This window comes from Leptospira chreensis (assembly GCF_016919165.1).
GTDB lineage: Bacteria > Spirochaetota > Leptospiria > Leptospirales > Leptospiraceae > Leptospira_A > Leptospira_A chreensis.
In genome coordinates this window covers 57,672-113,422 of the sequence record NZ_JAFFPS010000033.1, presented here as the reverse complement: position 1 = coordinate 113,422, position 55,751 = coordinate 57,672, and the positions used below count along the sequence as shown (strand labels likewise).

The 55,751-nt window shown below is 39.9% G+C and carries 43 protein-coding genes (1 of these 43 only partly in view); 22 read left to right on the top strand and 21 right to left on the bottom strand.

Annotation, left to right across the window (positions count from 1 at the left end; genetic code table 11):
- Positions 1-1,683 (top strand): alginate export family protein (locus JWG41_RS11235; protein ID WP_205270019.1); only part of this gene is annotated, 1,683 nt, incomplete at its 5' end.
- An 80-nt stretch (positions 1,684-1,763) separates the two neighbouring features.
- On the opposite strand, the gene JWG41_RS11230 is transcribed toward JWG41_RS11235, so the two are convergent.
- Entirely contained in the window at positions 1,764-2,447 is a 684-nt protein-coding gene (locus tag JWG41_RS11230; RefSeq protein ID WP_205270018.1) for a TetR/AcrR family transcriptional regulator, read from the bottom strand.
- A 132-nt stretch (positions 2,448-2,579) separates the two neighbouring features.
- On the opposite strand from JWG41_RS11230, the gene JWG41_RS11225 reads away from it, so the two are divergent.
- Positions 2,580-3,539 (top strand): NAD(P)-dependent alcohol dehydrogenase, encoded by a 960-nt coding sequence (locus JWG41_RS11225; protein ID WP_205270017.1) that lies wholly within the window; start codon positions 2,580-2,582, stop codon positions 3,537-3,539.
- 66 nt (positions 3,540-3,605) lie between these two features.
- Here JWG41_RS11225 and JWG41_RS11220 read toward each other — a convergent pair whose 3' ends face one another.
- Together JWG41_RS11220 and trhA are read right to left on the bottom strand one after the other, a co-directional pair.
- A complete protein-coding gene (locus tag JWG41_RS11220) occupies positions 3,606-3,893 on the bottom strand; it encodes a hypothetical protein (protein WP_205270016.1) in 288 nt (95 codons plus the stop codon).
- Positions 3,894-3,964: 71 nt separating this feature from the next.
- Complete coding sequence (gene trhA / locus JWG41_RS11215) at positions 3,965-4,801, bottom strand: PAQR family membrane homeostasis protein TrhA (RefSeq protein WP_205270015.1); 837 nt, start codon at positions 4,799-4,801, stop codon at positions 3,965-3,967.
- A 138-nt stretch (positions 4,802-4,939) separates the two neighbouring features.
- Here trhA and mgtA point away from each other — a divergent pair, with 138 nt between their 5' ends.
- On the top strand, positions 4,940-7,486 hold the full coding sequence (gene mgtA / locus JWG41_RS11210) for a magnesium-translocating P-type ATPase (protein ID WP_205270014.1): 2,547 nt from the start codon (positions 4,940-4,942) through the stop codon (positions 7,484-7,486).
- A 131-nt stretch (positions 7,487-7,617) separates the two neighbouring features.
- Here mgtA and JWG41_RS11205 read toward each other — a convergent pair whose 3' ends face one another.
- A complete protein-coding gene (locus tag JWG41_RS11205; protein ID WP_205270013.1) occupies positions 7,618-7,956 on the bottom strand; it encodes an EF-hand domain-containing protein in 339 nt (112 codons plus the stop codon).
- 289 nt (positions 7,957-8,245) lie between these two features.
- Here JWG41_RS11205 and JWG41_RS11200 point away from each other — a divergent pair, with 289 nt between their 5' ends.
- Positions 8,246-9,301: a serine hydrolase domain-containing protein gene (locus JWG41_RS11200; RefSeq protein WP_332461293.1), complete on the top strand. Its 1,056-nt coding sequence runs from the start codon at positions 8,246-8,248 to the stop codon at positions 9,299-9,301.
- 127 nt (positions 9,302-9,428) lie between these two features.
- On the opposite strand, the gene JWG41_RS11195 is transcribed toward JWG41_RS11200, so the two are convergent.
- Both JWG41_RS11195 and JWG41_RS11190 read right to left on the bottom strand, forming a co-directional pair.
- Entirely contained in the window at positions 9,429-11,177 is a 1,749-nt protein-coding gene (locus JWG41_RS11195; protein ID WP_205270012.1) for an acyl-CoA dehydrogenase family protein, read from the bottom strand.
- Between the two features lie 12 nt (positions 11,178-11,189).
- A complete protein-coding gene (locus tag JWG41_RS11190) occupies positions 11,190-13,184 on the bottom strand; it encodes an oxidoreductase (protein WP_205270011.1) in 1,995 nt (664 codons plus the stop codon).
- Between the two features lie 126 nt (positions 13,185-13,310).
- On the opposite strand from JWG41_RS11190, the gene JWG41_RS11185 reads away from it, so the two are divergent.
- Both JWG41_RS11185 and JWG41_RS11180 read left to right on the top strand, forming a co-directional pair.
- Positions 13,311-13,961 (top strand): TetR/AcrR family transcriptional regulator, encoded by a 651-nt coding sequence (locus JWG41_RS11185; protein WP_205270010.1) that lies wholly within the window; start codon positions 13,311-13,313, stop codon positions 13,959-13,961.
- Positions 13,962-14,234: 273 nt separating this feature from the next.
- Positions 14,235-15,719, top strand: coding sequence for a right-handed parallel beta-helix repeat-containing protein (locus JWG41_RS11180; RefSeq protein ID WP_205270009.1), 1,485 nt, complete (start codon positions 14,235-14,237; stop codon positions 15,717-15,719).
- 4 nt (positions 15,720-15,723) lie between these two features.
- Here the strand turns inward: JWG41_RS11180 and JWG41_RS11175 are convergent, their stop codons facing one another.
- Entirely contained in the window at positions 15,724-16,383 is a 660-nt protein-coding gene (locus JWG41_RS11175; RefSeq protein ID WP_205270008.1) for a TetR/AcrR family transcriptional regulator, read from the bottom strand.
- A gap of 95 nt (positions 16,384-16,478) precedes the next feature.
- Complete coding sequence (locus JWG41_RS11170; protein ID WP_205270007.1) at positions 16,479-18,632, bottom strand: neutral/alkaline ceramidase; 2,154 nt, start codon at positions 18,630-18,632, stop codon at positions 16,479-16,481.
- 422 nt (positions 18,633-19,054) lie between these two features.
- On the opposite strand from JWG41_RS11170, the gene JWG41_RS11165 reads away from it, so the two are divergent.
- On the top strand, positions 19,055-21,154 hold the full coding sequence (locus tag JWG41_RS11165; RefSeq protein ID WP_205270006.1) for a cellulase family glycosylhydrolase: 2,100 nt from the start codon (positions 19,055-19,057) through the stop codon (positions 21,152-21,154).
- A 129-nt stretch (positions 21,155-21,283) separates the two neighbouring features.
- Here the strand turns inward: JWG41_RS11165 and JWG41_RS11160 are convergent, their stop codons facing one another.
- Positions 21,284-22,123 carry an NAD(P)H-binding protein gene (locus JWG41_RS11160; RefSeq protein ID WP_205270005.1) on the bottom strand — a complete coding sequence of 280 codons (840 nt, stop codon included), beginning with the start codon at positions 22,121-22,123 and terminating at the stop codon, positions 21,284-21,286.
- 54 nt (positions 22,124-22,177) lie between these two features.
- Positions 22,178-22,951, bottom strand: coding sequence for a helix-turn-helix domain-containing protein (locus JWG41_RS11155; RefSeq protein WP_205270004.1), 774 nt, complete (start codon positions 22,949-22,951; stop codon positions 22,178-22,180).
- Positions 22,952-23,203: 252 nt separating this feature from the next.
- Here JWG41_RS11155 and JWG41_RS11150 point away from each other — a divergent pair, with 252 nt between their 5' ends.
- From JWG41_RS11150 to JWG41_RS11120, 7 genes are all read left to right on the top strand, one after another.
- Positions 23,204-24,184: an LLM class flavin-dependent oxidoreductase gene (locus JWG41_RS11150; protein WP_205270003.1), complete on the top strand. Its 981-nt coding sequence runs from the start codon at positions 23,204-23,206 to the stop codon at positions 24,182-24,184.
- A 128-nt stretch (positions 24,185-24,312) separates the two neighbouring features.
- Positions 24,313-25,341, top strand: coding sequence for an extracellular catalytic domain type 1 short-chain-length polyhydroxyalkanoate depolymerase (locus JWG41_RS11145; RefSeq protein ID WP_205270002.1), 1,029 nt, complete (start codon positions 24,313-24,315; stop codon positions 25,339-25,341).
- Between the two features lie 122 nt (positions 25,342-25,463).
- Complete coding sequence (locus tag JWG41_RS11140) at positions 25,464-28,691, top strand: SpoIIE family protein phosphatase (RefSeq protein WP_205270001.1); 3,228 nt, start codon at positions 25,464-25,466, stop codon at positions 28,689-28,691.
- Between the two features lie 503 nt (positions 28,692-29,194).
- Positions 29,195-31,450: a glycosyltransferase family 4 protein gene (locus JWG41_RS11135; protein ID WP_205270000.1), complete on the top strand. Its 2,256-nt coding sequence runs from the start codon at positions 29,195-29,197 to the stop codon at positions 31,448-31,450.
- Between the two features lie 38 nt (positions 31,451-31,488).
- The gene (locus tag JWG41_RS11130) at positions 31,489-32,961 is read left to right on the top strand and encodes a glycoside hydrolase family 130 protein (protein WP_205269999.1); all 1,473 of its coding nucleotides are present in this window, start codon (positions 31,489-31,491) and stop codon (positions 32,959-32,961) included.
- A 5-nt stretch (positions 32,962-32,966) separates the two neighbouring features.
- Positions 32,967-36,152, top strand: a complete 3,186-nt coding sequence (locus tag JWG41_RS11125; protein WP_232373941.1) for a chemotaxis protein CheB — start codon at positions 32,967-32,969, stop codon at positions 36,150-36,152.
- Between the two features lie 167 nt (positions 36,153-36,319).
- A complete protein-coding gene (locus JWG41_RS11120) occupies positions 36,320-37,000 on the top strand; it encodes a nucleoside 2-deoxyribosyltransferase (protein ID WP_205269998.1) in 681 nt (226 codons plus the stop codon).
- Positions 37,001-37,135: 135 nt separating this feature from the next.
- On the opposite strand, the gene JWG41_RS11115 is transcribed toward JWG41_RS11120, so the two are convergent.
- Positions 37,136-37,552, bottom strand: a complete 417-nt coding sequence (locus tag JWG41_RS11115; protein ID WP_205270028.1) for a winged helix-turn-helix transcriptional regulator — start codon at positions 37,550-37,552, stop codon at positions 37,136-37,138.
- Between the two features lie 171 nt (positions 37,553-37,723).
- On the opposite strand from JWG41_RS11115, the gene JWG41_RS11110 reads away from it, so the two are divergent.
- From JWG41_RS11110 to JWG41_RS11100, 3 genes are all read left to right on the top strand, one after another.
- The gene (locus tag JWG41_RS11110) at positions 37,724-38,524 is read left to right on the top strand and encodes an SDR family oxidoreductase (RefSeq protein WP_205269997.1); all 801 of its coding nucleotides are present in this window, start codon (positions 37,724-37,726) and stop codon (positions 38,522-38,524) included.
- Positions 38,525-38,548: 24 nt separating this feature from the next.
- On the top strand, positions 38,549-39,550 hold the full coding sequence (locus tag JWG41_RS11105) for an NADP-dependent oxidoreductase (RefSeq protein ID WP_205269996.1): 1,002 nt from the start codon (positions 38,549-38,551) through the stop codon (positions 39,548-39,550).
- A 120-nt stretch (positions 39,551-39,670) separates the two neighbouring features.
- Positions 39,671-40,045: a hypothetical protein gene (locus JWG41_RS11100; RefSeq protein ID WP_205269995.1), complete on the top strand. Its 375-nt coding sequence runs from the start codon at positions 39,671-39,673 to the stop codon at positions 40,043-40,045.
- 55 nt (positions 40,046-40,100) lie between these two features.
- On the opposite strand, the gene JWG41_RS11095 is transcribed toward JWG41_RS11100, so the two are convergent.
- The 3 genes from JWG41_RS11095 to JWG41_RS11085 are packed head-to-tail and all read right to left on the bottom strand — an operon-like array spanning position 40,101 to position 41,704.
- Positions 40,101-40,583 carry an SRPBCC family protein gene (locus tag JWG41_RS11095; protein WP_205269994.1) on the bottom strand — a complete coding sequence of 161 codons (483 nt, stop codon included), beginning with the start codon at positions 40,581-40,583 and terminating at the stop codon, positions 40,101-40,103.
- Between the two features lies 1 nt (position 40,584).
- A complete protein-coding gene (locus JWG41_RS11090) occupies positions 40,585-40,932 on the bottom strand; it encodes an ArsR/SmtB family transcription factor (protein WP_205269993.1) in 348 nt (115 codons plus the stop codon).
- A gap of 40 nt (positions 40,933-40,972) precedes the next feature.
- Complete coding sequence (locus tag JWG41_RS11085) at positions 40,973-41,704, bottom strand: glutathione S-transferase family protein (protein WP_232373940.1); 732 nt, start codon at positions 41,702-41,704, stop codon at positions 40,973-40,975.
- 355 nt (positions 41,705-42,059) lie between these two features.
- Here JWG41_RS11085 and JWG41_RS11080 point away from each other — a divergent pair, with 355 nt between their 5' ends.
- A complete protein-coding gene (locus JWG41_RS11080) occupies positions 42,060-43,022 on the top strand; it encodes a hypothetical protein (RefSeq protein ID WP_205269992.1) in 963 nt (320 codons plus the stop codon).
- 184 nt (positions 43,023-43,206) lie between these two features.
- Entirely contained in the window at positions 43,207-44,070 is an 864-nt protein-coding gene (locus JWG41_RS11075) for a DUF1554 domain-containing protein (RefSeq protein ID WP_232373939.1), read from the top strand.
- Between the two features lie 32 nt (positions 44,071-44,102).
- Here the strand turns inward: JWG41_RS11075 and JWG41_RS11070 are convergent, their stop codons facing one another.
- The 5 genes from JWG41_RS11070 to JWG41_RS11050 all read right to left on the bottom strand — a co-directional run bounded on the left by JWG41_RS11070 (position 44,103) and on the right by JWG41_RS11050 (position 49,002).
- Complete coding sequence (locus JWG41_RS11070) at positions 44,103-45,212, bottom strand: helix-turn-helix transcriptional regulator (RefSeq protein WP_205269990.1); 1,110 nt, start codon at positions 45,210-45,212, stop codon at positions 44,103-44,105.
- A 112-nt stretch (positions 45,213-45,324) separates the two neighbouring features.
- Positions 45,325-46,293: a proline dehydrogenase family protein gene (locus tag JWG41_RS11065; RefSeq protein WP_232373938.1), complete on the bottom strand. Its 969-nt coding sequence runs from the start codon at positions 46,291-46,293 to the stop codon at positions 45,325-45,327.
- A gap of 9 nt (positions 46,294-46,302) precedes the next feature.
- Positions 46,303-46,563 (bottom strand): cysteine-rich CWC family protein, encoded by a 261-nt coding sequence (locus JWG41_RS11060; RefSeq protein ID WP_205269989.1) that lies wholly within the window; start codon positions 46,561-46,563, stop codon positions 46,303-46,305.
- Between the two features lie 268 nt (positions 46,564-46,831).
- Positions 46,832-47,608, bottom strand: a complete 777-nt coding sequence (gene eutC, locus JWG41_RS11055; RefSeq protein ID WP_205269988.1) for an ethanolamine ammonia-lyase subunit EutC — start codon at positions 47,606-47,608, stop codon at positions 46,832-46,834.
- 8 nt (positions 47,609-47,616) lie between these two features.
- Positions 47,617-49,002 (bottom strand): ethanolamine ammonia-lyase subunit EutB, encoded by a 1,386-nt coding sequence (locus JWG41_RS11050; RefSeq protein WP_205269987.1) that lies wholly within the window; start codon positions 49,000-49,002, stop codon positions 47,617-47,619.
- A gap of 455 nt (positions 49,003-49,457) precedes the next feature.
- On the opposite strand from JWG41_RS11050, the gene katG reads away from it, so the two are divergent.
- Positions 49,458-51,689 (top strand): catalase/peroxidase HPI, encoded by a 2,232-nt coding sequence (gene katG, locus JWG41_RS11045; protein ID WP_205269986.1) that lies wholly within the window; start codon positions 49,458-49,460, stop codon positions 51,687-51,689.
- A gap of 2 nt (positions 51,690-51,691) precedes the next feature.
- Positions 51,692-52,066: a high-potential iron-sulfur protein gene (locus JWG41_RS11040; protein WP_205269985.1), complete on the top strand. Its 375-nt coding sequence runs from the start codon at positions 51,692-51,694 to the stop codon at positions 52,064-52,066.
- Positions 52,067-52,134: 68 nt separating this feature from the next.
- Here JWG41_RS11040 and JWG41_RS20960 read toward each other — a convergent pair whose 3' ends face one another.
- Both JWG41_RS20960 and JWG41_RS11030 read right to left on the bottom strand, forming a co-directional pair.
- The gene (locus tag JWG41_RS20960; protein ID WP_232373937.1) at positions 52,135-52,641 is read right to left on the bottom strand and encodes a hypothetical protein; all 507 of its coding nucleotides are present in this window, start codon (positions 52,639-52,641) and stop codon (positions 52,135-52,137) included.
- Positions 52,642-52,823: 182 nt separating this feature from the next.
- Entirely contained in the window at positions 52,824-54,305 is a 1,482-nt protein-coding gene (locus tag JWG41_RS11030) for a lactonase family protein (protein WP_205269984.1), read from the bottom strand.
- Between the two features lie 99 nt (positions 54,306-54,404).
- On the opposite strand from JWG41_RS11030, the gene JWG41_RS11025 reads away from it, so the two are divergent.
- Positions 54,405-55,751, top strand: partial view of a sensor histidine kinase gene (locus JWG41_RS11025; RefSeq protein WP_232373936.1) — the 5' portion only. Its footprint extends 549 nt past the window's final position; the window shows 1,347 of its 1,896 coding nt (coding positions 1-1,347); it begins with the start codon at positions 54,405-54,407; its stop codon lies off the right edge, out of view.

Genomic DNA, 55,751 nt, shown 5'->3' with positions numbered 1-55,751 from the left:
CCTCCGCCCCCACCTCCTGCTCCCCCAGAAGAACCAGCGGAATATGTAAGTCCGATGAAGGGAAATTTAACGGGAGAGTATTTAAAGAGCATTCAAGTTACCGCCAAACAAAGAAAGGCGATCCAAGAAAATACAAACCTTTGGTTTGCCGACAGGTTTCGTGTTGGTTTTGGAATTCGACCCAAGGCCGATTCCCTTTACAACACGGACTTCGATCGTTCAACTCCTGATAACAGAAATACAGTCAGTAACCAAACTCAATTTTATTTGATTGGAGATTTATCTCCGAACATTGCTTTCAAACTTTCTTTTCAAGATGTAAGGCTTTGGGGAGGAGAGATCGTCAATGGATCTTCTGACCAAAAATTGGCAGTCATTCCCAACTCAGGCATTCTTGTGGATACGTCCAAACAAAGAGAAGTCGCGCTGAATAATTACACAGGATTTCGAGAAGCATTTTTGGATTTAAAAACAACCAACCAAATGTTTCGAGTCAGAACAGGACGTCAAATTTTAGATTTTGGAGATGGAAGGATCGTTGGTTCCAGAAATGATAGTTTGAATGGAAACTCCTTTGATGCCATCCGAACCACCATTACCATACAAAAACAAAGTTTAGATTTTTTTGGTGCTGTCATTGGTTCTGAAAACAATGCCAATAGTATGATTTCCAACAATTCCACGCGCCTTGGTGGAACAGGGAATGCTTCTTATTACGGTGCACACTACGGAATCAAACCTTGGGAATGGTTAGGGATCGAAGTGTATAACTTCACTCTATACAAACAAAAACAAAAAGCTACCAATACAACGGCTAATTATGGATCTGATATTTACTATAGAGGACCAGACCAACTCAATACTTCTGGATTTCGCCTAACAAACCGTACGAAGGGCAATATGATCGCTAGTGAAACAGGAATCGACTGGATGGTCGAAGCTGCTTGGCAAACGGGATTTACCGGAGAACGAGTCTCCCCGGATTGGTTGAATAAAACAGGAACCTACACTACTGACAAAAAAACGGGAGAAGCACCTCCTTTATCGGATGTTGTGCGATACAAGGCGAACATTGTAACAGTTCAGTTGGGATACACTCCCGTCAAAGAATTTCGCATTGGCGTACAGTATGTCCAAGCATCGGGAGATCCCAATCGAAATGACGGGAGTGTGGCGACATATAACCCACTCTTTGCTACAAGACGGATGGCGGGAGGAGGACTTCCTTTTGCCGGAAACGGAAACTCCGGAATGGTTTTTTGGCAAAACATCAAAGATTATTCGGTTCATATCAAATACGAATCGGCAAAATGGGGAACTTTTATCTTAAATCCGCACTGGTATTACAAGGTAAAACTCCAAGATGGATATTATGATAACAACAGCTATGTGGCAGGAAGTAAGGCAACTGGAGAAACAGCTTCTACAGAAGACTATTATAATACAGAAGCATATAATCCGAACCGTCCGAAACTAGGAAAACATGTGGCAACAGAAATCAATTTTATCTACATTGTCACTCCATTTGAAAATGTTTCGTTCTGGTTTGGCGCCAGTTCCCTTTATGCAGGAGATGCCATTCGGAACCAAAAAAACAATCCTTATGAAACAGACCCATATCATAGATACGATCTAAAGCCAAACTCGAGTTATTTTACCATCCAGAGTGTGTTCGCAATCTAAAAACGAAGAATTTCGTTAGTAAATCAGCCTATATACTGTTAGTTTATAGTAACTTACAGTATATAGGAATGAAATCAGTTTTATTTTTGATCCAATCCATTCAAAATCAAATTCAAACCAAATTCAAAGTCATGAAGCCCATTGTATTTTCCAGAGATGACTTCTTTGGTTAGATTGGTTAAATGCGGATAGGGACTCGATTTTAAAAAGGGCAAAAACCCTTCGGCTTTTTTTGCATATTCCTTTGGATCGATAGGAAAATTCAACTCTTGTAATATAAAACCGTAAATATGACTATCGATTGTATTGATGATATGGTCGGCAGCTTGTAAAGAAAATCCAGCGGAATGAAGACACCCAAGCGTTGCATCAAAGTAGGTTAACATGGATTCTCCAACATTCATTCGCGATACAACAAGAAGAGTGACCCAAGGATGTAGAATCAAAATTTCCCGAGCCGACTTAGCCCTTTTTTTCATTTCTTTTTTCCAATCACCACCTATCTTCGGTAAGCTGATTTTGGAAATTACCAAATCAACGATTCCATCCAAGACTTCATCTTTATTTTTCACATGATTGTATAAAGACATAGCCTCAACACCCAGTCGAGATGCCAAATTTCGCATAGACAATTCTTCCAACCCAAACTCATCGGCAAGTTGAATGGCAGATTCTAAAACCAATCCCCTGGATAGGACCTGACGTTTTTTAACTTTTTTCGGATGTTTAGCAGAACTTGACTTAGGTTTCTTTTTTTGATTCACCGCCTCTCCTTCCCTATTTTTATCACAAATTCGAATCTATTTCCATTATTTTATCTCCAATTTATTAAGAAATAAATTTCCTTGACAGACTTACACCGTAAGCCTGAATGAGTGAATTAGGAGACCCGTCCATTGAAAGTCATTACCGCAAGAAAGTATGGAACCCCTGAAGTCCTTCAAATGGAAGAGTGGGAAACCCCTTCCCCCAAAAAAAATGAAATCCGCATTCGAAATCATAAATCCGCTGTTAATTCCGCAGACTGGCGCCTTCGTAAACCGGATCCGAAATTAATTCGTTTGTTTTTTGGAATCATTAAACCCAGACAACCCATCCTTGGGACATCAGTATCTGGCGTCGTAGATGCTGTGGGAGAAAACGTTACGAAGTTTAAAGTAGGAGACAAAGTGTTTGGTTCCGCAGGTATGCGAATGGGAGCTTATGGAGAATTTGTTTGTATGAAAGAATCCTCTGTGATCACAATCCTTCCTAAAGAGATTTCCTTTTCCGAAGGAGCTGGTTTACCCTTTGGAAGTTTGACGGCTCTTGACTTCCTTCAAAAATCTAAGATCCAAAAAGACCAAACTATAATTATTTATGGGGCTTCGAGTTCTGTGGGAACTTCCGCCATCCAGTTGGCGAAACATTTTGGAGCCATAGTCACAGCTGTTTGTAGCAAAGGAAATTTTGATTTAGTCAAATCCATCGGTGCCGACTCTGTTATGGATTATGAAGAATTTCATTCAGAGAATCATAAAAAAACCTATGATATTGTTTTTGAATGTGTGGGTAAATCTTCCATCCCCTCGAATTTACTTCACCTAACAAAAGGCGGAGTTTTGGTTTTAGTCGGTGCCTCCTTCAAAGATATGTTCCAAGCCGCTTGGATTTCCTTAACCAAAGGGATCCATGTTCAGTTTGGACCGATTGCCGAGACAATCGATCACTTAAATTATTTAACGGAGCTGGCGCAGAAGGGAAAATTGAAAGTGGTGATCGACAAGTCCTATCCACTGGAAGCCATGGCCGAGGCACACAGGTATGTGGAAGCGGGTCATAAAAAAGGAAACGTTGTGATCGATATTTCAAACTAATGTTAGTTTGGTGTAGTTCTGACTTAAAAACTACCACAAGATTTTGCGGTAGTTTTCCCAGTTGGTTTAGTTGATTTTTATTTGAGTTTTTTGGTTTTGTTTTAGAGTTTCTGCAAAAGTCAGATCCTGATAAGGACGATCAACTTTACAAACCTTTACATTGGCAGCCGTGGAACAAGAGGCAGTTCCCGAGATCTTACAACCTTTGGCTTCGCAAGCCTTTCGGTCTTTTCCTCGGCACTGCTCACAACCATTGGAGCTACCACTCCCACATAGAAAACAATCTTCTGCCATCAGGGCAGTGGATCCCAGAACCGTCATCAGTAGAAAACTAATCGTGACCAATGTTCTCATATTTTCTCCTTACTTTCTGTTTAGAAACAGAAAGAGGAGTGAAATTTAACTGCCTGCAATTAATTGACAAATCAATTTTTCAAATTCGGAATGGGAGGGATCACATAAAACAAAATAGCAAAAAAATGACAAATACTTCCCGAAAGAACAAATAGATGCCAAATGGCATGGTTGAAGGGCAGACGATCCCAAAGATAAAAAATAACCCCTACCGTATAACTAAGACCTCCCGCCACAAGCCATGAGATCCCACCGATACCGATAGCGGTTCGGATATCTTTCATCACAAAAATCGCAAGCCAACCCATAAGGATATAAACCACAACACGGGCACCACTATACTTTCCAGGAAAAAGTAACAATAATAAAACTCCAATAAAAGCTAAGACCCAAATCACAAGGAATAAGGTCCAACCCCACTCCGAATGTTCACGCAAACTAACAAGCGTAAATGGAGTGTACGTCCCAGCAATCAAGAGATAAATCGAAGCATGATCAATCACCTTAAAGATACGTTTTGTCGCCGTATGGTAAATTCCATGGTATAAAGTAGAAGCAAGATATAAAATGATGAGAGTGGCGCCATAGACAGCAGAACTCACTACATGCCAGATATTTCCATACAAAACAGCCATAGTGAGCAAAAGAGAAAGTCCAGCAATGCTTAGGCCCCCACCAATTCCATGTGTGACTGCATTGGCAATTTCATGACCAATAGAATACTCATGTATGGAATCAATCAGTTCAGCAACTGTATGTTTTGATTCCATCTGCAAACTTAGATGGGAATTAGATCTCTGGTCTTTGGTTACCGTTTTTGGTTTGGATTGAGACAGTGATTTAGTTGTTTGTTTTTTTGATTGAATAGTTTTTTTTGCGGGTTTTGATTTTGACTTTTTCGCTTTCATAGATGGATTTCCATAATCAAGATTCCATCCATTTCTTTAGTCAATCGAAAGAAATAATAAGACTTGAAGTTGGATAACAAGAGAGGAGAGTTCTTTAGAATCTATTTAACTGTCTCTGTTCTTATTTGAGGTCTACGTATGCAATCCATTCCCAATATATCCGCTTGGTGGCAAAAATCATTGATTGATACATTCGAATCCTTAAAGACCGGATCTACAGGACTCAAATCAGAAGAGGTGATCCGCAGACTCCAACAATTCGGTGCCAATCGTTTTATCGACCACAAAACGAAAGCCATATGGCGCCAACTATTGGGTCGATTTAGAAACCCTCTAATTCTCCTTTTACTCTTTGCCAGCGGTATCTCCGCTTTCTTGGGCGAAATATCAAATTTCATCATCATTTCAGTTTTAGTTTTGTTTAGTGTTCTTTTAGATTTTATACAAGAACACAAAGCAGGAAAAGCAGTCGATAGTTTGCGCCAATCTGTGTCTGTCCAGACCAGAGCCGTTCGAGATAGCATAACCATGAATGTCCCAGTCTCAGAAATAGTTCCTGGTGATTTAGTTCTATTGTCCGCAGGTGATATGATACCTGCCGATGCTAGGGTAATCGATGCAAAGGATTTTTTTGTCAAACAAGCACTCCTCACGGGAGAAACATACCCAGTGGAAAAACATCCAGGAGAACTGGCTATTATTTCTAACGACATAACAGATGCATCCAATTCTGTTTTTATGGGAACAACAGTGATTAGCGGCAGTGCCAAGGTCGTAGTTGTGCACACTGGTGTGAATACCGCAATGGGCGCTATTGCCGATAGCCTAACCATAACACCACCCGCGAGTTCTTTCGAATTGGGAACCCAAAAGTTTGGCATTCTCATTATGCGTATGACCTTTCTACTTGTATTATTTGTCCTCTTGGTGAATGCGATTTTACACAAACCATGGCTTGATTCATTTTTATTTGCAGTTGCTTTGGCTGTTGGATTAACACCAGAACTATTACCGATGGTAATTTCCGTAACACTCTCTCGCGGTGCGCTACTGATGGCAAAAAAAAGAGTGATCGTAAAACAACTTTCTTCGATTCAAAACCTAGGCTCTATGGATACACTTTGCACGGATAAAACAGGAACTCTTACCGAAGCAAAAATTAAATTAGAAAAACATGTCAATCTTTCAGGAGAAGTCAGCGAACGTGTATTAGAATTGGCATATCTAAACAGTTTCTTTGAAACTGGATTAAAAAGTCCTTTAGATGAAGCCATTCTGGATCATGAAGAGATTGATGTTAGCCTTTGGAATAAAGTAGATGAAGTCCCATTCGACTTTGAACGAAGGAGAGTTTCTGTTTTATTAGACCATTCAAAAAGTAAAAACCGTATCCTTGTTGTAAAGGGAGCACCAGAGGAAATCATTCGACTTTGTAAAAATTATGAAATAGATAAAGGAAACTTTCGCCCCATAGATTTAGAAGCAAAGGAAAAAATCCAATCCCTTTATTCTTCTTTAGAAAAGGAAGGTTACCGTGTACTCGGCATTGCATGGCGAGAAGAACCAATTGATCATACACATGCTGTAGTCAGTGATGAATCGGAATTAATCCTATCTGGATTTGCCGCATTTTTAGATCCACCTAAAGAAAGTGCCAAGACCGCCTTATCTTCGCTAAACGAAATTGGAATTACTGTTAAAATTATTACTGGAGATAGCGAATTAGTTACCCAACATGTCTGTTCAGAATTAGGGTTGCCCATCCAAGGAGTTCTTACAGGTAAAGAACTCGATACGATCGATGACTCTGCGCTTAAGATTAAAGTGGAATCTACGAATCTATTCTGCAGAATGAATCCTACTCAAAAAAACAGAATTATTTTAGCACTTAAACAAAGAGGCCATGTAGTTGGATACCTAGGTGATGGAGTCAATGATGCTCCTTCTTTGCACTCTGCCGATGTAGGATTGTCAGTAGATTCAGCAGTGGACGTAGCCAAAGAAGCAGCAGATATGATATTATTAGATCATGATTTACACGTATTATATGAAGGTGTAATGGAAGGGAGACGAACTTTTGGCAATATAATGAAATATATAATGATGGGGACCAGTTCTAATTTTGGGAACATGTTTAGTATGGCGGGAGCCGCTATGTTTTTACCATTCCTCCCAATGTTACCCACTCAAATTCTCCTCAATAACTTTTTATATGACCTCTCTGAAATACCAATACCTTTAGATGAAGTAGATAAGGAAGAATTACGATTACCTCGAGTCATGGACATTAGTTTTATACGCAATTTTATGCTAACGATTGGACCCATAAGTTCTCTATTCGATTTTCTGACTTTTTATGTAATGCTCATTGTGTTAAAGGCGAATGAAGCCTTATTTCAAACAGGTTGGTTTGTAGAATCACTTTGTACACAAGTCCTTGTTATCTTTATCATCCGAACCCGTGGCAACCCGATCAAAAGCAGGCCTCACCGATTGCTTGCGCTTGTGTCTTTAAGTATCGCAGCCATTGGTGCAATCTTACCTTTCACAGAGGTTGGAAGTTACTTCGGACTTGTGCCACCCCCGATGGAATTTTATGCCATCTTAGCATCAATGGTTGTCATCTATTTACTAGTGGTGGAGACTGCGAAAAGGGTTTTTTATCACTTTCATCATATAAGGTAACAATACTGCGCCAGGAATCGAAGCGGAAATCCTTTGCACGAACGTGCAAAGATTGGAGCGAAGAGTCCGGTCGGAACAACATTCTATAATTGTTCAGAAATTCTTTCGAGGCGCCCCAATCTTAATGAATGTTATTCGGATGTTTTTTTCTTTTTTTCGTCTTTTTTCTGTTTGGATTCTTTGATCTTTTCTTTCATTGCTTCTTTTTTCTCTTCACGTTTTTCCACGTGAGCAGCTTTTATTTCTTCCAAAGTCACAGATCCATCAGCGTCTTTATCCAGTTCGGTAAAAAATCCATCATGGAATTTTTGCCATTCTTCTTTGGATACCTTATTATCGTTGTTAGTGTCCATTTTTTTGAAATGACCACCTGCCATCCCATTTTTTCCATGACCTTCGCGGTCATGAGCAAAAACAGAAACCGCAGATAGGAAACCAACGCTTACCAAAATTGTTAGAATTTTTTTCATAAAAACCTCAGGCAAAATTTGAATCAAAAATGGCCAAGAGTCAAGACCTAAGTCAGAAATTTTTTGAATTCAGAAAGCATTTTTTCTTAGAATGTTTTGGTTTTTTGTATCCCACCCGTCCTTGTTTTATAAAATTTCGAAACAGGACTCGGGGATGATGGCATTGAAACAAAAAAAGAATTTGATCCAGGAATTGGTTCTCTTTTGCTTATGGTTTAGTATTTCGTTAGAAGCAAATCCCTTAAATCAAGGAAACTGTCCCCCGCCTATTCAGGATAACCATTGGCAGGTGAGCACAACGCTTGATTCTGAATTTGATTCTAAGAGACTTTGTGATCTGATAGAACAAGTAAAATCAGATTCCAGTGAATACCATTCCTTCCTTATTGAACGTCACGGCAAATTAATCGCCGAAGTTTATAATACAAGAAAAGACAAACCATTTAACAAACGCTATGGATTAAGACTCCCCTTCGATGGGGAAACTGCCTTTGATGTTAATACATTACATGATGTTCGTTCTGTGAGTAAATCGGTGACTTCTTTACTTTTTGGAATGGCCGTTGATAAAAAAATCATAGAGGGAGTGAACTTTCCCGTTCTTTCTTCCTATCCAGAACTTTCCATTCCCAAAGAAGACCCAAGGTATGAAATTACATGGAAACACCTTCTAACTATGAGTAGTGGGCTCGATTGGGAAGAATGGAGGTACGGATTTTTATTCAGTGATGAAACAAGGCTTCTTTGGAAAAAAGATATCGCGGATTTTGTTTTCGATAGAGATGTGATTCACAAACCGGGAACTCAATTTAAATACAATGGAGGTGGCACCTCTTTACTTTCTGATCTCCTCATCAAAAAAACAGGAAAATCTTTAATGGAAATAGCAAAAAATTGGTTATTTGAACCCTTAGAGATTCAAAACTTTGAATGGGTAGAAGACAGAAATGGCAGAGCTCTGGCACACGCCGGCCTTCGACTGAAACCAAGAGATATGTTGAAACTAGGGAGATTGGTTTTAAACGGAGGGGTTTGGAAGGGAAAACAAATCATCTCCAAACATTGGTTAAATGAATCCTTCTCCCGCCACATAGATTCTGGGATCACCATTTTTCGATTCGATGGAATTTCTTTAGGTTATGGATACCAGTGGTGGCTTGGGGAAAGTATTCTTGGTGAAAAAAAAATTCCTTGGTCTTTAGCCCTTGGGAATGGAGGCCAACTCATCTTTATCATCCCTTCATTGGATATGGTCATCGTCACAACCGCAGGTGGTTATGGTGATCCGACATCCATCCAAAAAATTGTTGGATTGGTGGATCAAATCTTATTCACCGTTAAATGAAGAAAAGTAAATCCTATCTTTTACAAAGTGATTTTGCAAAAAGATAGGATCACAGAAAGAATGTGGGTTAAGATCTGAGGTTGGATATTTAAAATATCCCAACCCAAAACTAACCTTATCCAATTCTTTATCCGAAATTTTGGATGCGATACAAAGAGGACTGAGCCACAGCCGCACTGTCGATCACATAAGCACGACAATCCTTTTGCCACTCATCTTTTGTACTTGCGTCAGTGATTTTTGGAATCGCCTTTTCGTATAACAAACTGCCAATGTACCGGCACATTTGGATCATTAAGTTTTCAGCGACCGTTTCTTTTCGCGATTCTTCTGTGATCCCACGCATCTCGCGAATGGATTCTTCTAAAACACGTTCCTGCTCTAACAAAAAGGATGATGGTGTTGGGATCTCTGCTTTGAGTGAATTTAAATACTTACGGAAGTTTCCATCTCCTGCCATACCCGCAAGGATAGCACCTGTTGCAATTCGCACATGGATTTGGCTTGTTCCTTCGTAAATGGTATTGATCCTTGAATCGCGGAACATACGAGAGATATCATAATCTTCCGTGTAACCTGCGCCACCAAACACTTGCACAGCGAGATTCGTACATTTATGTCCTTCTTCGGAACTATAGTATTTTGCCATCGGAGTGAGTGTGGATGCAAGTGTAGACCAATACTTTACCTTTTCATCTTTTCTGATTTCCCGGTCATCCTTTCCCGCTTTTTCCATTCGAATTTGATGGTGTTGGTACATATCAATGACACGAGCTGTTTCCAAAGTCAAAAGTCGCATTGCATTGGTTTCTCTTTTGATTTTGTGAACCATTTCTGCGACAGCAGGAATTTCACCAATGGGTTTTCCAAATTGTTTTCTTTCGTTTGCATATTTTACACATTCATAATATGCCGCAGCGCCGCCACCGCAACCACCAGAAGCACTCACAAGACGCATAAAATTTGTCATCCCTGCTGTATAACGAGTGAGTCCAAGTCCTTCCTCACCGAGAATTTCTCCGTAAGTATTTTCATAGACAATCTCACAAGTAGGAGAGGCATGAATCCCCATCTTCTTTTCGATCCCTGCTACAAATACATCTTGGCTTTTTACAATGAATACAGACAAACCCCTTGCCCCACCCTCGGATTTTCCTGTGCGTGCTAAGGTAAGAAGAAGAGCCGGGTTTTCTCCCAACCCACAACCTTGGGAAATGAATCGTTTGGTTCCTGTTAAACGGTAACTACCATCTTCTTGTTTTACGGCAACGGTTCTTACATTATTCAGATCGGATCCGTAATCAGGTTCGGTGAGTGACATAGCAAACAAACACTCTCCTGTGGCAGCTTTTGTCGCATAGGTTTCAATTTGTTCGGGTGTTCCAAACCTTGCTACAATTTGCGCTAAGTTGAGTAAGGTAGTCGTCATACAAAAAGCAACATCTGCTCTTGCCATAAGCATGGCATACAATGCACCGACGGTTGCAGGAAAAGCAAGGCCCCCTGCTTCTCTAGAAATCGAATAAGGCATAAGACCGGTGTTTCTAAATTTTTCGTAGATCTCGACTGTTTCTTTAGGAAAAGTCACCTTCCCATTGGAATACTTGAGTTCATTCCGATCCATGGTTTGGGATTTTTGCGATACATCCTTTCCAAAAAAATCTCCCATTGCATCCAAACTCGAAGTGTATAATTCCAAAGCTTCTTCTTTTGTGGAAGGAGCCATTTCAAACCTTGGGTTTTTTGTTTTAATGAATGTTTGGTGGTCAAAAAATTCCGCCCCTTCTGTTTCCAAAATGATGGAATTCCAATCTAGGATTTGGTTAAAAATTACCTGTAAGTCTTTGTCTTCTGAAAAATAATTATTTGCGATCATGTTTGTTCTCCTTTAAATACTATGAGCAGCTTCCAAACCTTCAAAGAAGGCTCGTTTGGCATCGATGTTTCTTGGATCTTTTGCACCACCAATGACGATGACTTGTTTGTTTGGATACTTGGTTTGGAATTCTTCCAAAAAGGAAGTTTCTTTTTCCTGTCCCACACACAATACAAGGGAATCACAAGGATACAAAAATTCCTCTCCGTTTTTTAATTCTACTTTCAGTCCCTCTGGTGTCACTTCTTTGTAAGTAAGTCCATGATAGAACTCCACTCCTACTGATTCCAATTCTTGTTTGAGTGCCCAAAATGTAGTTGGCCCAAGTCCTGCTCCATGTTTTCCATTCCGACGAAACACGGCAACATCCCTATGAGCTTTCTCTTTTTGTACACTGGCATCCGTATAGGAACTGATATTGTATTTCTTATCATAGGAACTAAGAGTGGGATCCGCATCTTCTGTCAATCGATGGGCAACATCCACACCAATCCCTCCTCCTCCAATCACTGCCACTCGTTTTCCAGGTTGGAATTTACCCGTAAGATATTCAGTATAATTTCCAGAAGGAAGATTTTCCATTCCTTTTAATGTGAACTCCCGTGGTTTGACACCGCTTGCAAAGATAGTCACATCAGGATTTTCTTTTTCTAACAGTGTTAAAGTAGCTGTGGTGTTCAAGCGGATATCAACACCTAAAGCAGGAAGTTCATTGGCAAAATAACGAATGGTTTCTTTAAACTCCGACTTACCAGGGATATGCGATGCCAATTGAAATTGTCCCCCAAGAACATCGGCTCTTTCGATGAGTGTGACTTTGTGACCAAGACTCGCACTGGCACGAGCGGCTTCGAGTCCCGCAGGTCCTGTTCCAATCACCAAAACTTTTTTTGGATCTTTTGTTTTTGGTTTTTCGTAATCTAATTCATTGACAGCTTCTGGATTCACGATACAAGAGACTGATTTTTCTTGGAAGGCATGATCCAGACAAGCCTGGTTACAAGCCACACAAGTATTGATTCGATTCGACATACCCAATTGGAATTTTTTGACAATGGAGGCATCGGCAAGAAAGGGCCTTGCCATGGAAATGATATCGGCTCTGTTTTCATCAAAGACTTGTTGCATGGTGATGGGATCATTCACTCGGTTGGAGGCAATGATAGGAACGCCCGGAGTATTTTCTTTGATCCGACTGGCAATCGATACCCAAGCGCCTCGGGGAACCAATTGGCTTATGGTAGGAACTCGTGATTCATGCCAACCAATCCCAATGTTTAATGCAGAAACTTTTTCATCACGTAAAGTTTGGGCAAGTTCCACGACTTCTTCAAAACTTGGATTTCCGGGAATAAGATCGATCCCAGACATTCGAAAGATTACAGGAAATCCTTCGGGTAATTGTTTTTTCACAGCACGTAAAACTTCTATAGAAAGATTCCTTCTTCTCTTAGAATCTCCTCCAAAATAATCATCTCGTTTGTTTGTGACTTGCGAAAAGAACTGATTTAAAAGATAACCTTCGCTGCCCATAATTTCCACAGCCCCAAATCCAATCTCGCGAGCAAGGCGCGCAGCATTACCAAAATCTTCGACTGTTTTCCAACACTCTTCTTCAGTAAGTGCCTTCGGTACATAACGATTGATTGGTGCTCGAATGGCCGAAGGAGCCACACATCCGCGATCCGCCGCATACCGTCCCGCATGAAATAACTGGGCACACATAGTCCCTTTTCCCAAAAGGAGATGGTTCATCTTTTCTAACTCACGAGCATGTTCGGTGTTTTGGATGTTAAAAAATGTTCGGGAACCTTTTCCTTCTTCATTCACGCTAATCCCACCGGTGACGATAAGTCCGACTCCTCCCTCGAAGCGTTTCCCATAAAAAGCAGCCATTCTTTCGGCTGTTCCAGTCTCTCCTTCCACACCAAGATGCATGGATCCCATAATGAACCGGTTGGGAAGTGTAAAACTGCCAAGAGAGATGGGGGAAAAGGCTGTATTCATACTGACTGAATCCTCATTTGAATTAATTTACCATTGGTAATATTTCAAGAAATCGGGGCAAGCCTTAAAATTACCACCGGTAAATAACTACTGGCAATCCAAAACCTAAAAAACAAAAATGGGGAAATGGCAGTGGCGAAAAAAAAATCCTCACAAAAGAAACCTATGGGGGTCGGCCGTCCCACCAAGGAAAATGGAGTCAATGTTAGGGAGGCTCTCATCCAAGCCGGGGTAGAACTTCTCGAGAACACTTCTTTGGAAGATATTTCTCTTCGCAAAGTGGCAGCAAAGGCCGGAGTGAGCCATGTTGCTAGTTACCATCACTTTGAAAATAAACATGCTCTCTTTTCTGCGATTGCGGAAATCGGATTTCAAAAGTATTTTGAAACCTACCAAAACGAATTACAAAAAACAGACCAAGATTTCAAAGGAAGATATAGAGCTTTGGGTTGGACCTACTTCCAATTCATTATGACCAATAGACAGTTCGCAAGGATTATGTTTGGTGGTACGGGAGTAGATGCCAAAACCCATCCCACTTTACTTGCAGTCTCCAGAAGAACCTATCGTCAGTTACACGAGATCATTCGTATGGGTCAAAATCTGGGACATTTAGAAAAAGGAAATACAAGAGAAAAAACCTTAGCTTCTTGGGCCATGATCCACGGGATTGCGATGTTGTTTTTAGAAGGCCGTTTGCAGATGAAAAACGATATTGCCGAGATGGAAAAATTCATCCAAACCGTCACCGAATACGCATACATCGGAATGAAATAAACTCTCACCAAAAACCAAACGTTCGGAATCCTCTGCAGGACAATCCTTTCGGGAAACGATAACCCTGACCTTTAAATGAAAGACCCGGCCATCTCGGAGGCTATTCTTTTTACCCAGCGAGATTCCCCCTTCAGAATTATGTCCCTTCACTTACAGACGAAAATAGGATAAAGTTATCTTCGTTTCGTGCAAAATGTCCTGACTCCGTAACACCTTAAGAAATTTATTGCGCTTTTACTAAGAAGAGTTAGCTTGAGATTCTTTGGCCATCTCATGCGAATCAATCATCAATTTCTTAAACACAAACACCTACTGGTATTCTTTGCCATTTTGATCCAATTTCATTGTTTACTCAATCCTGTTGTGAGAGAAATTTTGGAACTCGATATTTCGAAAAAAGATGACAAACTGCGAAACCTCGGACTCTTACTCAGCTTATTGTCTGGCCCTAGGGCCACCATCACCCCTTCCGTTGGAAATGTAATATTAGCAAATACACAAATCCGTGTTGTATTCGACCGGTCGATGGACCAAACTTCAGTTACAGCAACTCTTGGAACCAACCTCACACAAACTTGGTCAGATACATATTCTTCGAATGATACGGTGACACTATCCGGATCCATTCCCACAGGAACACAATCGTTTCAATTGGATGGCAGTGATCAATCGGGATTCCGTATGACAACCGTTACTGGACTCTATACAGTCCTTTCCTCCAATACAAATTTATACTATGTGAGCACTAGTGGAAACAACGGAAACCCGGGAACCTCGATAGGAAGCCCGAAACTCACAATTCCCTCTGCAATTACAACAGCAACGGCACCGGCGGCCATTTTGGTCACAGAAGGGACCTATTTAGTGAATAGTGGACTTGGAACCCAAATTAATTTGTTCAATAATGTTTCCCTATACGGTGGACTCAGTTCTGATTTCTTAAATCGAAACTCAAATTTATACATTACAAGGATTATAGATACTGCAACTGCAAGTGCCGATTCAATCGCAATGAATGCTGGTGCCACAGTCACCTCTTCTACCGTTGTGGATGGATTTTCTGTTCAAGGTGCATCGAACCCCAATGCACCAAATGCAACCATCGCATTCAATTGTTTATCTGGCTCTCCCACAATCACAAACAATCGTTTCGAAGCAGGATCCACAACTAACGGAGATTCTGTGGGTATCTTCTTAGATTCCTCTTCTGCAATGATAACAAACAATAACATTTTGGGAGGAACCTCTTCGACTTCTTCTGCTTTCGGAATTTATATTCAAAACAACTCCTCTCCGAGTATTGTTTCTAATACCCTCCATGGGGGCAATGCACCGCTTGCTTCTGCACATGGAATCTACAATGCTCCGCAAACAAATACTCCATCCATCATAGGGAATACTTTTTTTGGTGGAACGGGCGCCATTTCCTATGCATTGAATACAAGTCCGCCTTCCAATCCAACAGTGAGGAACAATAGTATGGATGGAGGCGCTGGGATTTCGAGTCGAGCACTCTATTTTCCAGGCGGTGTTGGGAATTTGGGGAACTACCAAAATAATATACTTTTTACTTCTGGTGGAACCAACCGGTATTGTGTGTATGAAGCAGGAGGGACCAATCCTCTAATTTTCAATGGAAACCGCCTCTCGGATTGCCCGACCGCTCTTTACTTTGATGAAGGTACGACAGCCATTACCAATATAGGAACTGTGAATGGTGGGACAGTGAATGGCTCCACCTATTCAGGAAATTACTGAGATTCTACTTTGGTTTGCAGACTTCGGGTAAATAATTCTTTAAATAGGAGATGGTTGCTTTTTTGGCTTCGCCTACCATCCAAGGAGTGAAGTCTCCGTAGGTTCGGTAAGAAAGTTTGAGTAGGGAATCGGCAATCGAAAAGGCAACTCCAAAGATTTGGTCTGTTGTCTCTAAAACCGGCAATTCAAACCGGTCCATCAGTCCCAGTTTTGCTAAGTTGGCAAGTTTTGCATCTAACTCTTGTCCTACTTGGCGCATCTCGGGATTACTCATTCGGTATCCATAAATCAAACGGGGGAAAGCAATTTCTTTATTGGTGACTTCGACCGCAACATCAATGGAACGTTCGATATAATGCTCCCAACTAACAAATGTTTCTCTTTTCAATAAAAGAGATTTTTCAATTAGGCTTTCGGAGTGTAACAAACGGATTCCGTGAAAGATAGCTTCTACATTGGGGAAAAAATGGTAGGCGGAAGGTCTCGGGATTTTTGCCTCTTTGCAGATGTCGGCAAAACTAATCTCCTCGGGAGATTTTTCCCGGAGAAATTCCAAAGCGATTGTTAACAATTGAGTGCGCCTATTTCGCCCTTGTTTGCTTGTAAACTTAAAAGGCCTAGAAGCGAGGTCAGGGGATAAGGATGCGTCGACCAATTTATCCATAGTACGAGCCTTCTGGAGAATCTTGCCCAGTCAATCCCGTTGCGAAAGAAAAATACCTGACCTTTTTAGGGGTCAGGTGAGTGATTGTTCAGATATTACTGCACTGTGAAATTGTTTGTGACTCCTTGGTAGGCACTGATGGCACCGGTCCAACCCGATTTCCAATGACCACGGTGGCGGATGCGGTAAGTTCCGGACGGGAAGGAAGCTGTTTTCCAAGAAACATTGATTTTGGAATTGGCGACCCCATCTCTTTGCCATTTGTAAGTGGTCGAAGGATCATAGTCCCTTGCCACCACTGTCCATGTGGATCCATTTTGTTTTTCCACATCCACAAAGCTACTTCCGATGAGCATATTGTTTTTCGGATGCCCTCCCCAGAATACAGCACTGACCGTTGCCCCGCTGCTATAGGAAGCGGAAGGTTGGGTCACTACGTTTCCAAAACTTTTGAAGAGAGGAACATCATCAAAAACCACTCCGGTTTGGAAGGTAGCTTGGTTGTTCGTTAGATCCGCCGGTGGTGGGCCCGCAGGAGAAGCGCTTCCATTTCGCAAAGCACTTGCTAGTTTTCCAAATTCTTGTTCATACCCGAAAAGAGTATTTGGACCAAACTGAGTGGAGGCACCTTCATACTGTTGGGATGAGTATTCTTCTCTTGTCGTCAAATACGAAGTATAGGAATTGGAAAGAGCGGCGATTACCGTGTATTCGTTTTCCAAAACATTTTTCACAAGAGAACGAAGTCTTCGGCCTGCCATAGTCGATACTTCTGCCGGAATGGCAAGAACCGCAAGGTTACCAATTTTAATGATCTGCACAGGAATCACCGGTGGTGTCCAAGGATTGCCATCGAAGCTTGCAACCCCAGTAGGAATCAGGACTGGTTTTTCCGCATGGCAAAGTTTGTAAGCCTCACTTGTAGAAGCCGGCCAAAGAACACCGAGTGCTCCCCCAAGAAAACTAGACTTAAAGGCATCCGCACTATTGGTATTCCAATCCAAAGAATCAACCGTAGTTCCTTCATCAAAGAAGTCGACAGAGACTGCATTGTCTTCCACACTACCGGCAGAAAAGGAAGCACCCATTCCCGCAGGACAAGTGGTGGTTCCTACGCTACTCACATAAAGGTTGGAAAAGTTAACAAATGTATGACGGAAGTCAATAGAACCTGTCAGCTGTGTATTGGCGCTGGAATAAAGGGCCTGCGCTTTGTTGAATTGTTTTTCCCCAATGATGTTTTGACGAGCATAGTCATTCACTCCATCCGCTGGGCCCCAAAGGTTTGGTGTGACATCTCCCGAATTGGACTGAGCAAAGGCAGCGACAAAGGTTTGACTTGCCGAATAGTTAGCTCCCTTTGACTTTTCAAATAAATATGAAGCATAACCCTTGTTATCTCCACCGATCAATTTATTAGTTGGGCCAACGTTTGTGGGGTGAACCGCAAACCAGTTCACAAGTCCCAGTTCCCGACCATCGGCCGCAACTAATTTCAAAAGAGTCATGGTTTGGTCTACATTGGACGCATAGTAACTTCTTTCTGCAGCAGGGTTTTTATCATAAGCAACCGAAGAACGGTTTTTACTCGCGTCAGTGAGATTACCTTGGTTGATGTATACATTTCCTGGAACTAAATTTTGGTGGGCTAGTTTAATGGAACGATAGATTCCATCTACAATTACATCAAAGTTTTCTTTGATAAAACCTGATGTTGTGGCGTTATATAAAAAATAATGGGAATATCCACCAGGTCCACTATGGGTATGCGTTGCAGAAAGTAGAACGTTCGCCTGATTGTAATAAGGTGAGAGTTCCGCATCCAAAGCAATCTTTCGACTCACTGCTTGTTTGATGGACTGGAAAACCATTCCTAAGTCAGCACTCACAAAAACCACTCGTTTGGATGCATCTCCAATGATGTAGGCTCTCGACCAGAGGCGCATATAAATCCCTTCTGTTTTTTGCGCTGATTCGGCAAAACCCATCATACCAACTTCGGCAGCAGGACCTGTGATATCATAAATCCCGGCACCAACCAGATATGGTGAGGAACCAAGACTTGGCGCTACGGCACGACTGACTCCTGTTGCACTCGCGGAATCAGAACTTGCCGAATCTGTTGCCGCAGAACTCACAAGGCCAAGGATCGGGGATGGGGAAGATTTTTCGCCAGAACAGGTCAGAACAAAAAAACAACAAACAATGGTTAAACCCAAGCGCACCTGGGAATCAATTTTGGAATTCATATACTCTCTCCGAATCTAAATTTCTAAATGAAATCATTTTCGCATCTATCCCTGGGCCTCGGGGGATGGTTCAGGCCAAATCCGGTTATTGAGTCTAAACGATGTTAAAAATATGGCAAGCAAATTAATCGACATATGTCGGTTTTTATAGATCGTTGTTCAGAAATTTGCTACAAAGAGCGAATGTTTCCCGTAAAAACTGCGCAAAAAAGACCTAAACTTGCTATTTCCGACCCTTTGCTGGGTCAGAAAACTAGCGACCGAATCCAAAACTTCCCCACCATTTCTCCCGCTTTTCAAAACAAAACGACCGGAATCCATATTTATGGAAATTTGATGGCATTTTTTTAATCGACAACTGTCGGCTAGTATGACGCAAGTGGCCTTAAGTCCCATTCCTAAAGAATGTAAAGAGAGGATCTATGAAATCAAAATGGAAAACCCAAACCGTCTTTTGGGCTGCGACCACAGCCTTATTATTTACAAATGCTTGTGCCCCGACTAAGGGTTCCGCCTCAGAAACACTCGCCCTACTCCTTCCAGGAGCGGGAAATACACAAACAGATACAGCGGGTTCCAATCTCGGCACAAGGTCTATCGCGACTGCAAGTTCCCTCCATAGTTTGGATTATTCTTCTTCGTTGAATGAAAAAGAGATTTTGATTTCTGAAAAAACAAACAATCAATTCACAGACCAGATCTTTGTGGATGGGCTTGGACGCGAAGTCAGTTTCCGAGGATTTAATATCTCAGGAAATATGAAACTGGCCCAACATGGATTCAAACCCTTTGCCAATGATTCCGATGCAGAGATTGCCTTCACAAGGCTTGGTAAAACCACCGGATCGAATATCATTCGTTTTACGATCGCGTGGGAAGGAGTCCACCCGGCAGTTGATACGATCGATTACAATTATTTGGATGCAGTTATCGCTCAAATGAAAAAAGCGACCACCAAACGAATGTACATCCTTCTGGATTACCACCAAGATTTGTTTTCTCGCCATCTCTTTAATAAAAACTCTTGGCATACAGGAAATGGTGCCCCCGCTTGGATCACAAAAGGCGGAACCTACCCAACGGAATATTGCGGATTCATTTGTGCAAGTTGGAGCCAAAACAACTTAACCAACGAAGCGGTACGAAGGGGGTTTCGTAATTTTTGGAACAATGCCCCACTTTCCACAACACAAGGATCAAGGAATATGCAAACCGAATTCCTTTGGCAAATTGAAAAGACAGCATCTTACCTTCGTGAGAAATTAAGCGCAGAAGAATTTTCTTATGTTCTGGGACTTGATCCCTTCAATGAACCAGTAGATGGGGGAATGGAAGGTTTAACACCGGCTCAGTGGGACAATCAAAAACTCTGGCCTATGTACAAAAAGATAAGAACCATCTTAAACCAAAATGGATGGGAAAACAAATGGGTGTTTGCAGAACCCCTTGTATTTTGGAATACAAACATTGGTTCGGCGATTGCACCAGCTACCGGTGGAGGTCATCTACTTTCTCCCCCAGGCCCTGGTTTTGTTTTCAACTCTCATTTCTATGATGCAGGTCGCATGGGGACAGACTTAACAGGAATTGATAATGCCACTTATTTCAAATACTTGGATGAAATCAGAAAGGAATCTAGGTTTTTAAAAATTCCGGTTTTCCTCAGTGAATTTGGAATGTGGTTAAAAGGAACTGGTGCCAAAGACACACCAAGAATGATCAATGCCGTCTACCAAGCTATGGAAGTATCCGATGGAAACCAAACTTCTAAATCGAGGTTTGCTGATTTTTACAATCCGATTGTGTCGGGAACGCAGTGGCATTGGGATTATTATTACAACAACCATGCCGAGTACATGAATGGAAACCCTTCCAAACTTGTCACAACCAAGGATGCTTGGAATGAAGAAGATTTTTCTGTTATTGGAAATTATGGAACCAGTTTCAATTTAGACCAACGTATAGTTGGCCGGGGTTACTTTCGAAAGTCCCAAGGCCGGGTGATGAGTAGTCATTACAATGCTGTTGGATCAGATACTTGGAATAAGGTTTTTTCTTGGGCGGCCATCAAACCAGGAAATACGGAAACCAAATACTTTGCCGATAAAAGATTCCACCTCCTCGTTTGGAAGGGACGGTTTTCGGATGCTCCCACAGAAGTTTACCTTCCTCCCCACTTTGATTCCACAAAGGCCATCCTCATTTCCGAAAAAAGAATTTATAACCAAGGGATTCCGGCGGCCCCAACCCAAGAGGCAAACGAAGCCATCCTGATCCCTGATCGAAACCGGGAAGTTGGTTCGGGAAATATCGTCCATATCTGGGATGATTTGGACTTAGAAGAAAATCCAAACTCGTCTTATCATTATGTTTTGATTGTGGACGGAGCGAGTGCTACGTATTCAGCGCAAACTTTGCAAGAGATCCAATCCAAACTCAACACAAGGATTCTTTTAGAACAAAAAAGCCCCATCTACTTTACCGGGAAAATGACCTATAGTGGGTATCCCACCGAACAGTAAATGGAGATAGATAATTGGATGGATTGGATAGGTTATAAAAACAGAGCTTCAAAATAGGAAATCTCTCTTTTCCATCAGAGTCTCACTAGGAACTTCATTTTCCTAGTGAGGTTTGGAACCAATGGAAGGTTAGGTGGTTGCTTGCAGGGGAAGTTTCCAAATTCCGGTTTTGGCGGTTTCTTTTACATAGGTGCGAAAGTCTTTGGGTTTTCTACCCAGCGCCAATTCCAAATCACTCACAACGGATTCGTTCCGGCCATCTAGAACCGTGCGAAACAAATAATCAATGAGCCAAGTGGTATCCTCCGGAATTCCCCATCCTTTAAGAGCCGTGATATATTCATCCAAAGGCAATTCTTCAAAGGGGATGGTTTGGTTTGTAACCTCTGCAATGTACTGAAAAGCCTCTCGGAAATTCCAAAGTTCGGGGCCAGTCAGTTCATACAATTGGTTGCGATGTTTGTCTGTGGTAAGCGATGCCAAAGCAAGATCAGCCAAGTCATCCAGATCCACAAACGGCTCGCGAGCATTCACTTGTGGAAACAAAACATTTCCTCCAAGGATCTGTTCTAAAAACATTCCTTCGCTGAAGTTTTGGTGGAACCAACTGGAGCGAAGGATGGTCCATTCCAAACCAGAGTGGATGACCACTTGTTCACAGGCCAAAGCTTCCGGCTCTCCCCGACCTGATAATAAAACAAGACGTTTCACTTGGTTTTTCTTACAAACTAACACTAGTTTTTTGATGGCCTCTAAGGAAGAAGGAACTGCCAAATCGGGCTGGAAACTAATGTAAACTTGGTCGACTCCTTGGATGGCAGACTCCCACTCGTCTGGTTTCTCCCAATCAAAGGAAGGACTAGCGTTTCTTGAACCCAATCGGACAGGATAATCCAATTGTTTCAATCTGGATAGAATTCTGGATCCAGTTTTTCCACTGGACCCAATGATGAATGTAGATGGTTTCATAACATTCAGAATACAGGAAATTGTATTTTAAAAATTGGACAAACCCGACAGAGTTTAAATTTTTTCTCGAAATCGAAAGGGTTTTTGTTTGGTGAATGTTTTGAATTGGCGAATAAAGTGAGACTGATCCGAATATCCACTCGCATAGGCAATATCAGTTAATTTAGAATTTTGTTTACCGTTTAACTCAGTCAAGCTGGACTGAAACCGAATGATGGTGGAAAATTGTTTGGGAGTGAGCCCCACATAATTTTGAAACCGACGTTGTAAGGTTCTTTCCGACAACCCATGTTTTTGGGATAACTTTCCAATTTCACAATTTCCCTTAAGATCCAAAATCTCTTCCAAACAAGCCTGTAAAATAGGATCTGGCCGAAAGTTTTTTCCCTTTTCTATCAAGTATTCGACCAAGGCTTTTAAGGCTAAAGAGGGAGAAAACTGATCAATCGCCAATTGAAAGTTAGGCTCCCTTTCCCATTCAGAACTCGGGATGGTCCAACAAGAATTGGTAAGTTCGAGAACAGGAATTTTTAAGGTTTCTTCCACAACTGCCGGAAAAAGCTGCACCATAACAAAGAAAAACGGACCTTCGATCTGGATGCGAATGGGTTCAATGGTTTGTCCATAGACAAAAACAGGATCCATCACTTTGGATTCCGAACCAACAAAAACAGTGACAGGACGTTCGGAATGGAAAAATACCATACCAGGAAATCCATCGGCATAAAAAGGGAGATTGTATTCTTCTTTTAGATCTGATTCAAATACATATACCGATTGTATCAGATTTTTTTCTTGAGAGTTTAAATTGGGTTGGGATACTTTCATATCATAATGTCGCTGTTCGAGTTAAGCTCGGAAAAAAAACTGATTTCATTCTATCTTTTTCATTTAGAGCCAGTCCCATTCCACTAGAGTCCTTAGACTATGGTTTTGTATCTTTGGATGCATTTTTAATCAATGAAATTCAAAGAAGTTCAAACCCAACATAACAGATGTATGTAATTTTTAAAACTGAAATCGCCATTTTAATTTTTTCCCCATTTACACTGGAGAGGCGAAAAAGGGAATGTGTTCTCAATGGTGCAACTATCAATTCTTGATCTGGTTTTTATCAACGAAGGAGATGGTCCAACCATTGCTCTTTCCAATTCTGTCCGAGTCGCAAAGGCTGCAGAAGACTTAGGTTACCACCGCATCTGGGTTGCGGAACATCATAACTTTCCCGCGATCGCGAGCGCTGCTACCTCCGTAGTGATTGGTCATTTGGCAGGACATACCAAGTCGATTCGCATTGGAGCGGGCGGGATTATGTTACCCAACCATTCTCCTCTTGTCATTGCAGAACAATTTGGAACCTTAGAAAGTTTGTATCCAGGAAGGATTGATCTAGGACTGGGTCGAGCACCAGGAACCGACCAACTCACCTTACGAGCATTACGTCGTGATCCCATGAGTTCACAACATTTTCCAGAAGATGTCAAAGAATTACTCTCCTACTTTGAAGACGATCATAACCAATTACAAGTGCATGCAATCCCAGGAACGGGAACTCATGTCCCTGTTTGGATTTTAGGATCTAGTCTTTTCGGAGCCCAACTCGCGGCGATGCTTGGTTTGCCATATGCCTTTGCTTCTCATTTTGCACCGGGGGCATTACTGGAAGCCATCTCCATTTATAGAAAACAATTTAGACCTTCTAAGTATCTGGACAAACCTTATGTCATGGTGGGTGTGAATGTGATCGCAGCCAACACTGACAAGGAAGCAAATTTTCTATTTACCAGCTCCCAACAATCCTTCACTCGTATCCTTCGCAACCGAAGAGGAACTTTCCCACCACCGATCGAAGATATCGAAACTTACTGGAGCCCCGAGGAAAAACAAATCGCCTCACAAATGTTATCCTATTCTGTTGTGGGTTCTAAAGAAACAGTTAAGGCCGGAATCACTAAGGTTTTAGACGAAACTAAGGCAGACGAACTGATGACAGTGACTTCTGTATTTGACACGGATGCCAAAATTCGCTCCTTAGAAATTTTAGCAGGAATTGAAGTTTAAACCAACTACCCCGAAGTCGCCCGCGATAAATTCTTTCCAATAGGAATCATTTCCTGTTTTTTTGAAATATCGGATGGAAGTATTTTTCCAAATCCCGGTTCTATCAAAGCGTTCTTTTGGGGAAGTTTATGAAATACAAATCTTTATTCCTTTTTGTTTTGCCCTTAGTTTTATTCGTTTTTTCCACAGAGTCTTGTTCTCGGGGTTGGTTACGAACAAAAATCAAAGAACGATTCCAAAAGAGAATGGAAGAAAAACCAGCACCCATTGCCGCATCTGACCTAACCAAAAAAATCGAAGCACCTGGTGATTATACATTCACCTTCAATCATGGAGGCATCCCTCGTTATTATAAAGTCCATGTACCCCAATCCTATTCTGTAAACAAACCAACTCCCCTTCTTTTTGTATTTCACGGTGGTGGCGGTGATATGGAAGTCCAATCCAACGAAGAATACTACCACCAAATTTCTAAATCAGAAGCGAATGGCCATATCACCATTTTCCCCAATGGATATAGCAAATTCAAATCAGGGAAAATTGCGACTTGGAATGCGGGAAATTGTTGTGCTGATGCTCGTGACAAAAAGATAGATGATGTTGGTTTTGTGAAAGAGATATTGAATCATGCCACAAAACAAATGATCATTGATAAATCCAAAGTGTATGCGACCGGTATGTCCAATGGTGCGATGATGAGCTACCGTCTTGCCTGTGAAATGACTGACCAGTTCACTGCCATTGCAGCTGTAGCAGGAACGGACAACACCATAAACTGTCATCCAACAAAACCAATCTCCATTTTACACATCCATGCAAAAGATGATGATCGAGTATTATTCTATGGTGGTGCTGGAAAAAGATTCAGTGATAGATCCCTTGTGACAGACTTTGTTTCTGTTCCTAAAACCATCTCCCAATGGGTTAGATTTAACGAATGTAACCAAACACCCAAACGAGTGTTAGAAGAACCTGGAGTTTATTGTGAGGAATACAGTGAATGCAAAAATGGTGTGAAGATAAAACTTTGTGTCACCGAATCAGGGGGACATTCCTGGCCCGGTGGCAAAAAACCATCCCTATTCTTTGGAGGTGATTCTCCCTCACAAGCAATCCAAGCAAATGATGTGATGTGGGAGTTCTTTAGATCTAAATAAATTGGGCACAAAAAGAACGCAGAGGGTCTTATTTCCTTACAAATAAATCATATTTGTTCTTGGTTAAAATTTGGTATTCCGACTAATTATGTAAAGACAGCCTCTTTTTCTTTGGACTTGAAATGAAAATTTGCTACCTATTAGTTATCTATTTTTCGCTAAGCCTTTCCCCCATCTTTGCAAGTCCAAACGAGTCTCCCTTCCAACTGGAAGATCCGAACCAACTCCTTTCGCTTTCTGGCCTTTGGAAGTTCCATCCTGTGGACGATCTTTCCCAAGCACAAAAAGACTTTGTCGACACAAACTGGGACCACTTACCCATTCCCGCACAATGGAATAATTCAGGTATATCTGGATTTCAGGTGGGATGGTACAGACATTCATTCCAAGTATCAAAAACATTTCAAAATCAGAATATTAGTATTCTCACACCCATCATAGCAGATGCTCATGAAATTTATATCAATGGAATCCTTGTTGGCAAAACAGGTCAAATCTCCAACTCGGGAGAAATCCTTAAAAAAAGCAGTATGATCAGTGTTTATCAAATTCCAGCAGGGCTCATTCATTTAGATAAAGAAAATACAATTGCCATTCGAGTTGCGGATGATGTAGGTTGGGGTGGATTTGTAAACTCTGAATTCTATTTAGGAGAATCGAACCGAATCAGTGCTAAGTTCTATAAATACATCATGTGGAATTCTGCCACTTGTTTTGCATTTTTATATTCCGCATTGTATTGTTTGATCCTCTGGTTACGAAGTCGAAGAGAACGTGCTTATTTAATTTATTTCTTTTTTGCAAGTCTTGCGGGTCTTACCACCTTCGGCAACCTTTCCCTTCCTTACTTCGTTTGGGATAATTTTTGGTTCAACCATTTCCTATTCCACCCAGCTCTAAATTTAATCGGTGTTTTTGGAACCCTATTCTTTCTAGAATTTTCCGAACACAAACCTTCTCGGGTTGTAAAAGGAATTTTATGGTTTCATTTTGGAATTGGACTTGTTCCCTTTTTTACCTTCCATCCCTTTGTGATGGATCTCTACTCAAAATACACACTCAACATTAGTAGTATTTTGTCCATATTAGAACTTATCTATGCATTTGGTCTCAACTACTTTGCAGTCAAAAACAAACAACCAGGTGCAATCATTATTTTTTTTGGACAAGTGGCCCTTGGAACCACGGCGCTATTTTCCATCTTAAGTTACCTGCAAGTTTATGTATCTGTCTTAGATCGGTCGATCTCGGAAGGATTCCTCATTTATACTCTCAGTTTATCCTTTGCTCTATCCATCCGGTTTGCCAAACTCTATGAAGTTACAAACCAATTAAAAGGGGAACTAGAGAAAAAGAACGAAGAGTTAGTATCTTTGGATAAAATGAAAAATGAATTTTTATCCAATACTTCGCATGAACTAAGAACCCCACTCAACGGTATCATCGGAATCACCGAATCTTTGTTAGAAGGTAATATGGGCACGGTGACAGCAGGTGTATCTAAAAACCTAAGCCTTATTATCTCCTCTGCAAAAAGACTTTCCGGTTTAGTCAATGACCTACTCGATTTTTCCATGATGAAAAATCGAAAATTAAATCTTTTTCCCATCACTCTCGCAATTCAGCCTTCAGTAGATACGGTGATCGCACTTTTGGAACGTGCGGCAAAAGAAAAAGAAATCTCTCTCGTTAGTGAAATTTCCGACAATACCCCTTTGGTGTTTGGTGACGAAAATAAAATCCAACAAATCCTTTTTAATTTGATCGGCAATGCAATTAAATTTACCGAATCGGGAAACATTCGAATCAATGCCAAACCAACAATCAATGGAATCGTGGATTACTTAGAAGTATCCATTACCGATACTGGAATTGGACTTTCCATAGAAGACCAAAGAAGAATTTTTGCACCGTTTGCTCAGGTTGATTCCAGTATCTCACGAAACTTCGGTGGAGTTGGTCTTGGACTCTCCATTACAAAAAACCTTGTGGAACTCCATACAGGAACATTATCTGTAGAATCAGAACTAGCCAAAGGATCAACCTTTCGATTCACTCTACCACTTGCGAATGGACAGACCGGTTTCCAACGAGAAGAAACTGAAAAAGAAGTGGCATTAGCCGATCGTTGGCTCCTCGAAGAAGACCTTCGCGGAAACTTTATCGTCGAACAATCGTATATCGAAAGAGTAGAAGTAACTTACAATCTTTCGAAAGACTTAAACCGTAATCTTACAATCCTTGCCGTTGATGATGATCCCATCAACTTAGAAGTATTAAAAATCCAACTCAGCGGATCTGGTTTTAATGTAATTCCCGTTTTGGACGGTCCGACCGCGCTGACTGTTGCACATGAAATAAAACCAGATTTAGTACTTTTGGATATTATGATGCCCAAGATGAGTGGATATCAGGTTTGTAAAATATTAAGGGAATCATATTCCATCTATGAAATGCCAATTTTGATGCTTACGGCCAAAAATCGAATTGAAGATGTGCTCTCTGGGTTGGAAGCGGGTGCCAACGATTATTTAGGAAAACCTTTTGATAAAAGAGAACTTCTGGCTCGGGTGAACACACTCATACTTTTAAAATCTGCTGTAGAAGAAAAAGAAGATTATTTGAGTATCAAAGCAGAACTCAAACTGGCAAAAAAAATCCAAGACTCTTCTCTTCCACTCAATCCGCCAACTGGTGGAAGAGCAACGATAGTTTCCAGATACAATCCGATGACAGCCATTGGAGGAGATTATTTTGATTTTCATACTCCCGACGAATATAGTTTAGGTGTTGTCATTGCCGATGTATCGGGTCACGGGATTCCGGCAGCCATTGTTGCGGCTATGTTTAAAATGGCGTTTAACCTACAAAAACACGTTTCCAAACGACCTAACGAAGTATTAAAAAGAATCAACAAACTTCTATTAGATTCCATTCACAAACAATTCGTAACCGCTTGTTATTTGTTTTTTGATTTAGAAAATAAACGCATTCTTTATGCAAGTGCGGGCCATCCACCCGTTGCCTTTTATAGAAGGAAAACCAATAAAGTAGAACTCGTTCGACCAAGAGGCAGGATCCTTGGTTGTTTTCCGGAAATTCCTGACGAAATTTTGGATCTTCCGTTCGCTACGGGTGATCGAGTCATTTTATACACGGATGGAATTTCTGAAGCAAGAAATCTTGCAGGAGATATGTTTGGGGAAGAACGATTGGGTGATTATATAGTAGAAAATTCGGAAAACCGGTCGGCTGATCTTTTTGCGGATGGCCTTTTAGAACATGTCAAAGAGTTTTGTGGAAAAACTGTTCCCGATGATGACATAACACTTGTCGTAGTGGATTTATAAAACTCCACCAAACATCTAACTTAAACTTACTGGGAATATGAATAACGAACCAAATGGCAGATTCAGGTCTTTTACCCTAAAACAGCTAGAAGGAACTCACAAGTACTAGTACTTTTTATACAAAAGCTACAAACGAAGAACAATTTCACAAAATATTTTCTTCTTTATGATTAATATTTGAAATAATCAATAATTATCTTGCAAATTATTTTTTATCAATTCCTTATCAATTGTTAGGTTATAAACCAATCCAACTCTGGCACCAACCACACCAGAACATCAAATATCTTGTGTTAGATACTAAAAGACTGTATAAAGGGATCCTCCAATGATTAAGGGGGAATAAAAATTCACGAATCACTTCGAACTCGCTCTTACTAGAATTATCAAATATAAACAAAAGGACTTTCAATCGAATAGAAAGATTGAAACCAAACGATGACACCAATAACAAAAAATAACTTATTAAATCAGGATAGATTCGCAAAGACAGCTGGCAATTTATGAAACGGGTTGCCTTTATAGGTAACTATTCTCCCAGACAATGTGGTATTGCCACCTTCACAACAGACCTATGTGAATCACTCTCCGAACAATTTCAGGATACTTCTTGTATCGCAATCGCAGTAAATGATATTGAAGCAGGTTATGCATACCCAAATCGAGTTTGTTTTGAATTAAAAGAAAAAGATCTAAATTCGTATCTAAGAGCTGCAGATTTTCTAAATAACAACAATGTCGATATAGTTTCTCTCCAATTTGAGTATGGAATCTTCGGCGGAAGAGCGGGAAGCCACATACTCTCATTACTCCGAGATTTACATATGCCGATTGTCACCACCTTACATACAATTCTAAAAGAACCAGATCCAGACCAACGCAATGTATTGGAACAATTAATTTCCTTATCAGACCGCATCGTGGTTATGAGTGCCAAGGGAGCTGAAATCCTAAAATCCGTTTATAATATCCAAACCGATAAAATTGACATCATTGCACATGGGATTCCAGACGTACCCTTTGTTGATCCAAACTTTCACAAAGACTTATTTGGGGTCGAAGGCAAAATAGTCCTCATGAGCTTTGGACTTATTTCACCTAACAAAGGATTTGAAAACGTAATCCTATCTTTACCAAAAATTATAAAAAAATTTCCTAACATTGTTTATATTATCCTTGGTGCCACTCACCCACAAATACTACGAAACGAGGGAGAGGCATACAGAATTTCCTTACAGTTACTAGCCAGAGAAAATAAAGTTGAGGGTAATGTACTTTTTTATAATAAGTTTGTTAGCCAAAGAGAATTAACCGAATTCATAGGTGCTACAGACATTTACATCACTCCTTACTTAGAACCAAACCAAATTGTTTCTGGGACTCTCGCCTACACATTAGGCGCAGGAAAAGCAATTATATCAACGCCGTATTGGTATGCAGAAGAAATGTTAGCTAATGATAGAGGTATATTAATTCCGTTCCACGATCACGAAAGATTAGGAAAAGAAGTAATCTTTTTGTTAGAAAATGAAGCAGCTCGTCATTCGATGAGAAAAAGAGCATATCTATATGCACGCAGTATGATTTGGTCTCAAGTTTCACTACGGTACATGGAATCATTTCGGTTAGCGCGTGAAGAAAAACGATACTTATCCTCTTTAGGATTCAATATTAAATTAAAGAATACCCCTCCAATTGAATTTCCAATTTTAAAACTAACACATTTGGAACATATGACCGATGACACAGGAATCCTTCAACATGCTTTTTTTACATTACCCAATTATGGAGAAGGTTATACTACTGATGATAATGCACGGGCTTTAATCGTTTGTAAGCTAATTGAAGATTTAGATTCCGAAACCACATACAAATTGAGTTATCGTTACTTAGCCTTTTTATGGTATGCTTATAACACCAAAACCAAAAGATTCAGAAATTTTATGGACTATCAAAGGAACTGGTTAGAAGATTCTGGATCTGAAGACAGCCATGGAAGGTCTATTATGGCCTTAGGAACTATATTAGGAATCGGATCTCTCACAAAATTACCAACTATTGCTGGTAGATTATTTGAAGATGCACTCCCATCCACATTGTCAATGCAAAGCCCCAGAGCTTGGGCATTTTCGATATTAGGTCTCAATGAATATTTCAAACGATTCAAAGATGATAAGCCGGCGAAGGCCGTTCAAGAAGAACTAGCAAACCGGATTTTAAAACTCCATCACGAAAACAACACAACCGGCTGGTTATGGTTTGAACAATCATTAAGTTACTGCAATGCAATTCTACCTCATGCCCTGCTTGTCTCAGGAAAATCAATGCAAAATCAAGAGATGATAGACATTGGATTAAAAAGTCTATCTTGGCTATCGAGTCTACAAAAAGCAAAAGTCGAAGATGGACATTTTATACCCATCGGAACTAACGGATTTTATACGCGCAAGGGACAACATGCCCGATTTGACCAACAACCTGTGGAAGCGCAAACGATGGTTTCTGCTTCGATTGAAGCGTATCATATTACAAAAGATCAAGTGTGGAAAAAAGAATCCGTAAGAGCCTTCGAATGGTTTCTAGGAAGAAATGATTTAAAAGTGTCTTTATATGATCCAGCTACAGGTGGTTGTCGGGATGGATTACATCCGAATAGAATGAATGAAAACCAAGGTGCAGAATCGACGCTGGCATTTTTACAAAGTTTATTAGAGATGAGACTTGAGGATAATATCCTAAGCTCCAAAAGCAATATATGAATATAAATTATCCTGATTCATTTATAGGGACACAGTAAGTGAATTCGCAAAGCCTAGAACTCATTCGAACTGGAGTGGAACTGATTCCTGATTTTCGTAGAGTTCTATACCGACCGCTCATCATTGAACCGGAAGAAAGAATCATAAAAATTTTAGGAAGGATCCAAACTCTTAGCGAAACTGAAGTAGAAAGTGAAATTAATATCCTCCTGAGTGCCTTTGAAGAAAGGCACAAACGATTAAAAAAATTCTTTTTACAAAGATTTGAGCAGATAAAAAAATATCTATTAACCGATCACTTTCTTTCCGAAGAAAGAAAACTGCTCATTGGTGCCTACTTCACTCAGGAATATTCTCTCGAATCAGCGGCATTATTTAATCCTTCTATTATATGGGATAAAGACCAAACAAATCTTCCACCAGGTTCCAGACGATTCATTATGAGTCTTCGTGCAACAGGAGAAGGACATATATCATCAATTACATTTAGATCGGGAATCGTAGATTCGAAAAATCAAATCACCATAACAAATCCAACTAAATATGTATCCATTTCAGACAATATATCAAATCCCATTTATGAGAAAAAAATGTTCGAAAGAAAATTGTCCGAACTTAATTTACTTACCGATTTTTCTATCAATATCCTATACTTATTAAACCCACATTTTACAATCGAGGATTTAAAATCAATCCTCGATAAGCATATAAAAACCAACACTACAGAAAACAAATTAATTGCCAATGGGATTCTCTCTTTAGCTGTATCGAATTATGAGATTCAATATGACAATGAGCAATTGCTCTCAGAACGAATCATTTTCCCTCACTCTCCTTCTGAAAGTAATGGTATTGAAGATGCTCGATTTGTTGATTTCATCGAAGACAATGGAAATCATACTTATTATGCAACCTATACAGCTTACGATGGAAAGATTATTTTCCCTCAACTTTTAGAAACCCGAGACTTTTTGCACTTTAAAGTGAGCACACTCTATGGACCTGAAGTAAAAAACAAGGGGATGGCACTATTCCCAAAAAAAATTAACAACCAATATGCGATGTTATCCAGACAAGACAATGAGAACTTATTCCTTATGTTTTCCGATGATTTGCATTTTTGGTATAAAAAAGAATTAATTCTGAAACCGACTTACCCTTGGGAATTTATACAGCTTGGGAACTGTGGATCTCCCATCGAATTAGAAGAAGGATGGTTGGTCATAACTCATGGCGTCGGCCCAATGAGGAAGTATTCGATTGGAGCATTTTTATTAGAAAAATCAAATCCGAGAATTGTAATCGGAAGGCTGTCTGAACCATTACTCGCACCAAATGAGAAAGAACGGGAAGGTTATGTACCAAACGTAGTATATAGTTGCGGAAGTATTATTAATGGTGGAGATCTGATACTACCCTATGCAATGTCTGATCGTTCTATCAGTTTTGCAAAAATTAACCTCAAACGACTTCTAGAAAAATTAACGACTAATAATGGCAAGGAAAACTAAAAACAATGCAGACCCCAATGGACTTTCCTGTGATTGGTGTTGGCGCCTCCGCCGGTGGATTAGAGGCTTTAGAATTATTTTTCAAACATCTACCTAAAGATACAGGATATTGTTTTGTAGTAATCTTACATATAGATCCTGATCACAAAGGGATGATCCCTGAAATATTACAACGTTATACGCCGTTACCAGTGTATGCTGCCATTGATGGAGTAAAAGTAAAACCAAATACAATATATGTTTTGCCAGCCAATAAATCGATAACAATCGCAAACAGAATCCTCACACTCTCAAAACCAATAGAAGCTAGAGGTTTCCGTTTACCTATCGATTTATTTTTAACTTCATTGGCCAAAGACATTAAAACAAAAAGTGTAGGTATCATTCTTTCAGGAATGGGACACGATGGTGGAGTTGGATTACAGTCGATTAGAAATGAAAATGGATTTACATTTATCCAAGACCCTACAACTGCAAAATTCGATGGAATGCCATTAAATGCAATCGACTCAGTCAATGCTGATTTCATTGCCTCTCCCGATGAGTTAGCTACAGAACTAAGGTATTTTTTAGAATCTCAACCAGAAAAAAAAACATCAGACCTTTCATCTGAGGATTCCATAAAATCTTTAAAAGTCATTCAATTATTATTGAAACAGAAGTCAGGCCATGACTTTACTAATTATAAAAACAATACTCTGTTCAGGCGAATTGAAAGACGATTGATATTTCTTAATTTAACAAATATTCAACTATACGAAAAATTTGTAACAGAAAATCCAGATGAACTATTATTCTTATTTAAAGAAATTTTAATCGGAGTCACTCATTTTTTCAGAGATAAAGAAGTTTGGGAAAATATTGAAAAACTTTTAGTCGATGATGTATTCGAAAAAAACACTGAAAATATCATTAGAATTTGGATTCCCGGTTGTTCGACAGGTGAAGAAGCTTACAGTCTTGCAATCATCTTTTTAGAATCAAAAACAAAAGAAAAAAAGTATCGCGATGTTAAATTCCAAATTTTTGCTACAGACTTAGACGAAGATGCAATCACCAAAGCAAGACAAGGCATATACCAATCTAACATAGAAAAAGATGTTTCTTCAGAACGACTGACCTTATTTTTTTCAAAAATTGAAGGTGGGTATCGCATCAATCCGTCTGTTAGAGAATTAGTAATTTTCGCAAATCATGACATCATCAAAGATCCTCCGTTTACAAAACTCAATTTTATATCATGCCGAAACATGCTAATCTATATGGAACCGAACCTACAACGGAAAGTATTAGGATTATTTAGATATTGTTTAAAGCCAGAAGGATACCTCATTCTTGGTACAGCAGAAACATTAGGAAGCCAAAACCAATTTTTCAGAACTGTAGATTCAAAATTAAAAATCTTTACGAAGAACCTAGTTTCTTCCAGAAACGAACAATTGGATTTTCCAACTTCTTTCAAATCAGATAAGTTTACAAATTTCGATATAATAAAAATCAAAGAATCAGAACCAAACATTCAATCTTTAACAGACACAATCCTCCTTCGAGAATATAGTCCTGCAAGCATTCTCACTAATGAAAAAGGGGATATATTATATATTACAGGGAAAACTGGGAAATACTTGGAACCTGCTGCAGGCAAAGCGATCTTAAATATTTTTATTATGGCAAGAGAAGGTTTACGTCATGAAATCATCATTGCATTCAGAAAGGCAATAAAGTCAACGGACCCCATCTCATTAAAAAGCTTAAAAATAACTCTTAATTCGGGTATTGTTTTAGTGGATGTAATCATTCGGAAAATAGAAAAACCCGATACATTGTCAGGTTTATTTTTGGTAGTTTTTGCTGATGTTCCGACTCTCATTCCAATAGAAAAAGAAAACAACAAAGAAATAAAAAACAAACAACACTCTCAAATTTTAGTTTTGAAAGCAGAACTTCAAAGAACCAAGGAAGAACTACAACTTACTATTGAAGAAATGCAAACATCAGAAGAAGAGCTCAAATCCACAAACGAAGAATTACAATCTACCAATGAGGAAATGCAATCAACAAATGAAGAACTAACCTCTTCCAAAGAAGAAATGCAGAGTTTAAATGAAGAGTTACAAACAGTTAATATAGAATTACAAAACAAAATAGATGAGTATATTCTAATTACCAATGACTTTAAAAACTTATTAGATGGAACGGATGTAGCGACGATATTTCTAGATAAGGAGCTACGAATCAGAAGGTATACAAAACAGGTTTCACGAGTCTTTAATATGATCCCTAGTGATATTGGACGTCCTATCATGGATCTAGGAAGCAAACTAGACTATCCTGATTTTTTTAACGATGCAAAGGAAGTATTAGAAACTTTACTCTACAAAGAAATTGAAATTCAATCTACTTTAAAAATATGGTATTTAGCGAAGATAATGCCATACCGAACAATTGACGATCGAATTCTTGGCCTCGTAATCACATTTACAAATATAACCAAAACCAAAGACTTAGAATTTGCATTAAGGAATATAAACGATGCATTAGATATACATTTAACGGAAGTTCAAAATTTATTATCGGAAAAGGAAATTATCCTCAAAGAAGTGCACCATCGCATTAAAAATAACATGGGGACTGTTTATGGAATTTTAAATTTACAAGCAGATGCCCAATCCGATGTCAATATGAAAGGTATCTTAGTGGACGCATCTTGTAGAGTTCAGAGTATGATGACTTTGTATGATAAACTCTACAGATCAAGGAATTCTGTAGAAATTGATGTCTCAGAATATCTTCCTGATTTGATTGGAGAGATTATTGGCATTTTCCCCGAAGGAAAATTGGTGTCTAAATCAATTCAATTAGAAAAGATTTCGCTGACTGCAGGAATGATTTCCACATTAGGGATTATATTAAATGAGTTGGTTACCAATTCCATGAAATATGCTTTTAAAATCTTTTCCAAAGGGGAAATAACTCTACAAATCAAAAAAATAGATAATCAAATAACGTGTATTTACGGTGATAATGGAATTGGAATCCCTGAAAGTATCAATCTAGAATCCTCAACTGGATTCGGTCTGGAGCTACTGCGAATTCTCGTAAAACAACTCAGAGGAACAATTCAAATAGATAGAAATAATGGGACAAAATTTACTATTAAATTTCCCTTAAAATATGAGCACAAATCTTAAATTCAAAAAGTTAAAGTTCAATCCTCCTAATTTTCCGAGATCAAATCCGCTCTCAATCCCTCACCAAACATCTAACTTTTTTTATTTATCCATAAAAATTGTGGTGATTTAAATTTATCTTCCGTGAAAAAATGCCCTGATTCATTTTCAATGAATTAGAGGAGATTATGAGCGAATATATTTACTGTTCTGGCCCCATGTTTAGTCCAGAAGAACTCAGCACTATGGCAAGTATTGCGGCCACCTTAGAAGCTGCAGGATACAAAACCTACCTTCCACAAAGAGATGGAATTGAAGTGGCCAAAGTAATGGCCCTAATCAACACACCCATCATCTCAGGTGAAATTTTTCGAGACATTATGATTTTCGTTCAAAAGGCTGTTTTTGCTATGGATGTGTATCAAGTGGTGGAACGATGTAATGCTACCGTGTTCAATATGAATGGAAGACCAGCTGACGACGGTTCAATTTCAGAAACAGGAATTTCTTTTGCTACAGGCAAACCTATCGTCATTTATAAAAATGATCCCAGGACAGAATTTAATGGTTTGGACAACCCACTTCTTACAGGACTTAGTTATAACTGGAAGTATGTGACAGACATTACACAGATTCCATCCAAACTAGCAGAAATCATTGTAAAGGTAAATAGCGCCGGTGAAAATCTTTATCTCAAAAATCCTCCTCCTATGGTGAAAAGAACCATGGAAGTTGGAAAAGAAGTTTGGGAAATTTTACAGATCATTCGGTTCTTTGAACACAAAGAAAAAGACCTAGTTGCTATCCTAAAGGTGCTTATGGAGAAATTAAAAGCTTCTCCAAGTTTTATGAAGTATTTGGAAGTTTAGAGTTTTCCACTCTGAGAGTAGAAACAATATCTGTTCTTTGTCTTCAGGAAGATATTGTTTCTACTTCTGACATCCATTACAACTGATACAGAAAAGAGGATCCGACAACAATACAAGTGAGTGAGTGGAATCCATTCAGACCAGATTTTTGAGAAGATCCTTTTTCATTGACCGAATGAATGTTTCCTTGTCCTTTTTTAAGTCCTTTAATTTGGTTTTGATCTCTTTCGGCATCTCAAAATACTTTTCGGCCCAGAGATAAACTTCGATAAATACAGGCATCAGATCGATTCCTTTTTGGCTTAACTTGTATAGAACTTTGACTTTGTTTTCTGGATGGCCTGATTTTTGAATGAGACCGTTTTCTTCCAACGTCTGAAGCCTCGAAGCCAAAATATTTGTCGCAATCCCCTCCCCTGAGTTTAGGAAATCGCTATAACTGCGTTTTTTAAAAAACATAATATCTCTAATGATAAGAAGTGACCATTTATCACCCCAAATGTCAAGGGCGCAGCTGATCGGGCAATCTGATCTACTTTGATTCACTGGCATAAATTCATTTTTTTCAATTACTTGCAAAAAACAAGTAATTTTATTCCCCACCACTTGCTTTTTGCAAGTAATATTAGTCAAAGAATACAGAAGTAGAAAATTCTAGAAATACCTTTTGAAACCAAAAATTGACTACTACCACAAAATTTGAGAGAACGTGAGACAAAAACAATGAAACAAACAATTTTAGTAACAGGTGCATCCTCGGGGATCGGACTTTTGATTGCCAATAAACTTCACCAGAGTGGACATACTGTGATTGGCACAAGCCGCAATCCAGAAAAACATAACTCACTACCCTTTCCATTATTAGAACTAGATATTTCTTCTGATAGTTCCATTGAATCCTTTACGAAACGACTTTTCGGTAAAATAGACAAACTAGATGTTCTGATCAATAATGCAGGGTATTTAGTTACAGGGCTTGCTGAAGAAACCCCGATCGATTTAGGAAGAGAACAATTTGAAACTAATTTTTGGGGAACTGTAAAATTCACCAATCAACTCCTACCTCATTTCAGAAAACAAAAACAGGGAAAAATCATTACAGTTGGATCTTTCTTGGGACTCATCGGGCTTCCTAATGTTGCCTATTACTCAGCATCAAAACATTCTTTAGAAGGTTACTTCAAAGTATTAAGATTCGAATTAAGTAGTTTCAATATCAAAGTCAGTATGGTCGAACCGATGGCTTTCAAAACAAATATTGGAACTAGTGCTGTCGCATCCAAAGTAAGAATTGAAGATTATGATCTATTTCGAAAGCAGACAGCCGCTTTCTCCCAAGAAGCGTTCGCGAACTCTCCCTCTCCAGAACCGGTTGTAGACACAGTGGTTAAAATCATTGATGAGAAAAATCCAAAATTTAATTTCCCTGTGGGTAAAGGATCCTCTATGATTCTTACATTGCAACACTACGCATATAACACTTTTGAGAATTCAATTTTAAAACAAATAAGGAAATCAAATTAGTATATCTAATCATTGGGAAATAAAATGAAAGCTTATATAATTCGAAAATATAACAAAAGAGATAAACTAGAGTCTGTAGAAATGCCGGAACCAATCATGAAGGAGGATGATGTATTGGTTGAGGTTCATGCTGCAGGAGTAAACTTACTAGATTCAAAAATTAAGAATGGCGATTTTAAACTGATTTTGCCTTATAAACTTCCACTCATTCTAGGCCACGATGTCGCAGGCATCGTTCTCAAAGTTGGTTCACGGGTAAAAAAATTTAAAGTTGGTGATGAGGTTTATGCAAGGCCCGCTGACTACAGGATAGGTACGTTTGCCGACCGTATAGCAATGAACGAAAATGATGTAGCGATCAAACCCAAAAACATAAGCATGGAAGAAGCCGCATCAATTCCATTGGTTGGACTCACAGCCTATCAAGCACTCATCGAAAAAGCAAAGCTAAAAAAAGGGCAAAAGGTTTTGATTCAAGCCGGCTCCGGTGGTGTCGGTAGTTTTGCCATTCAATTGGCCAAACACTTAGGTGCTACAGTCGCTACGACTACAAGTGCACCTAATTTTGAATTAGTGAAAAGTCTTGGAGCGGACATTGTCATTGATTACAAGAAAGAAGACTTCGAAATAATTTTGAAAGATTATGATCTGGTATTACATAGCCAAGATGCAAAGACCCTTCAAAAATCATTGCGGATACTAAAGCCAGGTGGCAAACTCATTTCCATTTCAGGCCCACCTGATTCTGATTTTGCGAAAGAAATAAATTCTTCCTGGTTTATAAAATCAATTCTTAGCTTGTTAAGCCTTAGAGTGAGTAAAAAAGCAAAACAATTGAAAGTGACCTTTCAGTTCCTCTTTATGAGAGCAGAAGGCAAGCAATTGAGCGAAATCACGGAACTCATCAACTCGGGTCAAATTCGTCCAGTTGTGGACAAAGTATTTCCGTATGAAAAAGTAAACGATGCTATGGAGTATGTAGAGAGTGGTCGGGCTAAAGGAAAAGTTGTGGTCAAGGTAAAGTAAAATCGTGAAAAAACACCAAAGGAAACCTAGTGATCGGGCAGATTTTTTAAAAAATCTGTCCAATGGGTCCTTTTTTGTCCCACCCCCCTGGTATAGTTATTCGCAAGAGGTTACCACAATATGGAATACATTGAATCCCTACTCGACGAATACTATGAACTTTCCCAAAAACTAGGAGCACTCGGTGGCCCGGGTCAAAATTCCGATCTCTATGACGAAATTTTATCCATCGAAGAAGAAATTTGTTTCGAATGCTCTCTACCAGCTTCGGCAAAAAACAGGCAACTCTTTCAATTCTTCAACCCCAAGGAATCAAAAGAGTCTAATATCCAAACTTCGGTTCAATCATTAGAACGTGCTAGAACCAAATATTTTTACAAACCAGAAAAGTCTTTTTTAGAATATCTGGGAAATGAAGACCAAACAAGAGATATCAAAAACATAAGAGTTCCCATTGTGAATGGATCCTTTTATGAATTTCTTTATTCAGTCTGATTCCGGGAAGAACTAAGAAAAAATGAATCAACAAAGGCTCCGAAACCTGGAGCCTTTAGGCCAATTCTTTCTCGAGCCTGTCAAAACCAGCTTCCGTTCCTTCCACTCGACCACGCACTTCGCCTTCCAAAGAAAAGCCATCCTTACCGGGCTCTTTTAATAGTACAATTTGTTCGGTAAATACCATCTTCGTTCGCCCTTGAACGAAAGACTCGAATGTAACAGTGACTAAAGAAACGGAAACGCGAATCTCGTTTACATACATCCCAAAGGCATATATAATTCGTTCATTGGGTACAATTTCATAATAACGTGCATCAAATACATGTCTGTTCCCTGATGGTGTTTGTATCAAGTTAGACTCCGTTCCACCCGTCTTAAAGTCTAACTTATATTCAACGGTCTTCCAATCATCATGGCAAGCAAACCATCTTTGTTTGGAATCTGGATTGGCCCAAGCGGCAAAAGATCTTTCTTTAGAAGCAGGAAGGATTCTTTCTATGGTAAATGTAGAGTGTTTTACGTCTGTATCTTGCATTTCATTCTCCGTCGGAATTCTCATCCGAAGATTCGATTAAAAATTTCCCCAATCGGTCGAAACTTCTGTTCCAAGCTGCTTTCCTTTCCGCCATCCAAGAATCAATACCAGAAAGTTTTGTTGGATCCAATTGGTAAGTCCGAACCCTACCCAACTTTTCTGAAATAACAATCCCACCTTCTTCCAAAACTTTTAAATGTTTCAGAACAGATGGTAAAGCCATATCGAGTGGTTCCGCCAATTCTTTCACAGAGGCTGGGCCAAGGCTCAATCGCTCGACCATTCCCAATCGACTTCGATCCGAAAGAGCATGGAAGATAATTTCTAAACCTAACGAATCAGATTTCATCAATCAACGAGCTAAGCATTTCGTACATTCAGTTCTATCCTTATCCATTCTGTTTTCGAAATCTTTTAGGAATTTTATCGTGGAAGGGATAAAATTCAAAATATGGTTCCGCTTCAATTAACGTGCGTTTCACGGATTCCCTTTCCACTAGCCGATCAAAATAAGCAGTAGTCTTGGGATGGGTTTCTCGAAAACTAAGAAGGGTATCTGCAAAAAACAAGGCAGGCAGAGCGGAACAGTCAGCCATACTGAAACTATCACCAGAAATCCAAGTTTGGGAAGTTTTAGAACCCAATTGCCCTTCTACCATATCATAGGCAATCTTTAAGGTATGATACGCTTCCTCCACTCCCAAACCATCTCTTTGGCCTTCCGGTCGCAAACGATCGAGAACCACTTTCTGCATCGGCACGCTGATATAGAGATCAAAGAATCTGTCCCAAAGCCTTGTTTCTAAAGTCAGTTTGGAATCCGAAGGAATGAGTTTTTGTGGGCCGGGATAGAATTCATCCAAATACTCAATGATGATCGAAGTTTCCGGAATCGTTTTGTCCCGCATCCGATCCAGCAGGAGGGGGATCTTCCCCACCGGCCAATATGCAAAAAGTTCCGCACTCGAATCTTCTTTGGAAAAATCCACAATCCGAGGTTCAAACTCTGTCCCCGATTCATAAAGGGCAATGAGGACTTTATGACAAAAGGAGGCCAAGGGATGGATGTAAAGGAGTAGGTTCGGAGTTTGATAGTTATCCATATGGAAAACTATTAGCATAGGCAGTTTTTTTGGCAAGATAAATAGTTATCTAAATGGGTAACTATTTGGATGAGAGGCCATTCGCTAAAGAAGGTAAGTCACTGAAAAAAGTATGTCGGTGAAAAAGGTAACTGAGTTTCGAAATCGCGCGGATGGAGAAAGAAAACCGCACGCAAATCCCACCCACTTGAAAATGCGTGTGACTTACCATCGAACCTGACTTTCGCCGATCCGACATTCAAGACTCTGGCTTAGTAAAAAAACAACAATACCAGCAGGTAAATTCCAAACATGACATTTGGGATAGGCTCTTTCCCCTACTCGTGACATCCAGGACATGGCCAGAGAAACGAATTCATGTTACCTTGGGAGCATGAAAACACCAACCCCATTGACCAGACATTTGGATAGGCTCCGCAAAAAAGGAATTCAGTTTGTTCGTTGGAACCTTTTGGTTCTACTTATGACAGGCCTTTCTCTTTTCTTTTTAAAATGTGAAGGTAAATCCGCTGAGGCACAGGCCTATTTGGTTCCCATCTTACTTGCCACAGATCCGAGCACAACCTCCCAACTAGGCAACCAAGGCGGATCCGTAGGAACAGAAGTTCCAATCACTGTGGAAGATACCCCTGAAGGCAGTCCTCCCCTCCTCAATGAGATTACCTATTTCACCAATAATGCCAATCCAGCAGATGATCCCTATTCCACGAAGGGCCTGCTCCAATTTCCAAAATCGAGCGTGAGTTTTCAAAAACCTGTTCCGGCAAATACAGAAGTCACACTTTATTTTGGAAAAAAAAATATGGAACTGAATCCCGATGGAACGGTAACGAATGCACTCCAGTCTCTCAAACGAACTGCTGCCAACTTCAGTGGTTATACTTACCTTACCGAAGCTGATAAAAAGATCAAAGTGTTCGTAGTGGCAAAAAATGAATTTGGAATTTCCACCAAACAACTAACCATCGGACATCCACGAAATTGTGCGAATGCCTTGAAGATCCCTGCAACCGTTGGGGATTGTAATGATCATTGTTTTGATGTAACAAAGATAGGTGATACAATCGAAATCACTGCCAAATACAACCTACCTGTTGATGGCACGTCTCTATACTTAGACTTAGTCGGAGCCAGTCCCAGAAGTTTATCCGATACCATTGCAAAAGCGGTCAGTTTAGAAATCCCTTCTCCTAATACAGGAATCCATACAGTCAAAACTAGTTTTAACATTTATGAAAAAGAATATCTTTGTACGAAAGTTACCTCCTTTCTCATGATGGACCAACCCTTACAGTTTATAATCGCTCAAGGATATGTAAACATCCCCAATGATTAAAAGCGCCTTTAAAAAAACCAGATGTGTATTGACTGGAATTAAAAAGAACACATCTGGATTTAAAAAAGATCATTTCTTCGAATTTAAATGTAAAATTCAATTTTACTCTTTTTTTTTCGTTCCCCAATTCATTTTGTTTTTGATTCTTTCAATAGGAATCTTAGTCAACTGCGACCCGCAAACAATGAAAAATATTTGTGATACAAATTCCGAATCTTTTTCAAAAACCATGGCAGCAAAATCTATATTAGGTGATGAAAGTGCACACTGTGCCGTCAGTGCGAAATCGGGAGAAGATGGATTTAGGATCGGAGGAAAAGTTTCTGGACTTACCGGAAACGGATTGAGATTGATCTTAAATAAAGAAATTCAACTTTCCCTTCCTGCAGGCAGTAGTGAATTCTCCTTTCCCGATCGAATTCCCGTCGGTTCCGATTACGAAGTCAATTTTGCCACACAAGCCCAAGGAAATTTTTGTGAGTTGGTCAATCCTATTGGGAAAATTGCGGACAAGGACGTAAAAGAAATTGAAATCCACTGTTACGCATCGTGTAACAACTGTATCATATTCATAACACAGAATGCTTATCCTGCCAATATCGGGAAGGCATCTAATTTTGATTCACGCTGCCAATCTGATCCCAACTATCCAGGGACAGGAAGGTTCAAAGCCATGGTTGTCGACGGCGAATCACGTAGGGCTAGCCTCACAGCAAATTCTGGAGAAAAACAAATCGATTGGGTATTTAAAACAAACCAAAACTATGTTCGAGATAACGGAACGGGAATTGAATCCTCGAATGCCAATGGATTGTTTACATCAGGAATCTCAACACCCATTACTACTTTGAGCTCAGACCATTGGACAGGTCTTAATCCAGACTGGACGACCAATTCCAATGGAACTTGCAAAAAATGGACAACAAACTCTGCCACCGAATTCGGAATTGTGGGAGACGCCTACACACAAGACATCGTCACACTCACTGCAGGACGCGGATTACAACTTTGTTCCGTGGGTCATGAGTTAGTTTGTGTAGAACAATAAAAACCAAAGTCAGGAAAACCTGAATTTGATCCCTATTGAATAGATTCTTTATCTTTATCTACTAACTTCTGTTTGGATAAAAACACGGTTAAACGTTGCAGTTGGTCTTTAGAGGTAGATGTAGATTCCGGTAATACTTTCGAATAAATATTTTTCAAATGGTTCCGTAAGGTTCCATCAGAAACATTCAGGATCAATCGTATGAAGGAACGACTATGCCCTTCTGCAATCAATTCACAAATCCGGAGTTCTTGTTTGGATAAACCAAAGTCTCCGAGAGACAGAGAAACCGAAAGATTTGGTTTTTCATCCTTAAAAGTAGTTTTAAACAAATACACAAAAAACAAAAGACTCGTTAAGGTTGTGACAATGGATGTGGCCAATTCCTTAAAAGGAAAAGTGGGAAGGATTCCTAAAACCAAAATCCCAACAAATAATCCAACAGCCAGAGAAATCAAAATAGATGCAACAAGACTATAAATACTGGGCCTGGATGCATTGTAACGATTTAAGTAGATGGAAAGTAGGACAGATAGAGTGGCATCCACTACAGGATGAAAGGGTGGAAAATTAAATCCATACATCGGTAGAAAATTAGAAAAAAGACCAAACCACCAAACACATAAGGCAATGATAAATGTCTTTCGATTAAAAAAGGAATTCCATTCCAAAGGAGAGAGAACAAAATACAAAGACACTGCAATGGCAAAAAAGTGGACTGAACCGCCTAGAATCCCACCAAAAACAGTTAATAGTGGTGCCATTCCAAAGGAAAGAGCAGTAAATCCATAAACAAAATTCTTTGGAATCGAGGAACAAAGTAAATCCACAACCAAAGCATAGATAGCAATGGTAATGGTTGCTTTATTGAATAACCGCCTACCCGTACAAAACGAACACAAAGCAACAAGCACTGGTGCCAAAAGAAAAAAGGAATGGCATTGGAAGATCCAAAAAGCCAAACCCGTCGGCTCATCCGGTGCTAGACAAAGAGCGGCCGTGGCAGCATTCTGAATTCCAATCGTGAAATAAAATACACTCAGTAAACGATGGAAACGGTGGTCACGTGTTATATTTTCAATAAAACAACTAACGTTTGCCAAAGAAGCAAATAGAGGTACCAAAAAGAATATGCTAGTCAAACGGAAATCATCCTATCTTAACAGATAGAACCATTACCTAAATATTTTTTCCATTCAATTTCGGAATTTCATCATAAGATTTAAGAAAAATGCTACAATTGTTTGGTGGATTTTAAGAAGAAACTATATCATCCAAGGCTCGGAAAATATTGAGTGGGTATTCGGCAATACGATTACAAAGATAAAGATACCATTCCTTTCCATAAACAAAGTATAGTTTGGTTGGGTGGCCCTCCTCCCGAAGAGTGGCCAACTGTTCCGTTTGAATTCCATAAAGACTTTCAAATTCATAAGAATTTAGATTCGGTTTGTATTTTGCGATGAAAGCTTTTGTTTCCTGTTGGATTCGATGATCATGGGTAGCAATGGAACATTTATGGTTCAGGGATATCAGCTTCTCTACAAAATCTAAATAAATAATATCTAATTTTTCTCCTCTAGGTATTGAATGACCCGGAGGAGTTTCAAATGCCCCCTTCACAATACGAATCCTTCCTTTCTCTTGGATCAACTCTTGGAAGTCTTCTTTCGTTCGATACAAATAAGCCTGCAGCGTAATCGCTAAATTGTCATACACCTGATGAGATTGTTGATAAACGGAAAGGATGGCATCTGTTTTTTCCACATCCTCCGCACTTACGATCACTTCTATATCTGCATTTTTTGCTTCTTTACAGATTTTCTCCAAATTCTCACGACAAAATTCTTTCGAAAGAGAAAGACCGATATGGGAAAGGTCTAAAGAAACTGTAGAATAAAGACTTTGATTTTTAATTTCTTTAACAATGCGAAGGAATTCATCAGTAACTTCAGTGGCTTCTTGAATCGACTTGGTGCTTTCTCCCATAAACTCAATCGAGCACTTAAACCCTGTTTGGTTCCCCAAAATGACTTTTGGGATTGTTTCTTCTAATGTATCACCACCGATATAACGATCGGTCGCTTTCTTCAAAGTTTTAAAAAGAGTTTCGTTGTTTAAAATAAAGTCTTTTGCATCAGTATTTAATGCGGCAATTCTTAGAGCTTTTGATCCTAATTCCAATAGTTCATTCAAGTGATTCGGCTTTAAATTTTTATCCATTTTTACGACTTAAAAATTCCAAGTGAGAGCCTTATATGATTTTGTGACTCTATATTCAAAGGCCAACTTCTCCATACATTGGTAACAAAGACAATCGGCAAATTGTAATGCTAAATAATTCCTCTCCTCCAAAGTAAGAGACACCTTTGTACATTGACAAAGGCTAATCGAACCAACCTTACATTCAAAAATGCGAGAACAATTGGGACAAATTTTCTCTTCATGTTTGGGTGGGTCTTGTATTGGATTGGAATTTTTTATGTCGGACATTTTGGATCTTTCCAAGTTCTATCTCCTAAACCCGGAATCACACAATCTCTGTTTGGTGGAGGTTCTGGTCATTCCGGTATGTTTTGTCCGGGGCCCTTTCAAAAAATCTAGGAACGAATGATCGTTTACGGGCGATTCATTTGTGGGAAGATCCGACTTATCTCTCCCAAACATGGGAACGAGAATTCACGGTTGCACCGTCAGTTGAGGAGTTTCACCTCATTCCTCCCGGAATGGATTCTATTAAAAATCAAAGGGACTGATTCTGTCAATCAATCAGGGATGGATTGTCTTTCGATTTTAATAAAAACTCGGGAGGCATTTCATCTTTCAAATCGACACCGGAAAGTTTTCTTTGAATGGACTCCTCGACAAGATACATGGTTTTTGCTACAGCACTTTCAAATCCAAAACCACTGGGCCTGATATTCGAAATACAATTACGACTTTCATCCGTTTTACCAACTTGCGGTCTATAGGTGATATAAACTCCCAAACTATCAGCCGAAGACAAACCAGGTCTTTCTCCAATCACAACAATGGATACCTTCGCATTCAAAACCTCTCCGATTTCGTCACCGATCGCAACTCTCCCCCCTTTGGTTAAAACCAAGGGTGCCAAACTAAATCCCTTCTTATCAATGGCGACCATTAGAATCCTTAAAAAGGGAATCAAATTTTCATCGATGGCTTTGGCAGAAAGACCATCCACACAGGCAATTACCAAATCAAAACCACCAGCTAACGGTTGCAAACGGCTCAGTGATTCAGAAGCCAACCTTCGCCCTAAATCGGGCCTTCGCAAATACTCTTCTTTCGAGTGGACTTTTGTTTCCAGAAGGATACTGGGAAGGTTTTTCGGTTTTCCAAGATCTCCTAGTTCCTCTAATAACTTCGGGAAATTGGGACTCAGTAAAACAGCATCTCGGGCCCTCGCATGATCTAATCGGAACCGTAACACTTCTTTGGTGGAAATAGATCCCCCAAATCGTTCCAGGCCGATCCTTGCATTGCTAAATTGTTTCCATTCGTCTAAAAAAGTCATAAATCTTTTTACTTTCCCAGTATTTCTTCGAGTAAACTCAAGTGCCGATTCTCTTTCGGCAAAAACCCATTTTGATTGGAAAAAATCCCTCTCTCAATCAACCAGTGTTCAAACTCAGGTGCCGGCTTTAATCCCAAAACTTGGCGAAGATACAGGGCATCATGAAAGGATGTACTTTGATAAGACAACATCACATCATCAGCCCCAGGAATTCCCATAATGTAGGTACAACCAGCAACACCTAACAATGTAAGTAAGGTATCCATATCATCCTGGTCTGCCTCTGCATGATTTGTATAACAAACATCCACACCCATAGGAAGGCCCAGTAACTTCCCACAAAAATGATCTTCTAAACCCGCACGAATGATTTGTTTTCCATTGTATAAATATTCTGGGCCAATAAATCCAACCACTGTATTGACAAGAAGTGGTGAAAACTCTCTTGCGACTGCATAGGACCTTGCCTCTAACGTCTGTTGGTCGATCCCATGATCGGCTCCGGCCGACAAAGCACTTCCTTGGCCCGTTTCAAAGTACATAACATTGTCACCCACAGTCCCTCTACCTAGAGAAAGTGCCATCTCTCTTGCTTCTTTTAAAATGGAAAGACTGACACCAAAACTTTTATTTAAGTCTTCTGTTCCCCCAATGGATTGAAAAACAAGATCAAGAGGAGCCCCTCGTTTCATCACTTCCATAGAAGTTGTTACATGAGATAAAATACAAGACTGCGTAGGAATCGAATACTTTTGAATGAGGTTGTCCAACATTTCCAAAAGAGCAATGGAGGTGGGAATATTATCTGTTGCTGGATTGATTCCAATCACTGCATCTCCACTTCCGAGAAGTAGTCCATCGAGCAAACTTGCCGCAATTCCTTTTGGATCATCAGTGGGATGATTGGGTTGTAACCTAACAGAGAGTCTACCTCGCACACCGAGAGTATTTCTAAATTTTGTGATTACATTGATTTTTCGACTCACCAAAATTAAATCTTGGTTGGACATGAGTTTGGATACGGCCGCTGCCATCTCAGGTGTGATTCCCCATTGGATGGAACGGATCCGTTCGGTATCAGTAGTCTCCGCTAACAAAAAATCGCGGAATCCCCCCACAGTTAGATGAGAAATCAAACCAAAGGCATCCCTGTTATGCGAATCAAAAATAAGACGAGTCACCTCATCTTTGTTTGCTGGTATTAGTTCTACATTTAAAAATTCAGATAGGTAAACATCAGCAAGTGCCATTTGAGCGGCCACTCTTTCTTCCTGACTTTCCGCCGACAACCCCGCAAGAACATCTCCAGAACGATGGGGACTGGCCTTTGCTAAAAGATCTTTTAATTCAGGGAAATTGTAGGTTTTGAAACCGAGAATTGTGCGATAACCCATACCACAATAGTATCGCTAAGAGAAAATTTCGGACAGAACTTTTCCATACATTCTTCCTAGTTCTTTTTTTTAGCGTTCCCCATCTCCACTATTTACACCTAATATTCATTAGGGGCCGAGCTTCTCCGGGGTGCGCGTTCGCTCCCGTCCCCCACCCACGGCGCGGGACCAAGCCCTCCCGATCTCTAACGCAGGGGAATTCTTTCTAAAAAAGGTAAACCATCAATCCTTAATGGCAAGCCTTTGAATCCAAGGCACCGCCACTAGCCCAGGGATTTCACCGTAAAAAGGAACGGAATAAAGAATTCGATTCAGATTTTTTTTCCGTTCGCATTGACAAATTCTCGTTTTTCTCCCCTTAACAGCTTAAATTTAGACTAAATCTAAAAAATGGCTTGCTTTGTATCTCTAGACTTATTCTAAATTTAAATTAAATCTAGAAAGTGAGGGACAATATGAGAACAACAAACATTTCTGCAATTGCCATTTTGGTGCTGAGTCTCAGCCCATTGGGAGCTGCGGACACCAAAGAATCTTCGAGTTCTGCGGATCGCCAAACCATATCCAATCAGTTTTGGTGGCCAGAACGGCTCGATTTAGCACCACTCCGCCAACATAGCGCGGAATCAAACCCGATGGGGAGACAATACAATTACTCTAAGGAATTCAAAGACCTAGACATCCAAGCAATCAAAGAAGAAATCAAAACTTTGATGAAAACATCACAAGATTGGTGGCCTTCTGATTACGGACACTACGGGCCTTTTTTCATCCGGATGGCTTGGCATAGTGCCGGAACTTACCGCATTGCCGATGGACGCGGAGGTGCTGGTGGTGGACAACAAAGATTTGAACCACTCAATAGCTGGCCTGATAACGCCAACCTAGACAAAGCACGTCGCCTACTTTGGCCGATCAAAAAGAAATACGGAAAAAAAATATCTTGGGCCGACCTTATGGTTCTTACCGGAAACGTAGCTCTCGAATCTATGGGTTTTAAAACTTATGGTTTTGCCGGGGGAAGGACAGATGATTGGGAAGCCGACCTTGTCTACTGGGGACCTGAAAAAAAATGGTTAGCCGACGAAAGGTATGAAGGCGATCGCAAATTAAAAAATCCACTCGGTGCCGTACAAATGGGACTCATTTATGTAAACCCTGAAGGCCCGAACGGAAATCCAGACCCACTAGCAGCCGCTAAAGACATTAGAGATACATTTGGCCGAATGGCAATGAACGACGAAGAGACCGTGGCACTCATTGCCGGTGGTCACACTTTCGGAAAAGCACATGGAAAGGCTGATCCATCCAAACACGTAGGAAAAGAACCAGCAGCTGCTGGAATCGAAGAACAAGGGTTTGGTTGGAAAAATAATCTAAAAAAAGGAAATGCAGAAGACACCATAACCAGTGGACTCGAAGGAGCATGGACTGCCAATCCAACCAAGTGGACCACACAGTATCTAAACAATCTATTTGGTTTCGAATGGGTGCAATCTAAAAGTCCAGCCGGTGCCATCCAGTGGATTCCTAAAGATGGTGCAGGAGCCAATATGGTTCCCGATGCCCATGACAAAACACTTCGTCATGCACCGATTATGTTTACGACTGACTTAGCTTTGAAATTTGATCCAAGTTACAAAGTCATCGCCAAAAAATTCCAAGAGAATCCAAAAGAGTTCGAACTTGCCTTTGCAAAAGCTTGGTTCAAACTCACTCATAGAGATATGGGACCACTTTCCCGTTATATCTCCAAAGATCTACCCAAAGAACCACTCATTTGGCAAGACCCACTTCCTGCCGTAGACCATAAGTTAGTTGGTCCAAAAGAAATTGAGAGCTTAAAAGGTAAAATTCTAAAATCAGGACTTACCATTCCGGAACTCGTACGAACGGCTTGGGCTTCTGCTGCGAGTTTTCGTAGCACCGACATGAGAGGGGGAGCCAATGGAGCAAGGATTCGACTCGCACCTCAAAAAAATTGGGCTGTGAATGATCCTGAAGAACTTTCCAAAACATTAAAAAAATTGGAAGAGATTAAATCCGACTTCAATGAATCAGGAAACAAAATCTCTCTTGCTGATTTGATTGTTCTCGGTGGAAACGCAGCCATCGAAGAAGCAGCAAAAAAAGCAGGAACCAAAATTGAAGTTCCTTTCACACCAGGTAGAACAGATGCCACCGCAGAACAAACGGATGTCTATTCCTTCTCTGTTTTAGAACCAAAGGCCGATGCATTCCGTAACTTCTATGGCACGGGCAACTCCCTTTCCCCTACAGAGATGTTAGTTGATAGATCGAATCTATTGTCTCTAACAATACCAGAAATGACAGTGCTTCTCGGGGGCTTAAGGACTCTTGATGGCAATGCAGCAAAATCCAAACATGGTGTTTTGACAAGTCGTCCAGGAGTTCTTAGCAATGACTTTTTTGTCAACTTACTCGACATGTCGACAAAATGGCAGAAGTCTTCGCAAACAGATGGACTTTACGAAGGTGTAGACCGCAAAACAGGTGCTAAAAAATGGACAGCCACTTCCGTGGATCTTATTTTTGGTTCTCACTCTGAACTTCGTGCTGTTGCAGAAATCTACGCTGCCGATGATGGAAAAGAGAAGTTTGCAAAAGACTTTGTGACCGCTTGGAACAAAGTGATGATGTTAGACAGATTTGATGTTAAGAAGTAGAAATGCCAAAAACTTCACGTAAAACTTTTTTAACCAAGTCCTTGTATTTGGTGGCCTGCCTCTCCCTTGGGGAGGGGGCTTTGAGTTTGACCGAAGAATTGATGGCGGAAACCAAACCCTCTGGACCAGCTCCAGAAGGTTTGAAACCCGTTTCCGAATCGGATCCAACTGCCAAAGCCTTGGGCTTTCATCATGATGCTAAACAAACGGATTTCACTTTTTATCCCGAAAGGAAAGAACCCACAGCCAAAAATCATTTTTGCAAACACTGTGCACAGTATACAAAACTGAATGAGGAATGGGGGAAATGTAATATCATCAGTGCTGGTGTTGTATCTTCCCTTGGTTGGTGTTCTGCTTGGTCACAAAAGACTTAAACAGAAACATCGATTTTAACCGATTCCCTTCGACCGGGGATCCTGCTAATCCAACTTTAGCAGGACTTTTATTTCCAAACACATTGTGTAAGGTCTACCTTTTCAAAGATCCAAGGTTTGTTTGCATGTTTCGCATTTTTGTCTTCGATCAAATCAAAGGACTTAGCTTCAGAAGAAATACTTTGGAAGTGCAAAGTGAAAGGAGTGTTCTTCATCTGGGTTCGTTTAGGACAAAGACCCACTCCCTCCGATTTTAAAAAGGAATAGGCTGTTCCTAAATCATCACGAAAGACCATTCCTTCTTTTAATACACAAACCTTCTTCGATTCTTTGGTAAACAATTCCAATTGTGTTTCTGTTTCAGAAACACAAACTTTACTCAGGACAACAACACCTAAAAATTCCGAATGTAGTTCACAACATTGAGGAGCCGGATTCCAAGCCCGCTTTGTCGAACTGATTGTTTCTACTGAATCTACCGCGCTATCTTTTACCGGTTCCGTGGAACAGGAATACAAAAAACTAAACATACATACAAATATTAAAATATACTGAACTATATTTTTACCTAACATACAACGCCTCGCGATAGAATCAAAAATCCATTTCTACCCCCAATACTATAGAAGGTGATCGCCTGCTTTCATCCCTTTTTTCAGCTTTTAAGAAATATTTTGTAACCTCAAGGATATCCTAAGAAGAAAATTTCTCCTGAGCTATGAGAATTCCAGGATCCAAATCCCGGATTCAAAATTCACTATGGATTAGTTCCCGCAGTCACGATGGCACCCGGCAAAGAACTGGTTCCCACATTGCCATTGGAAATCAAACTTCCATCAACCTCATTGATCCGAAACATATCCACTGTATTGGAAAAAAAATTGGTAACATACAAAAACTTTCCTGAAGAATCCGTGGTAATGGCGGAAGGGCCATCCCCAGTTCCCATCAAACTTGTGGCCGCGGGGATCAAACTTCCACTCACCGGATCTACAGCAAAAATAGAAACAAAATCCGATCCTTGGTTTGTCATATAAAGAAATCTACCTGTTGGATCCGAAGCGAGAGCCCGAGAACTCAAACCCGCAGGAGAAGTTGCCGGGGAAATCAAATTCATAAAACCAGTGTTAGAGTCTAATTGGTAAGTAGAAATATTATTATCTACATCGTTTACTACGTATAAAGTTTTACCATTAGAAAGTATTTCCAAGTTCCTTGGATTGGTACCACTTGTGATTGATTGCACCACATTGGGATCTGGTATTCCTGTTGATTGGTCCACACGATAGGAATCAATCATCCTCCCACTGTAATTAGGAACGTATAAAAAATTTCCAAACGGATCGATAGTGATACTAGAGGCACCACTACTTGCAGGCATTGTATTGATTAAAGTTAAATTTCCCGTCACTGTATTGACCAAAAACGTGGTCACATTCACCGTATTTCGAATATATAATATATTTTTAGTAGGATGATAGGTTATGGCGAGGGGAGAAATTCCGCCACTTGCAATCGTTTCCACTAAAGTTAAATTCCCGTTAGTTGGATTGATGGAAAACTGAGAGATGTTGTTACTACTTCTATTAGGAACGGTTAAAAACTTTTGATCGGGACTGATCGCCATAGCTTCAGGGCCACCTCCGGCCGCCAAAAATCCAGTGGATGTGAGCACTCCCGAATTTGCATTGATGGAATAAGTATTGACTAATCCCGAGGTAGTGTTGGCAACATAGGCAAACTTCGGAGCATACAAAGACTTGATGACCAAAGGAATGGTTGTCTGTTTGTTTTGATTACGCGCGGTAATCAAATACTTAGTGGAATTCATCCCAAATATGGGAGTTCCCGAAATGGTACAATTGGATTCATTTAAGATTACACCCACAGGCAAACTAGGTAATGACTCACAATGATCGATGGGTTCAGAAACGAAGGGAACCATCTGACCAATGGATTCATTTTGCCGTATCACAAGAAATTCGCTACCATAACGCAAGCGTAAGGGATTCAAGCCGGAAAACAAAGGACATAAGGACGATCCATCACTGGAACCAAACTCTAACAAGGCGGTCATTACAAAACTTTCACTCTCAGGATCACAAGTGGAATTTAATTTAGTAGGACTACATTGAAGACTTAAGGACAGAAAACTAAAACTTAAAAATAAATTTACAATATTGAATTGATTCTTCACCGCAGAAAACCTTAGTATGTATTCTAATTCAAGAAAGGACATTCGTCGTCCTGGGACGGGAATCCGGAGTGGCATCCGACAAAACCACTTTCAAAACAAATGATGCATACTCAAATCAACCCATGGATTTCCCGTAGCATTATGAACCACATAAAAATCCTTGTTGTGGTTCTAGTAATCACCTCGTGTCAAAAATTTGCAACTGACGAGAGTTTACCGAAGGTTACCCAGGGAAAACTAACTCTCAGTGAATCAATGTTCCAGAACCAAACTTCCATTAAACTGGATGGAGACTGGGAATTTTATTATCAAAAACTTTTAAATTCGGAAGATTTCAAAAAAAATCCCCCTGAACTAGAAAAAGAAACCATCACACTGCCCGGTTTCTGGAATGAAGTCGAACGAAAAGGAAAAACATATTCACCACTGACCTACAGCACTTTCCGCTTACACCTAACACTCCCTAAAGAATCCATCAATCGTCCCCTGACCTTCTATATCCCACATGCATTCACTACCTATCGTTTTTACTTAAATGGGTTCATCATTTCTGAAAATGGAATCGTGGGTAAATCGGAAGAAGAGACAAAAGAATATTGGCTACCAAAGATTGTAAGTTTTACCCCGAACTCCGAAACCGCAGAAATTATAGTCCAAGTTGCAAACTTTAAATCCTTAAACGCAGGTTTTCGCCAGAGCATAGAAATTGGCACAGAAGAATCTATGATCAGAACCAAACAGATTCGTCTGGCATTAGATATCTTCCTCATTGCTAGTTTATTTGTAATCTCTCTATACCACTTCACACTCTATCTTTTACGAAAGAAGGACGTAAGCCTTCTCTACTTTTCCATTTACTCCTTTTGCAGTTTGATTTATAAAATCACGAGTGGTGAGTTTTTTTTGCTGATTCTGTTTCCCGATTTTGAATGGTTATGGCTTATCAAACTATTCTTCCTTTCGATTTATTTAACCTTCCCCATTTTACTTAGTTTTATGGAAAAAGTTTTTCCTGAGGAAACAAACAAATTACCAAAATACACATTCCAATTTTTATTTTTCTCATTTTCTGCCGTAGTTTTATTTCCCAATTCCGGATGGATTGAAGAGACATTACTTCCAGCAGAAATCACAATGTTATTTTGTTGTATCTATATCTTTTGGATTTTAATCCAAGCAGTGAAAAACAAAAGAGAAAGTGCCGGTGGATTTTTATTTGGATTTCTGTTTTTATTTTTCACTGTCTTAAACGATATTCTATTTGAAAAAAATATGATCAAAACAGAAGTTTATGGCCCCATTGGAACCTTTGTTCTATTCTTTTCCCAATCGTTTTTCCTTTCCAAAAAACATTCAAAACTTTATCTCACTGTTGAAAAACAAAAAGAAGAACTAGAACATGCAGTCCTTCTAAAAGAAAAAATTTATCATACAAACATTCATTCCAAAAGAATGGAACTAGAACTGTATAAAAAATCCATCCAACCA

What these genes read in the sequence shown, in the direction of transcription:
- JWG41_RS11155 (WP_205270004.1), bottom strand. Translation starts at nt 22,951, where the DNA reads ATGAAAGTATCCCAACCCAATTTAAACTCTCAAGAAAAAAATCTGATA.
- JWG41_RS11175 (WP_205270008.1), bottom strand. Translation starts at nt 16,383, where the DNA reads ATGGATAAATTGGTCGACGCATCCTTATCCCCTGACCTCGCTTCTAGG.
- JWG41_RS11110 (WP_205269997.1), top strand. Translation starts at nt 37,724, where the DNA reads ATGAAACAAACAATTTTAGTAACAGGTGCATCCTCGGGGATCGGACTT.
- JWG41_RS11170 (WP_205270007.1), bottom strand. Translation starts at nt 18,632, where the DNA reads ATGAATTCCAAAATTGATTCCCAGGTGCGCTTGGGTTTAACCATTGTT.
- JWG41_RS11085 (WP_232373940.1), bottom strand. Translation starts at nt 41,704, where the DNA reads ATGCTAATAGTTTTCCATATGGATAACTATCAAACTCCGAACCTACTC.
- JWG41_RS11090 (WP_205269993.1), bottom strand. Translation starts at nt 40,932, where the DNA reads ATGAAATCTGATTCGTTAGGTTTAGAAATTATCTTCCATGCTCTTTCG.
- JWG41_RS11185 (WP_205270010.1), top strand. Translation starts at nt 13,311, where the DNA reads ATGGCAGTGGCGAAAAAAAAATCCTCACAAAAGAAACCTATGGGGGTC.
- JWG41_RS11135 (WP_205270000.1), top strand. Translation starts at nt 29,195, where the DNA reads ATGAAACGGGTTGCCTTTATAGGTAACTATTCTCCCAGACAATGTGGT.
- JWG41_RS11060 (WP_205269989.1), bottom strand. Translation starts at nt 46,563, where the DNA reads ATGTCCGACATAAAAAATTCCAATCCAATACAAGACCCACCCAAACAT.
- JWG41_RS11030 (WP_205269984.1), bottom strand. Translation starts at nt 54,305, where the DNA reads ATGTCCTTTCTTGAATTAGAATACATACTAAGGTTTTCTGCGGTGAAG.
- JWG41_RS11040 (WP_205269985.1), top strand. Translation starts at nt 51,692, where the DNA reads ATGCCAAAAACTTCACGTAAAACTTTTTTAACCAAGTCCTTGTATTTG.
- JWG41_RS11100 (WP_205269995.1), top strand. Translation starts at nt 39,671, where the DNA reads ATGGAATACATTGAATCCCTACTCGACGAATACTATGAACTTTCCCAA.
- JWG41_RS11125 (WP_232373941.1), top strand. Translation starts at nt 32,967, where the DNA reads ATGCAGACCCCAATGGACTTTCCTGTGATTGGTGTTGGCGCCTCCGCC.
- JWG41_RS11105 (WP_205269996.1), top strand. Translation starts at nt 38,549, where the DNA reads ATGAAAGCTTATATAATTCGAAAATATAACAAAAGAGATAAACTAGAG.
- JWG41_RS11150 (WP_205270003.1), top strand. Translation starts at nt 23,204, where the DNA reads ATGGTGCAACTATCAATTCTTGATCTGGTTTTTATCAACGAAGGAGAT.
- JWG41_RS11180 (WP_205270009.1), top strand. Translation starts at nt 14,235, where the DNA reads ATGCGAATCAATCATCAATTTCTTAAACACAAACACCTACTGGTATTC.
- eutC (WP_205269988.1), bottom strand. Translation starts at nt 47,608, where the DNA reads ATGACTTTTTTAGACGAATGGAAACAATTTAGCAATGCAAGGATCGGC.
- JWG41_RS11165 (WP_205270006.1), top strand. Translation starts at nt 19,055, where the DNA reads ATGAAATCAAAATGGAAAACCCAAACCGTCTTTTGGGCTGCGACCACA.
- JWG41_RS11120 (WP_205269998.1), top strand. Translation starts at nt 36,320, where the DNA reads ATGAGCGAATATATTTACTGTTCTGGCCCCATGTTTAGTCCAGAAGAA.
- JWG41_RS11080 (WP_205269992.1), top strand. Translation starts at nt 42,060, where the DNA reads ATGAAAACACCAACCCCATTGACCAGACATTTGGATAGGCTCCGCAAA.
- JWG41_RS11065 (WP_232373938.1), bottom strand. Translation starts at nt 46,293, where the DNA reads ATGGATAAAAATTTAAAGCCGAATCACTTGAATGAACTATTGGAATTA.
- trhA (WP_205270015.1), bottom strand. Translation starts at nt 4,801, where the DNA reads ATGAAAGCGAAAAAGTCAAAATCAAAACCCGCAAAAAAAACTATTCAA.
- JWG41_RS11220 (WP_205270016.1), bottom strand. Translation starts at nt 3,893, where the DNA reads ATGAGAACATTGGTCACGATTAGTTTTCTACTGATGACGGTTCTGGGA.
- katG (WP_205269986.1), top strand. Translation starts at nt 49,458, where the DNA reads ATGAGAACAACAAACATTTCTGCAATTGCCATTTTGGTGCTGAGTCTC.
- JWG41_RS11145 (WP_205270002.1), top strand. Translation starts at nt 24,313, where the DNA reads ATGAAATACAAATCTTTATTCCTTTTTGTTTTGCCCTTAGTTTTATTC.
- JWG41_RS11160 (WP_205270005.1), bottom strand. Translation starts at nt 22,123, where the DNA reads ATGAAACCATCTACATTCATCATTGGGTCCAGTGGAAAAACTGGATCC.
- JWG41_RS20960 (WP_232373937.1), bottom strand. Translation starts at nt 52,641, where the DNA reads ATGTTAGGTAAAAATATAGTTCAGTATATTTTAATATTTGTATGTATG.
- JWG41_RS11050 (WP_205269987.1), bottom strand. Translation starts at nt 49,002, where the DNA reads ATGGGTTATCGCACAATTCTCGGTTTCAAAACCTACAATTTCCCTGAA.
- JWG41_RS11195 (WP_205270012.1), bottom strand. Translation starts at nt 11,177, where the DNA reads ATGATCGCAAATAATTATTTTTCAGAAGACAAAGACTTACAGGTAATT.
- JWG41_RS11075 (WP_232373939.1), top strand. Translation starts at nt 43,207, where the DNA reads ATGAAAAATATTTGTGATACAAATTCCGAATCTTTTTCAAAAACCATG.
- JWG41_RS11115 (WP_205270028.1), bottom strand. Translation starts at nt 37,552, where the DNA reads ATGCCAGTGAATCAAAGTAGATCAGATTGCCCGATCAGCTGCGCCCTT.
- JWG41_RS11140 (WP_205270001.1), top strand. Translation starts at nt 25,464, where the DNA reads ATGAAAATTTGCTACCTATTAGTTATCTATTTTTCGCTAAGCCTTTCC.
- JWG41_RS11095 (WP_205269994.1), bottom strand. Translation starts at nt 40,583, where the DNA reads ATGCAAGATACAGACGTAAAACACTCTACATTTACCATAGAAAGAATC.
- JWG41_RS11205 (WP_205270013.1), bottom strand. Translation starts at nt 7,956, where the DNA reads ATGAAAAAAATTCTAACAATTTTGGTAAGCGTTGGTTTCCTATCTGCG.
- mgtA (WP_205270014.1), top strand. Translation starts at nt 4,940, where the DNA reads ATGCAATCCATTCCCAATATATCCGCTTGGTGGCAAAAATCATTGATT.
- JWG41_RS11190 (WP_205270011.1), bottom strand. Translation starts at nt 13,184, where the DNA reads ATGAATACAGCCTTTTCCCCCATCTCTCTTGGCAGTTTTACACTTCCC.